This is a genomic window from Streptomyces arenae (assembly GCF_022343545.1).
Classification (GTDB): domain Bacteria; phylum Actinomycetota; class Actinomycetes; order Streptomycetales; family Streptomycetaceae; genus Streptomyces; species Streptomyces humi.
The window spans coordinates 57404-115074 of sequence record NZ_JAKQYH010000010.1 but is presented as its reverse complement, the minus strand read 5'-3'; the positions used below and the strand labels follow the sequence as shown (position 1 = coordinate 115074).

Below are 57671 nucleotides of genomic sequence, written 5' to 3'. Positions count from 1 at the left end.
ACGTCGTTCGCCAAGTGGCCGTGCTCGATCGCGCGGACCGTCGATCTGCTGGGTGACCACTGGACGCCCCTGGTGGTGCGGGAGGCCTTCTACGGCATCCGCCGGTTCGACGAGTTCCAGCAGGAACTGGGCATCGCCCGCAACACGTTGACCGACCGGCTGCACCGGCTGGTCGACGAGGGGATCCTGGAGAAGCGGCAGTACGAGGCCGAACCGCCCCGCTACGACTACGTGCTCACGGAGAAGGGACGCGACCTGTTCGCGGTGCTCGCCGCGATGTCCGCGTGGGGCGACCGCTGGCTGGCCGGGGAGCGGGGCGTGCCCGTGGTCTTCCACCACGAGGCGTGCGGCCACGACACCGCCGCTGAGGTGGTGTGCGCCCAGTGCCACACGCCGTTGCGGGCCGGGGAGACCTCGATGCGGATGGGGCCCGGTTATCCCGAGCGGCTCGCGCAGCGGCCGGACGTGCGCCGCCGGTTCGGCACCGACCGATAACCTCCCACCTCCTTGACAAGCAGAGTCTCATATCGCAACTCTGATGTCAGACCCTTTGATGGCGAGGAGGCCGACGGTCTTGGAGTGGACGGGCGCACGCTACGCGGACAGACCCACGGTCGAGGTGCGAACCTGGATCGACGCCCCACCGGCCACGGTGTGGGCACTGGTCAGTGACATCGAGCTGATGCCGGAGCTGAGCGGGGAACTCCGGTCCGTCGCCTGGCTCGACGGTGCCACCGGCCCGGCGCTGGGGGCCAGGTTCGTCGGCCGCAGCGAGCACGAGGCGTTCGGCAGGTGGGAGACGACCTCCCAGGTGACCGAGTACGAACCGGAGTCGGTCCTCGCCTGGGCGGTGCAGGATCCGGCCGACCCGTCCGCGGTCTGGCGGTTCCGGCTGCGCGCCGAGGACGGCGGCACCGGGCTGTCGCAGTGGATGCAGCTGGGGCCGGGGCGTTCCGGGCTGTCCGAGGCGATCGACCGGATGCCGGAGAAGGAACAGAAGATCGTGTTCGTACGGCTGCGGGAGTTCGAGCGGAGCATCACCGCCACCCTCGCCGAGATCAAGAAGCGGGCGGAGGCGTGATGCGCACGGCCACCACGATCGAGGCCTCGGGCGGCGAACACTGGTCCCGGCAGGCCGACTTCGTCGTCGAGGCGGAGAAACTGGGCCTGGACGTCTGCTGGGTCGCCGAGGCCTGGGGCTCCGACGCGCCCTCCGCGCTCGGCTACTACGCGGCGCTCACCGACCGGATGCTGCTCGGCTCCGGCGTGATGCAGCTGGGCACCCGGACCCCGACGGCCGTGGCGCAGACAGCCGTCACGCTCTCCAACCTGTCCGGCGGACGTTTCCTGCTCGGCCTCGGCGCCTCCGGCCCGCAGGTCATCGAGGGGCTGCACGGCGTGCCCTTCGCCCGGCCGCTGCGCCGGATGCGCGAGACCGTCGAGATCGTGCGGCGCGTCGTCGACGGCGGCCGGATCGCCTATTCCGGCGCGGAGTTCACCCTCCCGCTGCCCGGCGGCGAGGCGGTCCCGATGCGGCTCTCCATGCGCGCCGAGCACGAGATCCCGGTCTACCTGGCCGCCCTCTCCCCCGCCATGCTGCGGCTGACCGGCGAGGCCGCCGACGGCTGGCTGGGCACCAGCTTCGTGCCCGAGGGCGCCGGCGACGCCTACTTCGCCCACCTCGACGAGGGGTTGGCCCGCAGCGGTCGTACCCGCGCGGACCTGGACGTCTGCCAGGGCGCCGAGGTCGCGTTCGCACCCGACGAGGAGGCGCTCGGCGCGATGGTCGCGGGGCGGCGGAAGGAACTCGCCTTCAGCCTCGGCGGGATGGGCTCGGCGTCCACCAACTTCTACAACAACGCCTACAGCCGCCAGGGCTGGGCCGAGGTCGCCGCGGAGGTGCGGGACCGCTGGCAGGGCGGCGACCGGGACGGCGCGGCCGCTCTGGTGACCGACGAGATGGTGCTCGGTACGACACTGATCGGCACCGAGGCCATGGTCCGCGAGCGGCTGGCGGTCTGGCGGGACGCCGGGGTGGACACGGTGCGCCTCTACCCCGCCGGGGAGACCATGGAGGACCGGCTCACCACGCTGGGGCGCGCGATCGAGCTGGTGCACGAGCTGGGCGAGCCCGCCTGAGCCCACCGGAGCCCGTCTGAGCCCGCCTGAGCCCGCCTGAGCCCGCCGCGGCCCGCGCCGCGGGCGCCCTCGTGGCCGGCTCCGCGCGGCTCCGTCGCCGCCGGTGACGGCCGTACGGCCCGGCCACCCGACGCGCCCCCGCGCCGGTCCTCGGGCAGGATGAGCTGTGGAAGCGAGCGACCGAACGGCCGTGCCGCCATGGTGCCGGCCCGTTCTGGAGGTTCATGATGAGAGATCTGCCCCCGCCGCCCACCCCCCGACTGGAAGAAGCGGCACAGGAACTCTGCGACGCCACCGCACCCCATCCCCGGATCTACGAGGTGCCGCCCGAACAGGGCCGTGACATCCTCGCCGGCCTGCAGAGCGGGGACGGGGTTCCCAAACTCCCCATCGACGAGAGCTGGGCCGACGTCGACGCCGGTGAGTGGGGCACCGTCCGCACCCGCATCGTCAAACCCGCGGGCGCCGAGGGGCCCCTGCCGGTGATCCTCTACATCCACGGCGCCGGCTGGGTGTTCGGCGACGAACGCACCCATGACCGCCTGGTACGGGAACTCGCCGTGGGTGCGCAGGCGGCGGTCGTGTTCCCGGTCTACGACCGGGCGCCCGAGGCCCGATACCCCACCCAGATCGAGCAGAACTACGCCGTCGCACGCTGGGTGGTGGCCCAGGGCGCGGAACGGGGACTCGACCCGTCCCGGACGGTCGTCTGCGGCGACTCCGTCGGCGGCTGCATGTCGGCGGTGCTGGCGCAGATGGCCAAGGATCGCGGTGACGTCACCCTGGCCGCGCAGATCCTGCTCTACCCGGTGACCGACGCCAACTTCGACACGCCGTCCTATCTGCAGTTCTCCGAGGGCTACTACCTCACCAGGGACGGCATGCTCTGGTTCTGGGACCAGTACACGACCGACGACGCGCAGCGCAAGGAGCGCTACGCGGCCCCGCTGCGCGCCTCCCTGGACGACCTCAGGGGCCTGCCGCCGGCCGTGGTGATCACCGACGAGGCCGACGTGCTGCGTGACGAGGGCGAGGCCTATGCCGCCCGGCTGCGGGAAGCCGGTGTCCCGGTCACCGCGACCCGGGTCCTCGGCATGGTGCACGACTTCATGATGCTCGACAGCCTCCGCGACTGTTACGCGACGAACCTCGCGCGCCACCTCGCCGTGGGCACCATCAAGGAGGCCCTGCACGGGAGTTGACCTCCGACGGCCGACGGCCGGAAGCCCCGCACGGGCTTCCGGCCGTCGCGCGTGTCAGGACCGGGCCGCCGTGCCGTCCCGTCACGGCCGATCCACACCGTGATCTCACGAAGACCGCCAACACCGATCCTCCGCCCCGGCGTTAGAGATCGCGAAGAGAACCTGTCGCAGAACTCTCGCGGAATTGTCCGTGATCGGTAACGGAGGGATCCGGTGCCCGCCGCCTTCCGTCCTGACGGGTGCACGAGAACGACGGAACCACGGGAACAGGGGCGGACATGGCGCGGCACGGCGGACGGGGTTGGTACGGCCAGGTGGCCGCTGCGGCGCTCGGGGTGACGGCGGTCGCCGTCGCCGCCTCGCTGTGGAGCGCGCAGGCCGGCCCCGTCGAGGGGTCGGCGGGAGCCGGGTCCTCGGCACACCGTACGGCTCCCGAGGCGGCGCCGGTGTCGGTCGAGATCGCGCACGCCTCGGACCGGGGCGCCCGGGGTGTGAACATCACCATCGACGACGGCCCGGACCCGGTCTGGACCCCCCGGGTGCTGGAGGTGCTCGAGCAGTACGGCGTGAAGGCCACGTTCTGCATGGTCGGCCCGCAGGCCCAGGCGCACCCGGACCTGGTCAGGCAGGTCGTGGCGGCCGGGCACCGGCTGTGCGACCACACGGTGTCGCACGACGTGACCATGGACAAGAAGTCCGAGGCCTACCAGTCCCAGCAGATCCTCGACGCCGAGCGCATGATCACCAAGGCGTCCGGTGGCGTCCGGCCGCTGTACTACCGCGCCCCGGGCGGCGCCTTCACCCCGTACAGCCGCAAGGTCGCCGCCTCCCACGGCATGCGCCCGCTGGGCTGGAACGTCGACTCGAAGGACTTCGAGCGCCCCGGCACGAACGCCATCGTGACCACCGTGAAGAGCGAGCTGCCCAACGGGCCGACGATTCTCTTCCACGACGCCGGCGGCGACCGCTCCGAGACGGTGGCCGCCCTGCGCGAGGTGCTGCCGTGGCTGAGGGAACAGGGCTACTCGTTCGGCTTCCCGGTGCGCTGAGCGCGGTCCGCGCACCGGCATATGTTGCGGACGGCGCGGTCGTGGCCGCATATGGGTGGTGTGCGCGGCGCGGCGGCGGGGCCGGCCGCGCGGGGCCCAGCGGGAGGTGGACATGTCGGGGCGGGCGCCACGCTGGGTGACGTGGCTGCGCGGCAGGGACCCGGACCTCGCGGCGACTCGCCGGGCCGGGCGGACGGCGCTGGTGATGCCCGCCCTGTTCGCCCTGTGCACCGAGGTGCTGCACGCCCCGACGATGGCCAGTTTCGCCGCGTTCGGGTCCTTCTCGATGCTGCTGCTGGTCGACTATTCCGGCCCGATGGTGGAGCGGCTGCGGGCACAGGCGGCCCTCGCGGTGGCGTGGCTGGTGCTGATCTGTGTCGGGACGCTGGCGGGGCGGGAGCTCTGGCTCGCCGTGGTGGCGACGGTCCTGGTCGGTTTCCTGGTCCTCTTCGCGGGCGTGGTCAGTTCGGTCCTGGCCGGCAGTTCGACGGCGCTGCTGCTGGCCTTCGTGCTGCCGGTCAGCGCACCGGTGCCGCTGTCCCAGCTGCCCGACCGGCTGGCCGGGGCAGGGCTCGCGGCGGCGGTGGCGCTGCCGGCCGTCGCCCTGCTGTGGCCGCGTCCCGTCGCCGATCCGCTCGGCGCCCCGGCGTCCGCCGTCTGCCGTGCCGCCGCCGGGTACCTGCGCACCCGCGCCTCCCTGCCGGGCCCGGACGTGCCGGTGCCCGACGCCGACGTGTGCCGGGCGGCGGCGGAGCACACCTCCCGGGCCGGCTCGGACCTGCGGGCGGTCTTCGACGCCACCCCGTACCGGCCTACGGGCCTGTCGGTGAGCTCCCGTGCCCTGGTCCGGCTGGTCGACGAGCTGACCTGGCTGTGCGCGGTGCTGGTCGACCGGTCCGACTACACCGACGAGCCGCCCGGCTGCGATCCGGCCGCGCACACCGTGCGCCGGGCCGCCGCCGACGTCCTGGAGGCGGCCTGCGACCTGCTCACGGACCTGAACGGGGACACCGGTCGGCTGCGGGCCGGTGCCGAGGAGCTGCGGGCGGCCCTGAGCGGGATGGAGCACAGCTCCGTCGTCCAGGTGCCCGCGGGGCGGCCCGGCGGCAACAGCACGGCGGAGGTCTACGGGTTCATCGCCACCCTCGACGTGTCCTTCCGGGCCCAGGAACTGGGTTTCGCCGTGCTCCAGATCGCCGACAACGTCGGCCTGGCGGCCTCCGCCTGGCAGCGCGGCTGGTCCGAGCGGCTGCTCGGCCGTGAGCCGGGCGCGCTGGCCGCGCCGCTGGCCTCCGCGCGCGAGCGGGCCGTCGCCCATCTGACCCGCGACTCGGTGTGGCTGCACAACAGCCTGCGCGGCGCCGTGGGTCTCGGCATCGCCGTGTTCCTGGCCGGGGTGACCGGTGTCGGGCACTCGTTCTGGGTGCTGCTCGGCACGCTGTCCGTGCTGCGCTCCAACGCACTGAGCACGGGGCAGAACGCCGTCCGCGCCGTCCTCGGCACGGTGGTGGGATCGGTGATCGGGGCCGTGCTGCTGCGGCTGATCGGTCACCACGGCACCGCGCTCTGGTTCGTGCTCCCGGTGGCCGTCCTGGTCGCGGGCATCGCGCCGGCCGTCGTCTCCTTCGCCGCGGGACAGGCCGCGTTCACCGTGACGCTCGTGGTGCTGTTCAACATCGGCCACGACCCCAACTGGCACGTCGCCCTGCTGCGCGTCCAGGACATCGCGCTGGGCTGTGCGGTCAGCGTCGTCGTCGCGGTGTTCTTCTGGCCGCGCGGCGCCCGGGCCGCCGTCCACCGGGCGCTCGCCGAGGCGTACGACGACAGCGCCCGCTACCTGGGAGGTGCCGTCGACTACGCGCTCGGCCACCGCACGCCCACCGATCCCGGACCGCGGAGCCGGACAGCGGCCGCCTCCGCCCGGCGCCTGGACGACGCGTTCCGCAGCTATCTGGCCGAACGCGGGTCCAAACCGCTGTCGCTGGCGTGCACGACCGCGCTGGTGACCGGGGTGGTGGGGCTGCGGCTGGCCGCCGACGCCGTGGTCTCCCTGTGGCAGGGCGAGGACCGCGCGCGGGCCCAGGCCGTCCGGGCCGACGCCCACGCTGCCGTGCTCGGCTCCGCGGCCCTGGTCACCGGCTGGTACCACCAGTTCGCCGCGAGTCTCGGCGACCGCTCGCCCGTGCCCGAGGTCGTCCCGCTCCGGCCCGAGGACGCCGCCCGGCTCGTCGACTCGGTCCGCACCGAACTCAGCGACGGCCAGGGCCGGGCCACCCCCGTGGCGATCCGGATCATCTGGACCGACGACCACGTCGACGCGGCCCGCCGCCTCCAGCCCGGCCTCGCGGACGCGGCCCGGGCCCAGGCGAGGGCCCACCAGCGGGACACGCCGAGGTCACCTGCCCACTGAGCCCGTCTGTGCTGAGCCCGCCTGTGCTGAGCCCCGCGCGTGTCACCGCCCGCCTGCGGCTCGTCCGCGTCGGTCGTGTCACCCGTCAGGACGGTGACGGCACCGCTGCCAGACGGTCCGCGTCCACGACCGCTCGCGCGAAGGCCTCGGGGGCCTCCTGGGGGACGTTGTGGCCGATGCCCGCCAGGGTGCGGTGCTCGTAGGCGCCCGTGAACCTGTCCCGGTAGCCGCTGCCGTCGCCGGGGGCCGTGAAGGGGTCGCGCTCGGCGTCGAGGGTGAGGGTGGGCACGGTGATGAAGGGCCGGGCGGCGAGTTTCCTCTCCAGGTCGTCGTAGCGGCGCTCGCCGTCGGCGAGACCGAGCCGCCAGCGGTAGTTGTGGATGACGATCGCCGCGTAGTCCGGGTTGTCGAAGGCCACCGCGGTGCGGTCGAAGGTGACGTCGTCGAAGTGCCAGGTCGGGGAGACCTCCTCCCAGACGAGCCGGGTCAGGTCGCGCCGCCTGTCCCGGTCCTCCATGGCCAGCCTGCCGCGTTCGGTGGCGAAGTAGAACTGGTACCACCAGGTGTGCTCGGCCTTCGCGGGCAGCGGCTGGAGGTTGGCCTTGACGTCGGTGATCAGGTATCCGCTCACCGACACCAGCGCCCGGCACCGCTCGGGCCACAGCGCGGCGATGATGTCGGCCGTGCGCGATCCCCAGTCGAAGCCGGCCAGTACGGCCCGCTCGATCTTGAGGGCGTCCATCAGGGCGACGATGTCCAGCGCGACGGCGGACTGCTGGGCGTTGCGGAAGGTGCGGTCCGAGAGGAACCGGGTCGTACCGTGTCCGCGCAGGTAGGGCACGATCACGCGGTAGCCCCGGGCGGCGAGCAGCGGGGCCACGTCCACGAAGCTGTGGATGTCGTACGGCCAGCCGTGCAGGCAGATGACCACGGGCCCGTGCGCGGGGCCCGCTTCCGCGTACCCGACGTCGAGCAGTCCGGCCCTGATCCGCTTCAGCCGTGGGAACGTACCGGCGCTGTCGGGCGTCGGCGACCCCGTACCGCGGGGCGCGGCGGAGGCGGCCGGCGTGCCCGGGGGACCGCTCAGCGAGACGGCCGCCGCGCCCGTGCCCACCACCGCGCCGAAGGTGCGCCTGTCGATCACGTGAAGCCCTCCCGGATCCTGCGTTCCCGTCCTGGCGTGTCACCGGTTGAACCGGTGACGCATGAGCATCCTGTCACAACGCCTCGGTTCAGCGGTCATGTTCGGCCGACATGGCGCGAGTTCATACGGTGACCGTCTTGTACTCGATGTACTGGGAGAGTCCGACCGCGCCGTACTCGCGTCCGATCCCGCTGGCCTTGTGGCCGCCGAACGGACCGTCGAAGGCGATGGCCGCGCCGTTGACGGTGACCGTGCCGGTGCGCAGCCGGCGGGCGATCTCGAGGGCGTGGGCCGCGTCGGCGGACCACACCCCGCCCGACAGGCCGTACTCGGAGTCGTTGGCGATCCGCACGGCGTCGTCCTCGTCGTCATAGGCGATGACCACGAGCACCGGCCCGAAGATCTCCTCCTGGGCGATCCGCATGGAGTTGTCGACGTCGGCGAACACGGTCGGGGTCACGTAGTTGCCGTTCTCGAGACCCGGCGGGATCCCGGGGCCGCCGGTGACGAGCCGGGCCCCCTCCATGATGCCGAGCTCGATGTAGTCGCGCACGCGCTGCTGCTGGTCAGGGCGGACCATCGGCCCGATGAAGGTGTCCGGGTCGGCCGGGTCGCCGACCTTGAGGGACTCCACCAGGTCCTTGAGGGCGGTGACGACCTCCTCGTACCGGGCGCGCGGGGCGAGGATCCGGGTCTGGGCGATGCAGGACTCGCCGTTGTTGAGCAGGGAGGCGAACTTCAGCCCCCGCACGGCCTGCTGGACATCGGCGTCGGGCAGGAGGAGCGCGGCGGACTTGCCGCCCAGCTCCAGGCTGACCCGCTTCAGCTGCTCGCCCGCGATGGCGGCGATCCGGCGCCCGGCCCGGGTGGACCCGGTGAAGGCGACCTTGTCGACGTCGCGGTGCGACACGAGGTGCTCACTGGTCTCCCGGTCGGCGGGGAGCACGCTGATCACACCTTCCGGCAGCCCCGTCCTCTCCAGGAGGCCGGCGAGCAGTCCCATGCTCAGCGAGTTCTCCTGGGACACCTTCAGCACGACGGTGTTGCCCGCCAGCAGCGCGGGGACGATCTTCGCCATGGCCGCGGAGAACGGGGAGTTCCAGGGGATGACGGCGGCCACCACGCCGACGGGCTCCCGTCGTACGACGCTGCGGACCGCGGTGTCGGATTCCAGCGTCTCCTCCCAGCCGAACCGCTCCGCCGCCGCCAGGTAGGCGTTCGCCTGGCGGGTGAGTCCCGGCTGTCCGGCCCGGGTGAACCAGCTCGCCGAGCCGTTCTCGGCGGAGATGAGGTCGGCGATCCGGTCGGCCTCGGCCTCGCGCAGGGCGTTCAACCGCCGTACGGCGGCAATGCGCTCCGCCGGTGCGGTGCGCGGCCAGGGACCTTCGTCGAAGGCGAGTCTGGCGGCGGCCACGGCACGGTCGACGTCGGCCGGCAGCGCCTGGGCGGCCCGGCCGATCACCGCCTGGTCGTGCGGCGAGCGGATGTCGAGGAGTTCCGGACTGCTGGGCTCGGTCCAGCGGCCGGCGACGAAGAGACGGTCGTACGTGATCATGTGCCCGCTCCCGGGGGTCCAGTGCGGCGATGACTTACATGCGCCACAACGATCTGCCACATCAATGTAGCACTTAGAAATCCCTCCACCTCATTAATGTGACTCTCGGTACATCAGGCTCCACACTCCCGGTTATGCTCGGCCCGTGAGAGCAGACGCAGCACGCAACCTGGAAGCCGTTCTGACGACCGGCGCCCGCATGCTCGCCGCCGACCCGGGCGCGAGCATCGCCGCGATCGCCGCCGAGGCGGGCGTCGACCGGCGCACGGTCTACCGGCGGTTCGCCTCCCGCGAGGAACTGCTGACGGCCATCTACGACGCGCGTTACGACGCGGTCGAACGGGCCGTCGAACACGCCAGGCTGCGCGAGGCCCCCGTCGCCGTGGCGCTGCACCGGTACGTCGAGGAGATCATCGGCGTGAACCGCACCTGGCCGGTGGAACTGACCCGGCTGCGGGCCGACGACGCGATCCGCGACCGGCGTGACGCCCTGGTGCGGGAGGTCGACGACTTCCTGCGGCGGGCCGCCGACGAGGGGCTGCTGCGCGCGGACCTGCCTCTCGCCTGGGCGAGTTCACTGCTGCCCCAGCTGATGCACCTGGCCTCGCAGCAACTGCCCGACCTCAGCGCCGCGCAGGCGGCCGACACGGTCGTGGACACCTTCCTGCGGGGGCTCGGCCCACGGTGATCACGACGTGGGTGCTCACGACGGGGCTTGTCGTACGCCCGAACGTCTGATTGGGTACCGCGCGACAGAACGGGGGGCGGCCGGCGTGGACCAGGCAGCACAGCAGGACATCCGAGGAGCACTGCCCGAAGGGCTCGGGCGGGCGATACGGCAGAGCGCCGACGACATCGCGACGGTGCTGAGCTTCGCACGCGACCCCCAGGTCGCCGTACCCCGATCGACGTGGACGCTCGGTGAGGCCGCGGCCCACCTGGCGCTGGCCAACGAGCTGATGGCCGACCTCGCTGAAGGCCGGGACCGCCCGTACGGGGACGGCACGCCGCAGAGCCTGGCGGCGGCCAACGCCGAGTCGCTGGCCGGGTTCGGGGAGCGCCGGACCGAACCGCTCGCGGCGATGATCAGCGAGCAGGCCGGACGCTGCGCGGACGCCCTGGCCGCGGCACCCGACGGCCCGGCGCCGGCCACCCCGCTCGGTCCGATGGACCGCTCCGTCCTCGGCTCCTACCTGCTCACGCACATGCTGGGCCACGGTTACGACCTCGCCCGCGCGCTGGGTTTCCCGCACATGCTCGACGCGGAGCGCGTGGCCTGGTGCGTGCCGTTCCTGTTGTCGGTGATGCCGGCCGTGGCCGACGGCGCGGCCGGCGCCGGGCTGACCGCCGGGTACACCGTCCGGCTGCGCGGGGGCGGCGGTGCCTTCGGTGTCACGGTCGCCGACGGTGCCGTGCGGGTGACGGCCGAGCCGCTGGACCACCCGGACTGCACGATCGTCATCGACCCCGTCGCCTTCCTGCTCATCGCCCTCGGCCGCCGCAACCCGTGGGCGGCGATGGCGCGGGGCCAGGTGCTCGCCTTCGGCCGACGGCCGTGGCTCGGCCCCCGCTTCCCCTCGCTCTTCGTGGCCCCCTGACCGGCCCCGGCTCCCCGCACCTCCCCTCCCCCGCCGCGCGCCCGCACCCTCGCCCTCGCCCGCGCCGTCGCCCTCGCTCTCGCCCGCCCCCGCGCCGTCGCCCTCGCGAGACCGGCCCTTGCCGCGCCCGCGGCCATCGCGTCCCCCGTCCGGCCCAACGTCGCTCAGCCAGAAGAGGCGGGCGGGCGTGACCGGTGTGACCTTGGTGGAAGGTATGGGCGCGCGCACGGATCCGAGGAGGCTGCATGGCCGAGGGACTGGTCGACGGCAAAGCGCCCCGCACTGCCCCGGTGGACGGCTCCACCCACACCCTGCCCACCTTCGAACGCATGGCCGCGGTCGCCGATGCCGTCCTCTACGAGGGCTACCTCCTCTACCCCTATCGGCGGTCCTCGCCGAAGAACCGCGCCCGCTGGCAGTTCGGGGTCCTCTTCCCCCGTGCCTGGGTGGAGGCGGACGGCCCGGTCAATCCGGGCGTGTCGGGTTCGGCGGACTCCTGGTACCAGCAGACCGAGTGCCTGGTGCGGGTACGGCGGCCGGACGCCGTCGTACGGCTGCGGGTGCGCTACCTCCAGACCCAGCACAAGCAGGTCGAGAACGCCGACGGCCGGCCGGTCGAGTCGCTGACCTGCGACGACGGCACCGTGCAGCTCACGTTCGAGGAGGCGGTGCCGCGCGAGGCCGACCTCACGACGACGCTGGCGGAGGGCGAGCACACGTTCGCGGTCGGCGCCCCGGCCGGCACCGACAAGCAGGAGCTGCCCTCCGGTGCCGGGCGGGTCGTACGGCACCGCGCCGAAGTGCGGGCGAGCACCACACTGGTGGTGGAGCGGCTCGGCGAGGACGTCCTGCGGCTGCGGGTGCGCACCGTCAACGAGGGGCGTACGGCGGATCCGCGTGCTCCCCGGGACCGGGCCCTGCGCCACGCCCTCGTCGCCACGCACACCCTGCTGAGCGTCGAGGGCGCGGAGTTCGTCTCCCTGATCGACCCGGGGCCGGCCCTTCAGGAGGCCGCCCGGAGCTGTCGCAACGACTTCACCTTCCCGGTACTCGGCGGCGCGCCGCCGGCCGCCGCTCCCGCGGACGGCGCGGTCTCGCCCCTGCTGCTCTCCTCGCCGATCATCCTGCCCGACCATCCGCAGGTGGCGCCGGAGAGCCCGGGGGACCTGCACGACGCCGGTGAGATCGACGAGATCCTCACCCTGCGCACGATGCTGCTGACGGACGAGGAGAAGCGGGAGGCACGGGCCACCGACGCGCGGGCCGCCGAGATCCTGGACCGGGTCGACACCATGCCGCCGGAGGTGTTCGGACGGCTCCACGGCGCGATCCGCTCCCTGAGCCCGGCCACCGGCACACCGGCCACCAGCGCGCCGGCCGCCGAGCCCCCGGCCGCCGGCCGGCGCGCCGCCTGGTGGCAGGAGGGCGGCGACGACGGGCTGTCCCCCACCACCGACACGGTCCTCGTCGACGGCGTGCGCGTGGGCGGCGGCTCCGCGGTGCGGCTGTGCCCGCGCGGCAAGGGCGCCGACGCCCAGGACATGTTCCTGGTCGGCCGGAACGCGACCGTGGCCGCCGTCTTCCACGACGTGGACGGCAGCACCCGTCTGGCCGTCACCGTCGACGACGACCCGGCGGCCGAACTGCACGGCTGGTACGGCCGATTCCACTACTTCCGGCCCGACGAAGTCGTGCCGCTCGGGGGCACCGACGTCCCGGATCCAGCGACGGCGACCACGCCGTCCCCGGGGCCCACTCCACCGGAGGCCTAGCGCATGAGCATCAAGAACGGCACCACCGCCGTGGGCGGCGAACCCGGCGTGACCCAGGAACACCAGGGGTTCGACGAGATCACCATCCTGTGGATCTCCGAAGGCATGAGCTGCGACGGCGACACCGTCTCCGTGACGGCGGCCGACCAGCCCTCCATCGAGGACCTGGTCCTCGGCCTGATCCCGGGGATGCCGAAGGTCAACCTGGTCAACAAGGTGCTCTCGCCCAGCCTGGGCGGCGAGGACTTCCTCGCCCCCTACCGGGCGGCGGCACGGGGCGAACTGGAGCCGTTCATCCTCGTCATCGAGGGGTCGATCCCGAACCAGAACATCATCGAGGGCGACGGCTACTGGACCTCGTTCGGCAACGACCCGGAGACCGGCCAGCCGCAGACCATCAACACCTGGATCGACGAACTGGCGCCCAAGGCCTGGGCGGTGGTGGCCATCGGCACCTGCGCCACGTTCGGCGGCATCCACGCGATGGCCGGCAACCCGACCGGCTCGATGGGCCTCGCGGACTACCTGGGCTGGGACTACAAGTCCCAGGGCGGACTGCCGGTGGTGAACATCCCCGGCTGCCCGGTCCAGCCGGAGAACTTCATGGAGACCCTGGTCTGGGTGCTCTACCACGCCGCGGGCACCGCTCCGCCGCCTCCGCTGGACCACATGCTGCGCCCGCAGTGGCTGTTCGGCCGCACGGTGCACGAGGGCTGCGACCGCGCCGCCTACTACGAGCAGGCGACCTTCGCCGCCGACTACAACTCGCCCAAGTGCCTGGTCAAGACCGGCTGCTGGGGGCCGGTGGTGAACTGCAACGTGCCCAAGCGGGGCTGGATGGCGGGGATCGGCGGCTGCCCGAACGTCGGCGGCATCTGCATCGGCTGCACCATGCCGGGCTTCCCGGACGCCTTCATGCCGTTCATGGACGAGCCGCCCGGCGGCACCCTCTCCTCGCTGGCCATCAAGCCGTACGGCGCGGTCATCCGCCGGCTGCGCGGCTTCACCAACGAGCTGGTCAACCACGAGCCCAAGTGGCGCCACAACAAGCGCAAGCTCACCAGCGGATACGCCCCGCGCTGGCGGCCCTGAACGAGAGCACCGACCCGACTCCCCCCACACTCAAAGCAAAGGTCAGCGAGCCGATGACAACAGAGGCCCGGCGCACAGGGCGCAAGCCCGCGCAGATCGTGGACATGTCCTGGGATCCGATCACCCGGATCATCGGAAACCTGGGCATCTACACGAAGATCGACTTCGCCAACCGGGAGGTGGTGGAGTGCCACAGCACCTCCTCCCTCTTCCGCGGCTACTCCGTCTTCATGAAGGGGAAGGACCCGCGCGACGCGGGCTTCATCACCTCCCGCATCTGCGGCATCTGCGGCGACAACCACACCACGTGCTCCGACTACGCCCAGCAGATGGCGTACGGCGTGAAGCCGCCGCCGCTGGCCGAGCACATCGTGAACCTCGGCGAGGCGGCCGAGTACATGTTCGACCACACGATCTTCCAGGACAACCTGGTCTTCGTGGACTTCTGCGAGCAGATGGTCAAGGCCACCAACCCGAGCGTCCTGGCCCGCGCCCAGAAGACCACCGCGCCGCGCGGTGACATCCACGGCTACCGGACCATCGCCGACATCATGAAGGCCTTCAACCCCTTCGAGGGCGAGGTCTACAAGGAGGCGCTGAAGGTCTCCCGGACCACCCGTGAGATGTTCTGCCTGATGGAGGGCCGCCATGTGCACCCCTCCACGCTCTATCCGGGCGGTGTCGGCACCATGCCGTCGCCGACCGCGTTCACCGACTACCTCAGCCGGCTGATGCACGTCATCGACTTCGTGAAGAAGGCCGTCGCCATGAACGACGACGTCTTCGACTTCTTCTACGAGGCGCTGCCCGGCTACGAGGAGGTCGGCAAGCGCCGCATCCTGCTCGGCTGCTGGGGCGCCTGGCAGGACCCGAAGGTGGTCGACTACAAGTACGAGAACATGAACCGCTGGGGCAAGGCGATGTACGTCACCCCGGGCATCGTGGTCGACGGCGAACTGGTCACCAACAACCTGGTCGACATCAACCTGGGCCTCAGGATCATGCTGGGCTCCTCGTTCTACGAGGACTGGGTCAACGAGGACCCGTTCGTCACCCACGACCCGCTCGGCAACCCCGTCGACATGCGGCACCCGTGGAACCAGACGACCCTCCCGGTGCCGCAGAAACGGGACTTCGAGGGCAACTACAGCTGGGTGATGAGCCCCCGCTGGTACGACCAGCGCACCGGCGACCACCTCGCCCTCGACACCGGCGGCGGCCCGCTGGCCCGGCTCTGGTCGACCGCGCTGAGCGGCCTCGTCGACACCCCGTACATCAAGGCCACCGGGCACAGCGTGCGCATCTCGCTGCCCAAGGGTGAGACGCTGCCGGAGACCACGCTGGAGTGGAAGATCCCGAAGTGGTCCAACACCCTCGAACGGGACCGCGCCCGGCCGTACTTCGTCGCCTACGCGGCGGCCATGGCCCTGCAGTTCCTGGACGAGGCGATGGGCCTGGTGCGGTCCGGCGACACCAAGGTGTTCGAAAACTTCGAGGTGCCGGACGAGGCGATCGGCTGCGGCTTCCACGAGGCCGTGCGCGGGGTCCTCTCCCACCACCTGGTGATCAAGGACAAGAAGATCGCCAACTACCACCCGTACCCGCCGACCCCGTGGAACGCCAGCCCTCGCGACAAGTTCGGCACCCCGGGCCCGTACGAGGACGCCGTGATGAACCAGCCGATCTTCGAGGAGAACGGCCCGGACGACTTCAAGGGCGTCGACATCATGCGCACGGTCCGCAGCTTCGACCCCTGTCTGCCCTGCGGTGTCCACATGTACACGGGCAAGGGCAAGACCCTCACCGTCACCCACTCGCCGACCTACGGCGCGAACCATGGCTGACGGACGGCTCGACGGGCCGGCGGTCGAGGCCCGGCTGGCCCGACTCGACACCCTCCTGGAAGGCCTGGAGACCGCCCAGGGCCCGGCCGGGCGGTCGGCCGCCGAGGCGGTACGCCTGCTCACCGAGGTCTACGGCGAGGCCCTCGCCCGGGTCCTCGACCGCGCGGACGCGCCGCTGGCCGGGTCGCTCGCCGACGACGAGCTCCTCGACCACCTCCTGGTCCTGCACGACATCCACCCCGAACCGCCCGAGCGCCGGGCCGCCCGCGCGGTCGAGCGGCTGCGCCCCGCGGTGCGCGAGCGCGGGGGCGACGTCGAGTGGGCCGGGATGGAGGACGAGGTGGGCCGGGTGCGGCTGACCACGGGCGGCGGTTGCGGCTCCGGGTGCGGCGGAGGTACCACGGAGGTGACCGACGCCGTCCGGGAGGCGGTGCTCGCCGCGGCTCCCGAGCTGGCGGACGTGCGGCCGGTGGCCGAGGCCCCGGCGCCCGCCTTCGTCCCCCTGGACTCGCTGCGCCGGCCGCAGGAGGCACGGTGACCACCGACGGTGCCCTGGCCCGTCTCATCCGTTCCGCCGCCGACCACCGGCCTGCGGCGGACACGGAGGTGTGCGACCTGTGCGCCGCCCCGGTGGCCGCGGACCACCCGCACCTCTACGACACCGGACAGGACCAGGTGCGCTGCGCCTGCCGGCCGTGCTCGGTGCTGTTCGCCGACGGCCGGCAGGGCACCGGCGACGGCCAGTTCCGGCTGATCCCGACCCGCCGGGTCCGCCTTCCGAAGGTGGACACGGCGGCTCTCGGGGTCCCGGTCGGCCTGGTCTTCTTCGTACCGCGCGCCGACGGCTCGGTGACCGCCCAGGGGCCGAGCCCGGCGGGTGCCATGCGCTGGCAGGTGGACGCGGCGGCCTGGCAGCGCGCGGTCACCGGCTGCCCGCCCCTGGCCGGCCTGGCCCCCGACGTCGAGGCACTGCTGGTCAACACCGTGCACGGCCTCGACCACCACTGGATCGCACCGGTCGACGACTGCTTCCGCATGCTCGCCGTGGTGCGCCGGGAATGGCGCGGCCTGTCCGGCGGGGGCCGGATGTGGCCGGCCGTGGAACGTTTCTTCGAGGAGCTCACCGAACGGTCCTGACCGAGCGGCCTCGAGGAACGGCAACAGTAAGGAGAGATCCCATGGGCAGCATCAGAGTCGGCCGCCCCCAGGCGCGCCCCGACACCCCGTCCCACGTGCCCGGTATGCACCAGGGCAACGAGGGTCCGTACAAGAAGCAGACCGGACACCACTCGGACGGCACCGCCGACGCGCGGCGCTCGACCAACATCCACTGGAAGCGCCACGACGCCCTGCTGGACGTCATGCCGAACATCCCGCCCGGATGAGACCCCGGACGAGACAGAGATGAGACAGAGATGAGACAGACGGAGATGAGACGGAGAGCGGAGTTTCCTCCCATGAAGGGTCGAGGCAAGAGAACGGGGACGGCGGCCCAGCGCGTGCTGACCGCGGAGATCGCCGTGGTGGGCGCGCTGGTCCTGGCGCTGTTCGTCACCGAGATCCCCAGCATGGTGCGCGAGATGAAGATCTGGCGCATCGCCGGTGGGCTGCGTGCCCGTCACCGGTATCCGTGAGCCGGACGTGCACGAACTGTCGATCGCGACCGCGATCGTGGAACAGGCCGACGAGTGGGCCCGGGCGGACGGCGCGACCGGCGTGGCCGCGGTGACCGTCCGGGTCGGCGAGCTGTCCGGGGTCGTCCCCGACGCCCTGGACTTCGCCTTCGAGGTGGCCCGCGACGGCACCGCCCTCGCGGGCGCCCGCCTGGTCGTCGAGCAGGTGACCGCGCGGGCCTGGTGCGGGCCGTGCGCCGAGGAGTTCGCGGTGGGCATGCCCCCGTTCTTCTGGTGCCCGCGCTGCGACCGGCCCTCCACCGAACTGCGCAGCGGCCGGGAACTGGAGATCACCGCCGTCGAGTGACCCGGCCGGCGCCCGAGGGCGCGGGCGGGGCACTCGCCGGCCGGCGGCTTCAGCAGATGCGGGGCAGCTGCTCCCCGAGCGGCAGGTCCACGACCCGGGTGCCGCCCAGTCCGGTCGCCACGACGACCATGCCCGGGTGCTCGGCCACGCACTCCCCGACGACCACCGCGCCCGCCCCCTGCGGATGCGCGCGCATCGCGGCCAACACGGCCTCGGCGTCGGCGGGCGGCACGAAGGCCACCAGCCGGCCCTCGTTGGCGACGTAGAGCGGGTCGAGTCCGAGGAAACCGCAGGCGTTGGCGACCGCGTCCGGCACCGGGACGGCGCGTTCGCTGAGCCGTACCCCGGTTCCGGAGGCGCGGGCGATCTCGTTCAGCGAGGCGGCGAGACCGCCCCGGGTGGGGTCGCGCAGGACGTGGATGTCCGGGGTGACGTCCAGCATGGTCGCCACCAGGTCGGCCAGCGGCGCGGTGTCGCTGGCGATCTCGACGCCGAACTCCAGCCCCTCGCGCACGCTCAGCACGGCGACCCCGTGCAGGCCGATCGGCCCGCTGACGATGACGGCGTCCCCGGGCCTGGCCCGCTGCGGCCGGACGTCGACCCGCTCGGGGACGAGCCCGACGCCGGCGGTCGTGACGTACACCCCGTCCCCGTGGCCGGCCTCGACCACCTTGGTGTCCCCGGTGGCGATGGTGACCCCGGCGGTCTCGGCCGCCGCGCCCATGGCCCGCGCGACGCGTTCCACGACGCTCAGCTCCACGCCCTCTTCCAGGACGAACGCGGCGGACAGGTAGGCGGGCCGGGCGCCGCTCATCGCCAGGTCGTTCACGGTGCCGTTGACGGCGAGGTCGCCGAGGCAGCCGCCGGGGAAGAACAGCGGCCGTACCACGTAGGAGTCGGTGGAGAGGGCGAGCCGGGCGCCGCCCAGGTGCAGGACGGCCGAGTCGGTCATGCCGGCCAGCAGCGCGTTGCCGTAGGCGGGGGTGAAGACCTGCTCGATCAGCTCGGCGGAGAGGGCGCCGCCCCCGCCGTGGCCCATCACCACGACCGGCTGGTCGCGGATCGGTGCCGGGCAGCTCCAGTTCGCGGGGTCCACGACGGTCTGGTCAGCCAACGGGGTTCATCTCCTCACGCGCGGGCGCCGGCCCGGACATCCGGCGGTAGAGGTAGTAGGCGGCGCAGGCGCCCTCGCTGGAGACCATGGTGGCGCCGAGCGGGGTGCGCGGGGTGCAGGTGGTGCCGAAGGCCGCGCAGTCCGTGGGCTTGATGAGCCCTTGCAGGACCTCACCGGCCCGGCATTCGGCGGGTTCCTCGGTGCGGATGCCGCTGACGTCGAAGCGGTGTTCGGCGTCGTACGACCGGTAGGCCTCGCTGAGCCGCCAGCCGCTGGCGGGGATCCGGCCGATGCCGCGCCAGGCGCGGTCGGTGACCTCGAAGACCTCCTCGATCATGCGGACGGCGGCCGGGTTGCCGGCCTCGCGCACGGCGCGGGGGTAGGCGTTCTCCACCCGGTGCTCGCCGCGCTCCAGCTGGCGGACGGTGCGCCGGATGCCCTCCAGGATGTCGAGCGGTTCGAAGCCGGTGACGACGATGGGCACCCGGTGCCGTTCGGCCAGTTCGGGGTACTCGCTCATGCCCATCACGCTGCACACGTGACCGGCGGCGAGGAAGCCCTGCACCCGGCAGCGGGGGGCGGTCATGATGGCCTCGACGGCCGGGGGGACCCGGACGTGGGAGACCAGCAGGCTGAAGTTGGCCAGGCCGAGCCGCTTGGCCTGGTGCACGGCCATGGCGTTGGCGGGGGCGGTGGTCTCGAAGCCGATGGCGAAGAAGACGACCTGCTTGTCCGGGTGGCGCCTGGCCAGTTGGAGCGCGTCGAGCGGGGAGTACACCACGCGGACGTCGCCGCCCTCGCCCTTGACCCGGAACAGGTCGCGGTCGGTGCCGGGCACCCGCAGCATGTCGCCGAACGAGCAGAAGATCACGTCGGGCCGGGCGGCGATCTCCAGCGCCTTGTCGATGCACTCCAGCGGGGTCACACAGACCGGGCAGCCCGGCCCGTGGATCAACTCGATCTGTTCCGGGAGGAGTTGGTCGATGCCGTGCCGGATGATGGAGTGGGTCTGGCCGCCGCACACCTCCATCAGGGCCCAGGGCCGGGTGGCGGTGGCGCGGATCTCGTCGAGCAGCCGGCGCGCCAGCTGTGGGTCGTTGAACTCGTCGAGGTACTTCACCGGGCCTCACTCCCCTCGGCCTGCTCGGCGGCCTGCCGCCAGGCGTCGCCGAACTCCTCCTCGAGCAGTCCGAGTTCCTCGAAGAGCCGCAGGGAGGCCAGGGCGGACTCCTCGTCGAGCCGCTGAAGGGCGAAGCCCACGTGGACGATGACGTACTCCCCCACCCGCACGTCGGACACGTACTCCAGACACGCCTGCTTCTGCACCCCGCCGAAGTCGATCAGGCCGGTGAGCGGATCGGCGGTGTCGTCGATGCTCACGACCCTGCCGGGCACTGCCAAACACATGGGTCACTCCGTCTCGTCGCTGGTTCCTCTGGGTTGGTCGTCCGGTACTTCGCGGGCCGCGACCAGCAGTTGCCCGAGCGCCAGTCCGCCGTCGTTCGGGGGGACCTCGCCGTGCAGCAGCACGGTGAAGCCGTCGTCGCGGAGCAGTCCGGCGCTCGCGTCCTCCAGCAGGGCGTTGGCGAAGACACCGCCGGTCAGAGCGACGGTGTTCAGGCCGGTGGCGTCGCGGACTCCTCGGCAGACGGCGGCGACGGCCCTCGCGACACCGCGGTGGAAGCGGGCCGCGATCACCGGTACCGGGATGCCGCGCCGCAGGTCGCCGATGACCGCGCGCAGGGCGGGCGCCGGGTCGAGGCGGTCACCGAAGGGGTATGCGGCGCGGTCCCGGTCCCAGGCCAGGCAGGCCTGCGCCTCCAGTTCCAGGGCGGCCTGGGCCTCGTAGCCCGCCCGGTGGCACACGCCCGCGAGGGACGACACCGCGTCGAAGAGCCGGCCCATGCTGGAGGTGGTCGCACAGCCGACACGGCTCGGCAACTGCGCTGCCAGCACTCGGAGTTCGTCGCGCGAGCAGGCGGCGACGCTGGGCAGATCGGGGTCCCACGGCAGGCCGGCCGCCCACAGCCGGGCCAGCGCCGTGCGGCAGGGGTTGGCGACCCCCGCGTCCCCGCCGGGCAGCGGGGCCGGGGCGAGGTGGGCGAGACGGCGGTAACCGGTGTAGCCGGCGACGAGCACCTCGCCGCCCCAGACGCTGCCGTCGTCGCCGTAGCCGGTGCCGTCGAAGGCGACGCCGATGACGGGGGTGGTGCCGTCGAGGCCCGCCTGTGCCATGACGGAGGCGATGTGCGCGTGGTGGTGCTGCACGAACACCGGTCTTCCGAGGGGAAGTCGCGCGCTGCGGCGGCGGGCCCAGGCGGCCGAGTGGTAGCCGGGGTGGCGGTCGGCGGCGACGAGTTCGGGGCGGACGCCGGTCAGCCGGTGCAGATGCCGTTCCGCCCCGGCGGCGGCCTCCAGGGTGGCCAGGTCGCCCATGTCGCCGATGTGCGGGCCGAACCAGGCGAGGTCGCCCTCGCCGACGCAGAGCGCGTTCTTGAGGTCGCCGCCCACCGCGAGCGCGGGCCGCACCGGCACCGGCAGCCGCAGCGGGCGGGGCGCGTATCCGCGGGAGCGGCGCAGTACCTGTTCGGTGCCGTCGGCGCGGACCCGCAGCAGGGAGTCGTCGCACGGCGAGGCGATGGGCCGGTCGTGCGCGAGCCAGGCGTCGGCCAGCCCGGACAGCCGGGTCAGCGCCTCCTCGTCGTCCGTGACGATCGGTTCGCCCGAGCGGTTGCCGCTGGTCATGACGAGGACGCGGGGGCCGGGCGGGTCGCCGGGGAGGCCGAAGAGGAGGGTGTGGACGGGGGTGTAGGGCAGCATCACGCCCAGGTGCGGGCTGCCCGGGCAGACGCCGGCCGCCAGCCCGGTACCACGTTTGGGGCGGAGCAGGACGATGGGGCGGCGGGGGCCGGTGAGGGCGGCTCGCTCGGCCGGGCCGACCTCGGCGATCCGTTCCGCCTGGGCGAGGTCCGCGCACATCACGGCGAACGGCTTGTCGCCGCGGGCCTTGCGGGTGCGCAGGGTGTCGACGGCGTGGCCGTCGGAGGCGTCGCAGGCGAGGTGGTAGCCGCCGACGCCCTTCACGGCGACGATCCGACCGGCGGTCAGCAGCTCTCGCGCCCGTGACAGGGCCTCACCGTCGCGAGCGGCTCTCATCGCGCTGCCCGCGGCGGGCACCAGCCGCAGCCGGGGCCCGCAGTCGGGGCAGGCCACGGGCTGGGCGTGGAAGCGGCGGTCGGCCGGGGTGTCGTACTCACGGGTGCAGCGCGGGCACATGGGGAAGCCGGCCATGGTGGTGGCCACGCGGTCGTAGGGCATCCCGGTGGCGATGGTGAAGCGGGGTCCGCAGTGGGTGCAGGTGATGAAGGGGTGGCGATACCGGCGGTCGGCCGGATCGGCGAGTTCGCGCAGGCAGTCGGCGCAGGTGGCGGTGTCGGGCGGGAGCAGCGTGCGGCCCGGCGCGGACTGTTCGGTGGCGCGGATGGTGAAGCCGGGGTCCGTCCCGGTGGCGGGCACCTCGTCGACGCCCACGGCGGTGACGGTGGCCAGCGGCGGCGGTGCGCCGGCCAGCCGCTCGCAGAACCGCTCGACGTCCGTGGCCGGCCCCTCCACCTCGATGAGCACCCCGTGCGCGGTGTTGCCGACGAACCCGGTGAGGGCGAGTTCGGCGGCCAGCCGGTGGACGTGGGGGCGGAAGCCGACGCCCTGTACGGTCCCGCGCACCGTGATGCGCCGGCGGACGGCCGTCGCGGTGGTGGGCGCGGTCACGAGGCGGTCGGGGCGTGGAGGTGGCCGTGCGGGTGGGGGGCGAGCGGGGGCCGGTGGGCGGGGGCGCCGTCGCGTACGGCGAGCACCCGGTCGAGGACGGTGTCGACGCCTTCGCCGGTACGGGCGCAGGTGCGGACGACCTCGACGCCGGGGTTGACCCGCCGTACCTGGTCGGCGAAGGCGCGCTCGTCGAAGCCGGCCGGTCCGGCGAGGTCGGTCTTGGTGAGTACGACCAGGTGGGCGGAGCCGAAGGCGGTGGGGTACTTCGCGGGCTTGTCCTCGCCCTCGGTCACCGCCATCAGCACGATCCGCAGGTGTTCACCCAGGTCGTAGGAGGCGGGGCAGACGAGGTTGCCGACGTTCTCGACGAACAGCAGCGCGGTGTCCGGCGGCAGCCAGCCCTCCAGGTGACCGCGGACCTGCCGGGCCTCCAGGTGGCACAGCCCGTCGGTCAGGAGCTGCTTCACCGGCGCTCCCGAACGGGCCAGCCGGGTCGCGTCGTTCTCGGTGGCGAGGTCGGCGGTGAAGGCGGCGACGGGGACGTCCCGCTCCAGCGCCCGGGCGAGGACCCGGCCGAGCAGCTCGGTCTTGCCGCTGCCGGGGCTGGAGAGCAGGTTCACCACGTTCACCCCGCGCGCGGTCAGGTCGTCGCGCAGGCTCGCGGCCAGGCCGTCGTTCCTGGCCAGGACGGCCCGGGTGACCTCCTCCGACTGGCACATGGGCGGTCCGCTCCTCGGTCGCTGGGGTGGGGAAGGACCTGCGGGGCGGTGGGTGCCGTCCTGGTCCGCTAGCGATCCTCCGCGCCCGTGGCGGCTGTCGGCGGGCGACCGGCCGGGACGGGGGGCGCGGATTCCTCCGGGCGGGCCAACGGGGGCGTGGCCAGGGGGTCCGCGAGGAGTGCCGGGACGAGGACGTGCAGGGCGGTCACCGCCTGCCCGACCGCTTCCCGGACCGGTGCGCTGAGCCCGGGGGCGATGTCCTCGTCGCCGCGCGGCGGCTCGCCCGGTTCGCAGGCGAGGACGAGGACGCGGGGCAGGGGTTCGTCGCCGAGGTGGGCGGCGAGGGCGAGCACCTTCGCCGGGTCCATGCCGTGCGCCTCGGGCGGGGCGGCCGCGGCGCCGTCCGGCGGGTCGGGTTGGATCAGGGAGAGGGTGCCGGGGCGCTCACCGCGGGCCGCCGCGTCCACGAGGACGGCGACCGTCCAGCCGTCGAGCAGTTCGTAGGCGAGGTCCAGGCCCCGGATGCCGTAGTCCCGGACCCGTACGGCGGGCGGCAGCGGCCGGTCGGCCAGGGAACGGATCACCTCGGGGCCGAAGGCGTCGTCGCCGAGGAAGATGTTGCCGACGCCCGCCACCAGCAGCCGGGTCACCGGGCACCGCCGGGGACCTTGCGGACGAAGGCCGAGCGCAGCGCGTGGTAGGCGGCGCCCGGGTCGAAGAACAGGGCGTGCATCCGGGCGAGTTCGTCCGCGCGGTGCTCGGCGAGCGGGTACCGCTCCTCGTCGGCGAGGCGCGCCGCGGCCTTGGCGGCGATCCGCCGGTCGAGGTCCGGGGTGCCGGCCAGTTCCGCGGCCAGGCGCTCGACCTCGGCGGTGAAGTCCTGGGCGGGGACGGGTACCAGGCGGTCGACGAGCCCGAGCCGGGCGGCGGTGGCCGCGCTCACCGGCTGGGCCTCCTCGGTCAGCCGCCGGGCCGTCTCCGCTCCGGCCCGGCGGGGCAGCGAGTACGTCCAGAACTCCGAGCCGTACAGACCCATCCGCCGGTAGTGCGGGTTGAGGACGGCGCCCGAGCGGCACCAGACCTGGTCGGCGGCGAGGGCGAGCATGGCGCCGCCGGCCGCGGCGTTGCCGCCGAGCGCGGCCACCACCAGCCGGTCGGTGGTCCGCAGCACGGCCTCGACGAGGTCGTCCATGGCGTTGAGGTTGGCCCAGGACTCCACGGCCGGGTCGGGGGCGGCCTCGATGACGTTGAGGTGGATGCCGTTGGAGAAGAAGTCACGCCGGCCGCCGAGCACCAGGACCCGGGTGGGGCGGGCGAGGGCGTACTCGTAGGCGGCGAGCAGCCGCCGGCAGTGGCCGGTGCTCATGGCGCCGCCGGGGAAGGAGAAGCTGACGAAGCCGACGTCGCCGTGCTGCCGGTAGCGGATGTCGGTCCAGGTGCGGCGGTCCGGGTCCGGTTCCAGCGGGGCGGGGCACTCGGGGAGCGCCGGGTCGGCGAGCACGTCGGCCGCCGGGCGGCGGAAGGGCGCCGGGTCGCCGGAGTTCCTGCGCGGGCGCAGCTCCGGGATCCAGACGGCGCCGTCGCGGGTGGCCCGGCAGACCGCGCCCGCCCGCGTCGCCAGCAACGCGCCGGGTTCGCCGCGCAGTTCGTCCTCGGGGTGACCGCCGTGCAGGAACACCTCCCGGCCGCCCAGCTCGTCCAGCACGCCCGGCTGCGAGTCGGCGCCGCGCAGTTTGCGCAGCACCGTGTCCGTGTCGTCGGCCGCCCAGTCGATCCGCCGCCGCTCCTGCCGGAAGACGTCACGCCAGACGACCCGGCCGCGGATCGCGGGGTCGCTCTGCGGCAGTGGCTTGTACGAGCCGTCCGCGTACCGTCGTACGGCCAGGTGGACGGCGGTCAGGGCGGCGTCGGTGGCCTCGCCCCGGTACAGGTCGCTCTTGCCGACCGGCGCCACCGGGAACGGTTCGCTCGCCCACACCGCGCCCGCGTCCATCGCGGCCTCGGCCTGCAGGACGGTCACCCCCCAGGTCGGGGCCTGTTCGGCGATCGCCCAGTCGAGGGCGGAGGGGCCCCGGTCGCCGAGCGGGCCCGGGTGCACGATCAGGCAGGTGTGCGCCTGCCAGACGTCCTCGGGGAGTGCCGTCCTCAGCATCGGGGCCACGATGAGCTCCGGGGGCCGTTCCCGTACGGCCGAGCGGATGGCGTCCGGACCCCGGCCGGCGAGGACGACGTCCACCCGGTGGTCGAGGTCGGACAGCTCGGCGTACACCCGCTGGGACAGGCTGTTGAACGCGCTTGCGATGAGCAGAATGTCCATGGTGCGGCATGTTTGCCGCTTCAGCGGCTCCCGGGAAGGACCCGTGCGGCGTTTCGCCGCCCGCCCTGGTCCACTCGGCCCTCCGGAGTCCGGAACGCCCACTCCATTCCGGGCTCCATCACGAACCGGAAGACCCGGCGCACCGGCGGGGTGCACAGCAGGGTCACCACCGCGGCGGCGACCAGGGTCGCGGTCACCGCGCCGAGCGGCCCGTGCATCCACGCGGGGTCGTACCAGTGGGCGGGCTTGGCGCCCTGCGCGACGAAGCCGTGCAGCAGGTAGCCGTAGAGCGTGCCCGCGCCGAGGGCGGTGAACCAGGTACGGCGGCCCGGTACCCAGGCGAGGAAGCAGGCGACCAGGACCAGGGAGCAGCCGAAGGTGGCGAGGGTCATCACGGGCCCGTACCAGGCGGGCACGCCCAGCTGCTCGGCGCTGTCCCGGTGGAAGAACCAGCGGTAGCCGAGGTGCGGCACCGACCAGTAGGCGACCGCGAGGGCCGCCGCGGCGACGGGCAGGGCGCACAGCCGCACGCTCCAGCGGCGCAGCAGGCCGAAGTGCTCGGGCCGCAGACAGAGGCCGAGCACGAAGTACGGCAGGAACTGCAGGACCCGCTGGAGGTCCAGGTCACCGCCGATGGACGACGAGACGCTCGCCAGCGCGGCCACGGCCAGCGCGACCGGCAGCGGCCACCGCAGCTGGCGCCAGATCGGGGTGGTCAGCCGCCAGACGAACAGGGCCGCCAGGAACCAGGTCAGGTACAGCGGGTTCAGGAGGCTGATGTCGCGGTCGGGGGCGTGGTCGCTCCACCGGGTGTACAGGGTGTAGGCGGTCTCGAAGACGACGTAGGGCACGGCGACACCGGTGACGAGCCGCCGGACGCGCGCCGGGCTCGCGTCGAAGTTCCGGGAGAAGTAGCCGGAGATGACGATGAACGCCGGCATGTGGAAGGCGTACACGAACGTGTAGAGCGCGGTGACGGTACGGCTGTCCGAGCGCAGCGGTTCCCAGGCGTGTCCGACGGCCACGAGCACGATCGCCAGGTACTTGGCGTTGTCGAAGTACGCGTCCCGCCGCCCGGCGCTCCGGGCGGGCGGCCGTTCACCTCGCGCGGGTGCCGGACCGGGTGGCGGGGCCGGCGTCCGGTCCGTGGGCCGCGCGGCTGACGCGTCGTCGACTGTGGCTGCTGTCTCGCGGGAGCCGGACAGACCAGAACACCTCTCACAGGACGTGCGCTCCGAGGAGCGACCGGGGACGGGGGTGGAGCCCGGTGGGCGCTGCTCCGGTGTCGCTGCTCTCCGGGATCCGGCGGCGTAAACCCCCCGTGGTGCCCGGCGCCGGTGTGGGAAACACCACCCGGCCGCCCTCCGCCGCCGTGAGAATGGTTCCGCCCCTGTCGACCGATGCCTCCTGGGAGCGTGCCGCGTGACGTCGTCGGACCGTGTCTTCGCCGCCGCGGGATCCATGGAACCGCTGGACACCCGCCCCGAGACGCTCCGGGCGGCGGCGGACGACTTCGGCCACCTCGTGCACGGACCGCCGCTGGGCGTGCTGCGGCCCGGGTCCGCCGCCGGGATCAGGGACGCGCTGGTGCATGCCGGTCGGCACGGGATCCCGGTGGCCGCGCGGGCGGGCGGTCACTCCCTGTACGGGCAGGGTCAGGCGCCGGGCGGGATCGTCCTGGACCTGGCCGGACTGGCCGCCGTCGGGCCGGTGACCGGCGACCGGGTCGAGGTGCAGGCGGGTGCGCTGTGGCGGGACGTGCTCGCCGCGACCCTGCCGCACGGGCTCGCCCCGCCCGTCCTGACCGACTACCTGGGCGCCGGTGTCGGCGGTGTGCTGAGCGCCGGCGGCCTGGGCGGCGCGAGTCACCGGCACGGTCTGGTGGCGGACTCGGTGCTGGAGCTGGAGGTGGTGACCGGGGCCGGCGAGCACCTGGTCTGTGCGCCGGACCGGCACGGCTCCCTCTTCCACGCGGTCCTGGCGGGTCTGGGCCAGGTGGCCGTCGTCGTCCGGGCCACCCTGCGCCTGTCCCCCGCGCCCGCCCTGGTGCGCCGCTACTGCCTGTACTACCCCGACCTGGAGGGCTACCTGGCCGACCAGCGCCTGCTGGCCGCGGACCGGCGTTTCGACTACCTGGAGGGCCAGGCCCGTCCCGCCCCCGGCGGCTGGACCTACATGGTCGAGGCGGTGGCCGGCCACCGGGGCCCGACCCCTCCCGACGACGGGACGCTCCTGGACGGCCTCGCCTTCGGGTCGGCCGAGTCCGAGGACCTCGGGTACGCCGAGTTCGCGGACCGGGTCGCCACCGACGAGGAGCTGCTGCGGTCGACCGGCGAGTGGCTGCACCCGCACCCCTGGCTGAACCTGCTGCTGCCCGAGGACACCGCCGCCTCCGTGGTGACGGCGGTCCTCGGCGACCCCGGCTTCCGGGACCTGCGCGAGAACGGCCTGGTGCTGCTCTACCCCCTGCTCGGCCGCACCCTGCGGGCCCCGCTGTTCCGCCGCCCGCCCGGCGAGGTGGTCCATCTCCTGGCCCTGTTGCGTACGGCCGTCCCCGGCACGGCCGGTCCGATGGTCGCCGCCAACCGCTGGGCGTACGAGTTCGCCCGCGCCCGGGGCGCCGTCGCCTATCCGGTCAACGCGCTGCCGATGTCCCCTGCGGACTGGCGGGCACACTACGGAAGCCGGTGGACGACCCTGGCCGAGGCCAAGGCCGTCCATGATCCGCACGGCGTGCTGGGCCGCGGGCACGGGATGTGGTCACCGGCGTAGGAGGCCGGGCCGAAGCTCGCGCCCGCCGGGTGTCGATTCCGTCCGGCGCCGTTCGTCGGTGGGGTGTAGGAAGCACATGAGGACGTGGAGGAACCCATGAAGTACATGCTGCTGGTCTGCGGCGACGACACCGCAGACGCCTCCGGGATGGCACCGGTCGAACCCTGGGTCGAGGAACACGGCGTGCGCGGCGGGAGCCGGCTGTACGGGCACCGGCTGCGGCTGCCGGACACCGCGGTCACCGTGCGGGTGCGGGACGGGGAGGTGCTGCGGACCGACGGACCGTTCGCCGAGACCAAGGAGTACGTCGCCGGGTTCGACGTCGTCGACTGCGACAGCCTGGAGGAGGCGGTACGGATCGCGGCCGGCCATCCGGTGGCCACCGTCGGGGCCCTGGAGGTGCGGCCGTTCTGGGACGAGGACCCGCTGGAGGACGCCGAGGCGGCCGTCCGCCGGATCGACGCCGAGCTGACCGAGGCGGCGCGCGAGCGGGACGTCGACCGGGTGACCGCCTGCTACGCGCCCGACGCGGAGGTCTACGGGCCCGCCGACACCGCGGGGCGGTCGGGGACCGCCGAGGTCCGCAAGGCGGTCGAGGCATGGTTCGCCACCCTGTCCGGGCCGGTGCACCGCGAGGTCCTGGAGCTGCGGGTGCGTCCCGGAGAGGGCAGCTGCTTCAGCCACGCCCTCGTCCGGATCCACGGCACCCGCGTGACCGGGGAACCCGTGGACCAGCTGGTCCGGGTCACCACCGGTTACCGCGACCCCGGGTTCGGCTGGCTCATCGCCCACGAGCACGTCTCGGTCCCGCTCGGCGCGACGGACCGGAAGGAGCGGTCATGAAGTACGTCCTGTTCATCTGCACCCCGGTCGGCGGCGAGGAGCTCAGCCCCGCCGAGATCGCCGCGGACCCGCGTTTCACCTCGTACCTCCACGAGGTCCGCAGCCGGGACGTCGTCAAGGGCGGCGCCCGGCTGCGGCCCGCCGCCGACGCCACCACCGTGCGCGTCCAGGGCGACGAAGTGCTGCTCAGCGACGGGCCGTTCGCCGAGACCAAGGAGTACGTCGCGGGCATCGACATCATCGAGGTCGCCGACCTCGACGAGGCGGTGGCACTCGCCTCCCGGCACCCCGCGGCGCTCGCCGGCGGCTCGGTGGAGGTGCGGCCGGTCTGGGAGTGAACCGCACATGAGTACCACGAACGAGGTCGAGGAGGCCGTCGCCGCCGCCTTCCGCGAGGAGTGGGCCCAGGTCGTCGCCACCCTGATCCGGGTGACCGGCGACTGGGACCTCGCCGAGGAGTGCGCGCAGGACGCCTTCGCCCAGGCGCTCGAACGGTGGCGGCGCGACGGAGTGCCGCGCCGCCCCGGCGCCTGGCTCACCACGACCGCCCGCAACCGCGCCCTGGACGTGCTGCGCCGGGAGGCGGTGGGGGCGGCGAAACAGCGGGAGGCGGCGGTGTCGGCGCGGGACGAGGGGCCGTACGACCCCGATCACGACGGGGACGACAGCGGGGTGACGGACGACCGGCTGCGGCTGATCTTCACCTGCTGTCACCCCGCCCTGTCCGTCGAGGCGCGGGTCGCGCTGACCCTGCGCACCCTCGCCGGGCTGACCACCCCCGAGATCGCGCGCGCCTTCCTGGTCCCGGAGGCCACGATGGCGCAGCGTCTGGTGCGGGCCAAACGGAAGATCCGCAACGCCGGTATCCCGTACCGGGTGCCGCCCGCGCATCTGCTGCCCGAGCGCACCACGGGCGTCCTCGGGGTGCTGTACCTGCTGTTCAACGAGGGGTACACGGCGAGCGGCGGCACGGATCTGATGCGGGCCGGTCTGTGCGCCGAAGCCGTCCGGCTGGCCCGGCTGCTGGCCCGGCTGATGCCCGACGAACCGGAGGTCGCGGGCCTGCTCGCGCTTCTGCTGCTGCACGACGCCCGCCGGGGCACGCGGGTGGACGCGGCCGGCGATCTGGTGACCCTGGACGACCAGGACCGCACGGCGTGGGACCGTGCCGAGATCGACGAGGGCGCGGCGCTCCTGGAGGGGGCCCTGCGCCGTGGCCGTCCCGGCCCGTACCAGATCCAGGCGGCCGTCGCGGCCTGTCACGCCACCGCGGCGACCGCCGCCGACACCGACTGGGCCGACATCGCCGGGCTGTACGGCGAACTCCAGCGCTTCGTCCCGTCGGCGGTGGTCCGGCTCAACCGGGCGGTCGCGGTGGGCATGGCCGAGGGGATGGAGGCCGGGCTGGCGCTGGTGGCGGAGCTGGAGGCGGAGGGCGAACTGGCCGGCTACCACCTGCTGCCGGCCACCCGGGCGGATCTGCTGCGGCGCCTGGGGCGGACCCAGGAGGCGGCGGAAGCGTACGAACGGGCCTTGGAGTCGGTGGCGAACGCGGCCGAACGCAGGTTCCTGGAGAAGCGGCTCGCGCAGTGCCGGGCGACGTAGCCGAGGGGGGCCGGCCACCCGCCGCGGCGGGGGCTGCCCCCACCACGGATGCGGCAGCCAGCGGGAGTGATCGCGGGCCGCCGCCTGCCTAGCGTGAGGGCGCATGGCAACCATTCCTGTGAAGTCCGCCCTCGCGTTATCGGCGGCGGCACTCGTGCTGACGGCCGCGCCGCCCGCCACCGCACGGCCGTCGCCCTCCTCACCCCCCGGGCGGTGCGCCGCGCCCGCCGAGGTCCGCCGGGCCCTGACCGAACTGACCTCCGGCGATCACATCACCGGCGCCTCGGTGCTCGCCGACGGCCCGTGCGGGCGCTGGACCGCGGCCTCGGGCACGGCCGACCTGCGCACCGGCCGCCCCATGAACACCACCGACCGGTTGCGTGTCGGCAGCGTCACCAAGACGTTCACCGCGACCGTCGTCCTCCAGCTCGCCGCCGAGCACCGGCTCTCGCTGGACACCTCCGTGGACCACTACCTGCCCGGCCTGATCGACGCCCACGGCTACGACGGCCGCCGCATCACCGTACGGCAACTCCTGCGCCACACCAGCGGGTTGCCCGACTACCTCGACGCACCCGAGTGGGAGCACCCGGAGCGGCTGCGCCACCGCCACTTCGCACCACGCGAGTTGATCGAGCGAGCCCTGGAACTCCCGCGCCCCGAGGGGACCTGGCACTACGCCACCACCAACTATCTGCTGCTGGGACTGATCGTGCGGCAGGTCACCGGACACGCTCCGGAGGCGGAGACCAGCAGGCGGATCATCGCGCCCCTCGGGCTGCGCGACACCTACTGGCCGGGGGACGAGACCCGGATCCGGGGGCGGTACTCGCACAGTTACTTCACCGGCGAGGACGGGCGGCGCGTCGACGGGACCGACTGGAACACCTCCTTCGGCGGTGTCGGCGGCGCGCTCGTCTCCACCCAGGCCGACCTGCTCCGGTTCGCCACCGCGCTCTTCGGCGGCCGGCTGCTGCCGCCGCGCGAACTCACCGAGATGCGGCGGACGGTGGCCGCCGATCCGGACCGGCTGTGGCCGGGCGCCCGCTACGGGCTGGGGCTGATCTCGTCGCCGCTGACGTGCGGCGGGGTGTGGTGGGGCCACGCCGGGACCGTGCCCGGCGGCCACCGGGCGCTGGTCGCGGTCGGTCCGGGCGGCCGGCGCGTGGCCGTCGCCCTCGACCAGGTACCGGACAGCCTCCGGGCCGAACTGGACTTCCAGCACCTCGTCGACGTCTCCCTCTGCCCGGCCGGCACCAGTGAGAGGACCGCCGCATGACCGGTTTCACGGCCCCCGCCGCCCTGGCCCTCGCCGGCGCGCTGGCCTTCGGCGCCGCCCCGGCCGCCACCGCCCACCCGGCCCCCGACCCGCTCGCCCGCTACCACCACCAGCACCTCGTCTGGAAGAGCTGCCGGCTCGGGCCCGACGACGACACCGGCAAGGAGCTGGAGAAGGCGGGCGCCCGCTGCGCCGACGTCACCGTGCCCCTGGACTACGACGACCCGCGCGGCCGTACGATCACCGTCGCGATCTCCCGCATCGAGGCCGCCGACACCGCACACCGCGTCGGGGCGCTGCTGCTCAACAGCGGTGGCCCTGGCGGGCAGACGATCGGTGACCCGCCGTGGGTGCGGGCGGCGATGAAGGACGTGGGCCGGCGGTACGACGTGGTCGGCGTGGACCCGCGTTTCGTCGGCCGCAGCACGCCCATGGACTGCCACTGGCCCACCGGGTCGGCGATCCGCGGCCCGGGACACGACCGGGCCGGCTTCGACCGCTCCACCGCCCTGGCCGCACGACTCGCCCGTGACTGCCGGAAGTTCGAGGGCGACGTGCTGCCGTACGTCACCACCCGGAACACCGCGCGGGACATGGACGTGATCCGCGCCGCGCTCGGCGAGCGGCGGATCTCCTACCTCGGCTACTCGTACGGCACCTACCTGGGCCAGGTGTACGCCACGATGTTCCCCGGCCGCACGGACCGGGTCGTGCTGGACGGGGTGGCCGACCCAGGGCGGTACGGCCCGCGCCTGCTGCGCGGATCGGAGCCCGCCAACCGGCACGCGCTGCGGGACTGGGCCGCCTGGGCCGCCGCCCGCGACACGACGTACGGCCTGGGCGGCAGCCGGCAGGCGGTGCTGGCGGTCGTGGACCGGATCCAGGCCGCGGCGGAGCGCGCACCGCTGCGGGTCGGCGACTACCAAGTGGACGAGAGCAGCACGCTGATGGTCGTCTTCAGCGGCCTCTCGCAGGACGACGACACGGCGTACGGCGCCTTCGCGGCGGCCGTCCGCGACCTGCGGGCCGCGGCCGACGGCAGGTCCGTCGACCCGAGTCCATGGCTCGCCGACACGCTCCGCTTCCTGCTGACCGGTTCCGAATCGGCGTACGGCAGCGTGCAGACGGCCGTCCTCTGCGGGGACGTGGCCGCGCCCCGCGTCCCGGACACCTACTGGCGTGACGTCCAACGGGCCCGCGCCCAGGACCCGTTGTTCGGGCCGGTGACCAACAACATCGGACCCTGCGCGTTCTGGGAGCCGCCGCGCGAGCGTCCGACGAGGATCAGGGACGACCTGCCGGCCCTCCTCGTCAACGCGACGGGTGACCCGCGCACCGTCTACGAGGGCGCCCAGGCGGTGCACCGCGGCTGGCCGGGCTCCCGGCTGGTCACGCTGCGCGGGGCGGACCAGCACGCGGTGTTCGGCGTCTACGGCAGCGCATGCGTCGACGCCACGGTCAACGCCTACCTGTCGACCGGACGGTTGCCGGCCGCGGACGTCACCTGCGCCGCGACCGCGCGCTGACGGGCGCCTCCGGGCCGCTCCCGGGCCGCTCCCGGACAGGGGTGGCCCGGAGGGGCCGGAGGCGTCAGGGGCGGCGCGGAGGGGTCAGGGCCGGCGCGTGTCCCGCGCCAGTGCCCTGAACTCCTGCCACTGCACGCGTGGCCGGGACAGGCCACGCCGGGACAGGTAGCGGTCGGTGGCCCGCTTGGTGCTGCGCAGCACGCCCACCGCGTCACTCACGCGGCCGGTGCCCATCGGCTCCACCACCTTGCCCGGGACCAGCACCGGCCCCCCGTCGCCCGTGCGCAGTTCGCCGGGCACGAGCACGTTGTACATGTTGTTCAGCCGCTCGTCGTGCCGGTGCCCGAGGAGGGAGGCGGGGCCGGGTGCCGCCGGGCAGTCGGCCGGCACGGCCACGGCGAAGCCGTCGGCGGTGGGCACCGGCCGGGTCCTGGCCAGCACCGGCGCTCCGGACGCGTCGCGCGCGGCGAGCACGGCCGTCGGGAACCGGGCGAGCCGCGCGGCGCCCACCAGCCCACTGGCCGAGGCCAGTGCCGGCGCCGGTGTCCGAGCCGGTGCCGGTGCGTCGGACGCGGGCAGCGGCGGCCGCACCACGACCTGACGAGGTGTCACGGTGATCAGCAGCCGCAGGTAGTACCAGTCCATCAGCGGCCGCATCGGCGCCGAGAGGTACGAGCGGCTGTGCGGCTGGCGTTCGAACAGCATCCGCCAGTACTCCTCGGCGCCCTGGGGGCCGGTCATGATCTCGTCGGGGCACTCGGCGTGTCCGCCGACGAAGATCTGCGGGGGTGCGGTGCGGCCGCTGCCGGTGGGGTCGGAGAAGAGCAGGGCGACACGGCCGTCCCTGCGGATGTTCAGCGCCTTCTGCGCGAACGCCAGGGAGGTGCTCAGCAGCAGGGTCCCGTCCGGTCGGCGCCACACGGCCGTCGGCCACACCACGGGGGTGCCGTCGCGGCCCAGGGTGGCGAACTCGCAGGTGCGGTAGGAGTCCTGGACGTCGAGCGGGGCGGAGTCGAGTACGGACACCGGGCTACTCCCCGGCCAGCGGCGCGCGCATGCGGTCGCGGTAGGCGGCGTACTGGCGCCGGCCGACGGCCCGCCACAGCAGCCTGCCCACGAGCGGGGCCTTGCCCAGGAAGAACGCGCTCTCCTCGGGAGTCGCCTCCTCCAGGATCGCGCCGAGTGCCAGCAGGCGCTTGTTCTTCGGCAGCCCCTCCAGGCCGCGCTCTCCGACCAGGTCCCACTCGGCGACGGTCAGATGCTCGGCGACCAGCGGCAGCAGCGACGTCTCCTCCTCGTCGAGGTGGACCAGGAGCGCGGTGCGATGCGCCTCCAGCGCCAGGGCCAGTTCCTCACCGGAGATCCGGTCGGCGGACCTCTCCCACACCGGCGTCCACTCCGCCACGGCCGCCAGGGTGCGGTCGATGGCCTCGTGCTGCTCGGTCATCCGGTCCACCAGCGCCTCGTCCCGTGCGGCCCGGGCCCTCAGGAGCGGCCAGATCAGCTCGTCCTCGGCGTGGTGATGGTGGTGCAGGCCCATCGTGTAGTCGCGCAGGGCCCCGAGGACCAGGGCCGCACGGGCCGTGTCGCCGTCGGGCACGGCCCGCACCAGCCGGGGCAGCAGCGCCGACTCACGGCGGAAGACCCGGTGGACCACGACCATTTCGTGGGTATGAGGACGCTCGGCGGTGGCCGGGGCGCCGTGGCTGCTGTTGAGGGACACGCTTGCTTGCTCCAACGATCAGGTGTCTGTGTTTCGACCGCCCACCGTGCCGCACCCCACTTGGCGTCCGCTTGGCGCTCGTCTTGGCGTCGCGCGGTGCGCCGCGTTTATCGTCCGTTGACAGCATCGACGCGGTGCTCGGGTAGATTTCCGCGGCGTGCTGCGTTTGCGAGTCCTGGGTCCGCTGGGTGCCGAAGTCGCCGGAAGTCCGGTCGAGTTGGGTGCTCCGCGACAGCGTGCCGTGCTGGCGCTGCTGATCGCGGCCCGGGGCGGTGTCGTACCGGTCGAACGGATGGCGGACGCGCTGTGGCGGGGTGCGCCGCCCGCCAAGGCGACCGTGTCGCTGCACGCCTACCTGTCCAATCTGCGCCGGTCCCTCGAACCGGACCGGGCGCCGCGCGCCCCGGCCACCGTCCTGGTCACCGCGCCACCCGGATACGCCCTGCGGGTGGCCGGGGACGCCGTGGACGCCTGGCGGTTCGAGAGCCGGGTCGGGCGGGCCCGTGGCGCCTCGGCCGAGGAGGCCCGGCGGCTGCTCGCCGAGGCGCTCGGCTGGTGGCGCGGCCCGGCCTTCGCCGAGCACGCGGACGAGGACTGGGCCGCCGCGGAGGTGGCCCGGCTGACCGGGCTGCGCACCGAGGCCCGCGAACTCTCAGTCGCCGCCGGCCTGCGCACCGGCCGGGCGGCCGAGGCCGCGGCGGACGCCGAGTCGCTGGTCCGGGAGAGTCCGCTCCGCGAGGAGGGCTGGCGGCTCCTCGCGCTCGCGCAGTGGGCCTGCGACCGGCAGGCCGACGCGCTCTCCTCGCTGCGCCGCGCCGCCGCCGTGCTGCGCGGTGAACTCGGCTGCGATCCCGGGCCCGCGCTGCGTGACCTGGAGCATGCCGTGCTCAACGGGCGGCTCGACGTGCTGCGCGCGGCCGTACCGGAACCCGCTGCCGCCGTCCTGCCCGCGCGCACCGGGCGCGGTCTGTTCGTCGGCAGGGCCGCGGAACTGGGCGCGGTGGAGGCGGCCGCCGCGGTCGCACGGCAGACGGGCGGTGTCGTCCTGGTCACCGGCGAGGCCGGGGCGGGCAAGTCCGCGTTCCTCGACCGGGCGGCGGAGCGGCTGCGCCGGGCCGGCTGGCGGGTGGTGATCGGCCGCTGCCCCGAGTACGAGGGCGCGCCGCCGGCCTGGGCCTGGGTGGAGGCGCTCGGCGCGCTCGCCCGTGAGGTGCCGCCGGACCGGCCCGACGAACTGGCGGTGCTGCTGCGGGAGCCGGAGGGAACCGCCGGCAACGGTCGCGAGGAGGCCACCGGCCGTCCCGGGGCGCCCGGCCGTGACGAGGCGACCGCCGGCCGGTTCCGGATGCACCGGGCCTTCGCGGCCTGGCTGCGCGCCGCCGCCGCGCGGGCGCCGCTCGCCGTGCTGCTGGAGGACCTGCACCGCGCCGACGCCGAGACCCTGGCCCTGGTCGAGGCGGCGGCCGCCGTCACCGGCGTGCCCCTGCTCACCGTCGCCGGGTACCGGCCCGCGGAGGTCGGCGAGCACCTGCTGAAGACCCTCGCCCAGCTCGCCCCGGCCGGCCCGCACCGGATCACGCTGGGCGGGCTGCCGCCGCGGGACACGGCCACCCTGGTCGACGCCGTCTGCGCGGCACCCGTGGATCCGGTGACCGTGGCGGCCCTGGCCGAACGGACCGGCGGCAATCCGTTCTACGTCCTGGAGAGCGCCCGGCTGCTCGCCGACGAGGGTGCCCTGGTGGCGGTCTCCGAGGTCCCCCAAGGCGTGCGTGACGTACTGCGCAGACGCCTCGCCCTGCTGCCCGCCGCCGCCCGGTACGTCGTCCGGCTCACCGCCGTGCTCGGTCTGGAGGCCGAGGTCGGCCTGCTGGTCGACTTCGCCGACGCGCCGGAGGAGGAGGTCCTGGAAGGGCTCGACGGCGCGCTCGCCGCCGACCTGCTCGCCGAACCGGGGCCCGGTCGGGTCCGGTTCGTGCACGCCCTGGTCCGCGACACCGTGTACGCCGACCTGTCCGCCGCCCGGCGGGCCCGGCTGCACGCCCGTGTCGCCCGGCTGCTGCGCCGCCACCGCCCCGGCGAACTCGCGGCGCTCGCCCACCACTTCGCCCGCTCGGGGAGCGCGGCCGACGCCCCGCTCGCCGTCGACTACGCGCTGCGGGCCGCCGAGGCCGCCGAGCGGCGCTACGCCCATGACGTGGCCGTCACCCTGATCCAGCAGGCGATCGACACGCACACCGCGGTCACGGGCGCCGACACCCCGCCCGACCGGCTGATCGAGCTGCTGGTACGGCTGCTGGGCGCGCAGGTGCGCACCGGGGCCACGGACGCCGCCCGGCGCACCCGGCAACGTGCCGTGGAGCTTGCCGAACAGGCCGCCCGCGGCGACCTGGTGGCGGCCGTCTACGGCGCCTGGACCGAGCCGGCGCCCTGGCGCAGCCGTCTGGAGGGCCCGTACGACCGGACCACGCTGGCCCGTCTCGAACAGCTCGCGGCCGATCCGGGGCCGGACGGCCCGACCCGCGCGCGTGTCCTCCAGGTGCTGGTCGACGCGGTCGCCGCCGAGGACCCGGCACGGGCCTCGGAGGCGGCCCGGGACCAGCTGGCGCTCGCCCGCGCGGACGGTGAACCCCGGCTGCTGGCCGCCGCGTTGATGACGTCGGCGCGGTTGCTGCCGCACGAGACGCGGGCCGCCGAACGGCCGCTCCTCACCGCCGACCTCCGGGCGCTCGTCCGCGCCCACGACCTGCCGGCCTACCGCTGGGTGTGCGAGCATCTCGACTCGATGACCGCGGGGGCCCGCAACGACCCCGCCGCCGTGCACCGGCACACCGCGGAGGGACTGGCGCTGGCCCGCCGCTACCGGCTGGTCTGGGCGCAGGGGATCAGTGCCGCGACCCGGGCGATGCTGGCCGCCGTCGGGGGCCGGTTCGAGGCGGCGGAGGCCGACTACGCCGAGGCCGACAGCCTGCTCCAGCGGGTCGGCGCCCACCATGCCACCGGGCTGCGCACCCTGGGGCTGATCAGCATGCGGCTGATCCAGGACCGTACCGCCGAGATCGAGCCGATGGTCCGCGCCGTGTACGAGTCCGCGGGCGGGCCGGTCGCCGTGGCCCACGCGCTGGTCCTGGCCCGCCTGGGCAGACTCGACGAGTCCCGGGCCGTCCCGGTCGCCAGGGAGCCGTTGCGGGACCATCTGTACGGCCTGGAACTCGACTTCCGTGCCCAGCTCGCGGTGCTGCACCGGGACCACGAGGCGGCGGCCGCCCTCGTCGGGCACCTGGTCCCGCTGCGCGGGCAGCTCGCCGGGGCGGCGGGCGCGGCGTACGCGTGCCGGCCGCTCGCCCACGCCCTCGCCGATCTGCACCGGCTGCTCGGCGCGGACCGGGAGGCCGCCGAGGCCTATGCGCTGGCCGAACGCACCGCGCACGCCTGGGGTTCGGTCCACCTGGCCACGAGCGCCCGCCGGGCGGCGACGGACCTGACCGAGACCCGGTCACGCCGCCGCACCTTCGCGACCTGACCGGGCGGCGGTCGCCGGTCGGCGTCGCGGATGCGGGGAACGTGAAGGAGGGTCTGGCCGACGCTGTGCGCCGCCGCCCGGAGGACGGGAGGGGTCAGTCGCCGAGGGCCGCGTTCACCACCGCCTTGGCCTCCTCCTGGACCCGGGTGAGGTGGTCGGGGCCCTGGAAGGACTCGGCGTAGATCTTGTACACGTCCTCGGTGCCGGAGGGGCGGGCCGCGAACCAGGCGTTCTCCGTGGTCACCTTGATGCCGCCGATCGCGGCCCCGTTGCCCGGGGCCTCGGTGAGCACCGCGGTGACCGCCTCGCCCGCCAGGGTCGTGGCGGTGACCTGGGCCGGGGAGAGCTTGGCGAGCAGCGCCTTCTCCTCGCGGTTCGCGGGGGCGTCGATACGGGCGTAGGCGGGTTCGCCGAAGCGTGCGGTCAGGTCGGCGTAGTGCTCGGACGGCGTCCGGTCGGTGACGGCCGTGATCTCGGAGGCGAGCAGGGCGAGCAGGATGCCGTCCTTGTCGGTCGTCCACACCGAGCCGTCCCGGCGCAGGAAGGACGCGCCGGCCGACTCCTCGCCGCCGAACCCGATCGCGCCGCTGACCAGTCCGTCGACGAACCACTTGAAGCCGACGGGCACTTCGACGAGCCGGCGGCCGAGGTCGGCGGCGACCCGGTCGATCATCGAGGAGGAGACGAGCGTCTTGCCGATCCCGGCGTCCGCCGCCCACTGGTCGCGGTGGCGGTAGAGGTAGGAGATGGCGACGGCCAGGTAGTGGTTGGGGTTCATCAGGCCGGCGTCGCGGGTGACGATGCCGTGCCGGTCGGCGTCCGCGTCGTTGCCGGTGGCCACGCGGTACTCGTCGCGCTTCTCGATCAGCGAGGCCATCGCGTACGGCGACGAGCAGTCCATCCGGATCTTGCCGTCCCAGTCCAGGGTCATGAACCGCCAGGTGGGGTCGGTGTGGGGGTTGACCACGGTGAGGTCGAGCCCGTGCCGTTCGGCGATCCGGCCCCAGTAGGCGACGGAGGCCCCGCCGAGCGGGTCGGCGCCGATGCGCAGTTCGGACGCCCGGACCGCGTCGAGGTCGAGGACGCTGGGCAGGTCGTCGACGTAGACGCCCATGAAGTCGTACCGGGCGGTGGTGTCCGCGGCGAGCGCGCGCTCGTACGGGACGCGCCGCACGTCCTTCAGGCCGCCCGCGATGATCTCGTTGGCGCGGTCCTGGATCCAGGAGGTGGCGTCGGAGGCCGCGGGGCCGCCGCTCGGCGGGTTGTACTTGAAGCCGCCGTCGGCGGGCGGGTTGTGCGAGGGGGTGACGACGACGCCGTCCGCGAGACCGGTGGTCCGGCCCCGGTTGTGGGTGAGGATGGCGTGCGAGACGGCCGGGGTGGGCGTGTAGCCGTCGGCGCTGTCGATCAGGACGGTCACGCCGTTGGCGGCGAACACCTCGAGGGCGGTGACCTTGGCGGGTTCGGACAGGGCGTGGGTGTCGGCGCCCAGGAAGAGGGGGCCGTCGGTGCCCTGGCCGCTCCGGTACTCGCAGATGGCCTGGCTGGTGGCCGCGATGTGGTCCTCGTTGAACGCGGTCGCCAGCGACGATCCGCGGTGCCCCGAGGTGCCGAACGCCACCCGCTGGGCGGGGTCGGACGGGTCGGGGTGCAGCGCGTAGTAGGCCGTGACCAGCCGGGCCACGTCGACGAGGTCCTCCGGAGCCGCCGGCCGGCCCGCTCGCTCATGCGGCATGAGTCCATTCCTCCGCTGTCGTTGCTCGATCGATCACCTCCCATCTTTCCTTGTCAACGGGGGCGGACGCGAGTGCGGCACCGGCCGGTCGGCAAAGACACGGCCGGTTCACGGCCGGTTCACAGCGGCCGTGGCCGGCCTCACGGCCCGGTGCCGGGCCGCGTGCGCAGGAAGCGGATCACCGGGTGGCCGTGGCCGGCGCCGACCTCGGCGTGCACGCCGTAGACCTGTCGGATCAGGTCGGGGGTCAGTACCTCGCCTGGGGTGCCCTCGGCGACCGCCCGGCCCTCGCGCAGCACCAGCAGCCGGTCGCAGTACATGGCGGCCAGGTTGAGGTCGTGCAGGGCGACGACGGTCGTGACGGGCAGGCCGGCGACCAGCTCCATGAGGTCCAGCTGGTGCTGGATGTCGAGGTGGTTGGTCGGCTCGTCGAGGAGGAGTTCGCGGGGCTGCTGCGCGAGGGCGCGGGCGATCTGGGCGCGCTGGCGTTCGCCGCCGGAGAGGGTGTGCCAGGACTGCCCGGCCCGCTCGGTCAGGCCCGTGCGCTCCAGCGCCGCCGTCACGGCCTCGGTGTCGGCGGCCGTGGCCGTCGTCCAGGCGCGGCGGTGCGGGATGCGGCCGAGGGCGACGACATCACGCACGGTCAGTTCGGCCTGGGTGTGGGCGTGTTGTCCGACGGTGGCGATCCGGCGGGCGGTGGCGCGGCGGCCGGTCCCGGACAGCGGACGGCCGTCCAGGGTGACGACGCCGGAGGTGGGGGCGAGCACCCCGGCCAGGAGTCTGAGCAGGGTGGACTTGCCGGAGCCGTTGGGCCCGAGCAGTCCGACGGTCTCGCCCGGGGCGGGGGCGAGGGTGATGTCGTCGACGACGACCCGGCCGTCGGTGCGGCGCCGGACGCGGTCCGCGCGCAGGCCGGTCATGCCGTCCGCCGGCCGCGCAGCAGGACCGCCACGAAGGCCGGTACGCCGACGAGGGACGTCACCACGCCCACCGGGACCTCCTGGGGGTCGAGGACGGTACGGGCGGCGGTGTCCACCCACACCAGGAAGACGGCGCCGGCCAGCGCGGTGACCGGCAGCAGCCGGGCGTGCCCGGGGCCGGTGAGCCGGCGGGTGACGTGCGGCAGGACCAGGCCGACGAAGCCGATCGCGCCGGTGCAGCTGACCAGGGCGGCGGTGAGCAGCGCGGTCGTGGTGAGCAGGACGAGGCGGGTGCGGGCGACGCGCACGCCGAGGCCGGCGGCGGCCTCCTCCCCGAACGCGAAGGCGTCGAGGGTGCGGGCGTGCGCGAGGCAGACCAGGAGGGCCGCGGCCAGGGCCAGGGCGCAGGTCAGCACCTGCGTCCAGCCCGCCCCCGTCAGGGAGCCCAGCAGCCAGAACAGCACGCCCCGGGTGGTCTCGGCGTCCGCCGAGGTCAGCACGGTGAACGAGGTCAGGGCGGAGAACAGCTGCATGGCGGCCACCCCGCAGAGCACCACCCGGTCCATGCTGCCGCCGAGGCTGTGGCTGAGCACGAGGACCAGTGCGAAGGAGAGCAGCGCGCCGAGGAACGCGCCCGCCGGCAGCGACACCGCGCCGCCGCCCACGCCGAGCACCACCACGGCGACCGCGCCGGTCGAGGCGCCGGAGGAAACGCCGAGGACGAAGGGGTCCGCCAGGGGGTTGCGCAGCAGTGACTGCAACACGGCCCCGCAGAGCGCGAGTCCCGCCCCGCACACGGCGGCGAGCAGGGCGCGCGGCATCCGCAGGTCCCACACGATGCCGTCCCTGAGCGGTGCCAACCCGCTCTCGCCCAGGCCGAGATGGGACCCGACGGACGCCCACACGTCCCCCGTGGAGATGTCGGCGGGGCCGATGGTCACGGCCACGGCGATCGACCCGAGCACCGCGGCCACTCCCCCGCCCGTCAACAGCAGGGCGCGCACGCTCACTTGACGAGCCCGAAGGCGCGCAGCCCGGCGGCGACCCGCTCGATCCCGTCGACCGTGCGGATGGACGGGTTCATCGCCTGCCCGCTCAGCAGCACGTACCGCTTCTCGCGCACCGCGGCCAGGTTGCGGGTGGCGGGGTTGGTCTCCAGGAAACGGATCTTGGCCTTGGCCGTCTCCGCGGTCTGCTGCCTGCGGGTGAGGTCACCGAGGACGATGACGTCGGGGTCGCGGTCGGCGACGGTCTCCCAGTTGATCTGGGGCCACTCGTCATGGGTGTCGGCGAAGGCGTTCTCCGCGCCGACGGCACGGGTGATGGCGCCGGGCGCGCCGCAGCAGCCGGCCAGGTAGGGCGACTGGGAGTTGGCGAACCAGTACATGAGGGAGACACCGGAGGCGTGCAGCCCGGCGGTGGCCGTGCTGACCCGCTTCTTCAGCGAGGCGACCAGTTTCTCGCCGCGCGCTTCCACGCCGAACACGCGGGCCAGGTCGCGTATCTCGCCGTACACCGCGTCGAGGGTGAGGGGCCTGCGGCGCGATCCGTCTCCGCCGCTGTCGTTGTCCTTGCCCTCGGAGCAGTCGGCGGGTGAGACGTACGTCGGTACGCCGAGCTTCTCGAACTGCTCGCGGGTGGCGACGCCGCCGGTGCCGAGAGTGGCGACGAAGGAGGCGGTGACGAGGTCGGGTTCGGCGGCCAGGACCTTCTCGAAGGAGGGGTTGTCGTCGGCGAGGCGCGGCACGGACGCGTCGGCCTTCGCCAGGCTCTTCGGCACCGGGTCGGTCCAGGTGGCGGTGCCGGCCATGCGGTCGGCGAGGCCGAGCGAGAGCAGGATCTCGGTGCTGCCCTGGTTGAGGGAGACGGCCCGCCTCGGGGGCGACTTCAGGGTGACCCGGTGGCCGCAGTTGTCGACGGTGCGCGGATAGCCGTGGCCACTCGCCTGCTCCCGCCCGGCCTGGCCGGTGGAACCGCACGCGGTGAGCAGCAGGGAGGAGGTCATGAGCAGCGCGGGGGCGCGGAGGAACACGGGGGCGCGGAGCAGCGCGGGGGCGCGGAGGAACACGGGCATGCCTCGGGGGTCGGGGCTCGTACGCGGAGCCTGGCCTGCGGACGTCACTTCGCGCTCGGCGCGAAGGTGCCAGCAGGTCTTCGGACTCGGGTTCGTCCGGTCGGGGCGCCTTCCCGGTCTCCCAGTGGCGTCTTGCCCCGCCCGTCCCCCTCACCGCTGCGCGTCAGCTCCGGATTCGCACCGGATTCCCTGACCACGGATGTGGCACGACTGGCCCCACCAGGCTATTCCAACGCGGCGGGGGCAGCGGGGTCCCAAGACCCGACGGAGCACACGAGAGCCCCGGACGGGTCCGGCGGGCCCTCGTGTGCCGGAGGCCGGTCAGCGGGCGGCGGGGACGGTCCGTCCGGCGGCCGCGGCCTTCGCCGGTTTCGGGTTGAGCTGCCGCTCGGCCAACTCGCCGAACAGCAGGCCGAATCCGCCCCACAGCACCACCTGGATGGCGAGCGCCGAGAGCCGGAACCGCCACAGCAGGGTGGCCGGGAAGTCCTTCGGGACCTCGTTGACGGCCGGCAGGAACTGGTACGCCAGCCCGACGGCGACGCCGAACGCGGCCACCGCGAGCACGGTCGCCCACCAGGTGCCCAGACGCGGCCGGAGCCGCTTGCCGAGGAGGGTGGCGGCGACCGCCAGCAGCACGCTGAGCAGCATCATCAGGAAGTACAGCGTGGTGCGCTTGCCGATGGTGTCCGGGTCACCCACCGACGGCGGGTTGGCCGGGTACTTGAGGAACGGCACCACGTACACGGCGAGCAGCGCGCAGCCGGACAGCAGCAGCGCGGTCGGCCGTGGGCCGAACCGGCCGACCCGGCCCAGGGCGAAGCAGTAGGCGAGGGCCGCGATGCCGCCGAAGGACACCCCGTAGACCAGGACACCGGTGGCGAGGCCCGCGGTGGACTGGAGGGAGCGGGAGACGACCTCCATCTCGTGCTCGTGCGCGTGGGCGTCCTCGAAGCCGATCGCCTTGTCGACGTTCGGCTCACCGAGCAGGTAGGCCACGACCAGGGCGAGCACGCCGGCGGCGAGGCCGGCGAGCATGCCCCGCACCAGGAGGTTCCGGACTGTTGCGGAGTTCATGGGCTGGACGGCGTCCCTCGCGTCAGTGGCAGGGGAAGCCGAGCAGGTGGCGGGCGTCGTGCACCCACTCGTGGACGTCCGTGCCGCTGAACACGGAGGTGGCGCCCTGCTCGGCGCCGACGAAGTAGAGCAGGACGAGCATCAGGATGCCGAAGAAGACCGCCCACGGAGCTATCGCGGACAGCGGCAGCTTGGCGGGGACGACGGGGGTGGTTGCTGTCGGCTGGGCGACGGTCTGCGCCATGGCAGAACCTCCTCTGGGAGTTCGCGTCCCATCTCGGTGGTGCACACAGGACGACAGCCACGGGTCTGACTCACAAGGGCCCGGAGGCTCTTGCATACAGTGGCGCGACCGTGCCGGATTCCCACCGGCTTCCGTCTCGCTGTCGTCGATACCGGACAGACCGTACCGCGTGTCGGAGGACCGGCCAAGACCGCGTCACCTGGCGTGATCTTCCTCTCGCCGCTGGTGCACGGCCGGCGCCCGGCGAGTTCCGAGCCTGGCCGGGCCACGGAACGGCCCAGTCGAGGCCCGGAACGGCCCGGCCCGGCCGGGCCACGGCACGGCCCGGTCGAGGCCCGGTGAGGGTTCGTCAGGGTCGTGCGAGACCCAGTTCACGCTCGCCGAGCGGGGCGAAGTGCCGGTCGACGTCGGCGTCGGTGACCTCGGTGAGGGTGGCCGGGGACCAGTGCGGGGCGCGGTCCTTGTCGACGACCTGGGCACGGATGCCCTCCACCAGGTCAGGGGTGCTGAGGGCCGCGCAGGACACCCGGTACTCCTGGTCCAGCACCTGCTCCAGCGAGCCCAGTCGCCGGGCCCGGCGCACCGCCTCCAGGGTGACCTTCAGGGCCGTCGGCGACCTGCCGAGCAGGATCTCCGCCGTCTCCTTCGCCGCCGCGTCACCGTGGGCGGACAGCCGCCGGACGATCTCCTCGACGGTGTCGGCGGCGTAGCAGGCGTCGATCCAGGCGCGCTGGCCCCCCAGTTCGCCTTCGCCGCCGGGCACCGGCCCCGCCCAGCGGGCCAGCGCCTCGGCGACGGGCAGGCCGGCGAGGTCGGCGAGGAACGCCGGGACCGAGCCGGACGGCAGGTAGTGGTCGGCGAGTCCGCACAGGACGGCGTCGGCGGCGCCGATCTGGGCCCCGGTCAGGGCGAGATGGGTGCCGAGTTCGCCGGGGGCGCGGCCGAGCAGGAAGGTGCCGCCCACATCGGGGACGAAGCCGATGCCGGTCTCCGGCATGGCGATCCGGGAGCGCTCGGTGGCGATCCGGACGTCCCCGTGCGCGGAGATCCCCACCCCACCGCCCATGACGATGCCGTCCATGACGGCGACGTACGGCTTGGGGTAGCGGGCGATCCGGGCGTTGAGGTGGTACTCGTCGCGCCAGAACGCGGCCGCGGCGGAGCCGTCGCCGTACCGGGCGTCGTCGTGGACGGCGCGGATGTCGCCGCCGGCGCACAGGCCGCGCTCGCCCGCGCCGGTGATGACGACGGTCTCGACGGCCGGGTCGTGTTCCCAGGCCGTCAGGGCCTCGGCGATACGGGACACCATGGCGTGCGACAGCGCGTTGATGGCCGCGGGCCGGTTCAGGATGATGTGCGCGGCCCGTCCCTCGACACGCAGCAGGACGTGCTCTCCGGGGCCTCTCACCCGAACACCTCGGTCAGGCCACGGACTTCGATGACAGCCATGGTCTCGACGTTTCCTTCCAGCAGCTGATGCCCACAACACTCACCAACGATCTTCTCGCACCCACCCCCACCCCCCACCCCCGGCCCTCACCGTGCCGACAAGCCTGTGCGGCCGGTGCCAAGCGGCAGCAGCCTTCTGAGACGGCGGCGGCGGTCGCAACGAGTCGAGCCCGATTCATTCAGGCTTCGCCACCACCACTGCGGTCGTGGCCGACCCCGCGGGTCCACAGGGACAGATCACTACTCGTCGCTACGGCCAGGCTCTGCCCGGAGGACGAGAATCCGACGGCTCGGAGCCCGGAGCAGTTGAAGTGGAAGATGTGCCACCATCGCTCCCAGCTCCCCTCGGCAGTGGTGTGCGGTCCGCCCCCGAACAGCCCGGCGATGCGCACTCTGCTGCCGGCAACCGGCCCCAGACCAGGGCACGACAGATCGGCGTCCGAGTCGGGGAAGCCGTCCTCTGGAGCGGGGTCCCGGTCCCGGGCAATCCTCTTCCCCCACTGACCGCGGGTGCTGTCTTGGGTTCGGGGACTCAGTGGCCGCACGTCTTCGCTGTGATGAAGGCTCTGGCCGGGCGATTCGGGGACGACGGAGTCCGCTTGGTCGTGGGGTTCGACTGACCGCGCGGAGCCTCACGGAGCGAACGCTGTCATGCGGAAGCCACCACCTCGCCCGCCACCACCTCGGGAGGGTTGGGAAGCAGTGCCGCGAGGTTGGCCCGGACGAAGTCCGCAGCCCTCGAGATCGATTCCTCGGCACCGGCCCGGTCCCGGAAGACGCTGGTCGAGACCATCACTCCGTCCCCGGCATCGATCCAGTAGTAGGCCACGAAGCCGGAGACCTGACGCATGAGCGGCACGAACCCCTCGTTCACGAGACGTGCCGCCTCGGCCGAATCGGTCACCCCTTCGTACCGCCGGACTGCTGCGTACATCCCCGAGCTCCTCACGGTGTTCTGGGTCCGTCCTGTGCTGAGACGACGTACCCCTGCGACGGCTGTGCGGCTCGTGAGGCGTCCGGCAATCACCTGAAGGGCCGCCTTGGGCGATCCGAACGGCGGCCGCCGACCCGGCCGCACGGCCCTCCGCGCGTGCCACGAGACGCCCTCGACGCGGAGCAGAGCGGCCTGGGCCACCGCTGGCGCGGTCCTCGAACTCGGCTCCGCCGACTGCGACTGGCGGGTGGAGACATAATCCGGGCGTGACACTCACTCCCCGGCAGCTCGCCCTGGCCACCCTGGACCGTCAGCTCCTGCTCGAACGTCAGCGCCTCGACGTGGCGGAGGCTGTTCGCCGGATCTGCGCCGTCCAGGCGCAGGCGCCGGCGTCACCGTATCTGGCGTTGTGGAATCGCGTGCGGGACTTCGCACCTGCGGATCTCGACGCGGCGTTCGCGAACCGCCGCATCGTGAAGGCAACCCTCATGCGGATCACGCTGCACGCCGTCCACGCCGAGGACTACGAGCCCTACCGCGCCGCGATGCTGAGCACTCTGCGGGCGTCGCGGCTGCATGACAGACGTTTCGCGGCGACAGGACTGGCTCCCACCGACGCTGACGGACTGCTCCCGAAGCTCGCCGGTTTCCTGGAGCGGCCCCGCACCGGCGCCGAGGTGGAGGTCGACGTCACGGGGACGTTCGGCGAGCACGCGCACCGGGTGTGGTGGGCACTGCGCACGTACGCGCCTGTGCATCACGTGCCGACGGGCGGACCGTGGTCGTTCACACAGCCGAACACCTACCGCGCCTCCCCGGCGGACACTGGATCCGCTCCACAGCAGGCGGACGCCGGGGTCCAGCGGCTGCTGCTCGCCTACCTACGAGCGTTCGGGCCCGCGTCGGCCCAGGACTTCGCCCGGTTCACCCTGCTGACGCGGCCCGCGATAGCCCAGGCGCTGAACGCGCTCGGCGACCAGGTGGTACGGGTGGCCGGGCCGGGCCGGGCCGGGCCGCCCTGTTCGACCTCGTGGACGCCACCGTGCCCGCCGAGGACACCCCGGCGCCGCCGAGACTGCTCCCGATGTGGGACAGCACGCTCTTGGCCCACGTCGTCCCCGGCCGGGTCATGCCTGAGGCGTACCGCCCGCTGGTCGTCCGGCGCAACGGCGACGTGCTGCCCTGTCTGCTCGTCGACGGGCAGGTCGCCGGAGTGTGGCGGGCGACTGACGGCGGCCTGGAGCTGACCGCCTTCCACAAGCTCGGCAAAACCGCGTGGCGAGGTCTGACGGAGGAGGCAGAGAGACTGTCAGCCCTGCTCGTCAACCGTGACCCGGCTGTCTACCGGCGTTACGGACATTGGTGGGACAAAGGACTACCCGCAGTCGAGCGCATGACCGTCAAGGCCTGACCGCACCGCCACGCCACATGCCTGCCCGTTTCAACCGCAGGCACAACAGCAACTCGAACTCCGTTCTCGCGGGGCCGCCAGGGCAGCTGAAGCAACTCGTCCAGGACTACGTCACAGAGGCTGCCGCCAGCAGGACGGTCGTGGTCCGTGAACGCGGCTTGGTGGCTCATGTCAGACCGCATTCGTGAACGTGGCGTCGAGTTGAGGCGGGCGGGGATCGTTCCATTGCCCGGCAGCCTGCCGCACGGCGGCTATGCGGAGACGCGGTGGGGGCCGGAGAGTAGGGCGCGCAGCGGCGCGGTGTCGGGTGTGTCGGCGACAGCCGCGTCGACGGCGTCGTCCATGCCCTTCTCCCACGCCTCGGGCAGAATGAGCCCGGGCCGCCCCGACCAGGCGATGTCCGGTTCAGCCTGTCCGGACTCGGCGAGGCGCAGGTGGACCATGCCCGCGAGCCCGTCGAAGACCCTGGGCCGAATGAAGTTACGGGCGGACGGCCCGGTAAGTCGCGCCGCTTGATGCGGTTTGGGCATGCGGTCGGCGACCGCCGTCCACAGCAGGCCGCGGTCGAAGGCGTCGAGTATCTCCTCCAGGTCCGGCAAGAGGTCGTTGGCCGCTTCCTCGGCCGTGGAATCTCGGCGTACGGTCGCCGTACCGTCCGCGCCTTGCGTCGATGAGCGAAGCGCCCTGGCCACGGCGACGCGCAGCGGCCGGGACCAGCCCGCGGCGTCGGCGACCGCGCGGGCCATGACGAGGTCGTCCCAACTCATCCGCCGCAGCCCCGCCGCCTCCTGCGACAGCGTTCGCGCCTCCAGCGCGGCGAACACCATGCCCGGGTCGCGCAGCAGGGTCAACCCGCCTGGCCCGTCGGCTGATTCATCAGGCCGGCCATCGCCGGGCAACTGCTCGACAAGGGCGATCCGTTCGGCCAACGGCGGGTGCGAATCGTACGGGTGCGGGCGCGGCGGACGCTGCCCGGCGGAGAGCGCAGCGAGCCGCTCTCCAGTTCGAGCGGCGAGCAACCGGCAGAAACCGCCGTGCACCTCGCCCACAGGCGGCAGTACTCCCAGCGGCCCACCCATTCCGGCGTACGTCTCCAGGTAGTGGGTGTACGCGCCAGTGAGCACCGGAAGGGCACGTAGTGCAGCGGCCGTCGCGTCACGGCCCGCGTGCCGGGCCGCCATCCGGTCCGCGGCGAGCTCCTGGTGGCGAGCCACGGACTGCGAAGCACGCAGGAACATCCGGGCGTAGCCGACGTACAGGGCTCCTACCGCTTGGTGCAGCCGGGTGCTGCCCTCCTGGAGAACCTCCACCGTGTGCAGCACTGCTTCCCGACCGTGCATCGCGACACCACCGAGCCGGGTGTCAAGGTTGCCGTAGTGCCCGAACTCGTGGGCGAGAACGGCGCGCAACTGCGGGACGGTCAGCCCGGCGATCAGCGGCAGGCCAAGGAGCATACGGCGTCGCCCCTGCAGGAGTCCCAACAGACGGCTTTGTTCGGCAACGCCCGCGTTGACCTCGGCGACCAGGTAGAGCTCGTCCGGCGGCCGCTGCCCCGTCCCATCGGCAGCGGCTCGTATCTGGTCCCACAGCTCAGGCTGGTCCTGAGGAGTGACGGCCACCGCGTGTGGCAACGAGCCCAGACGTCCGGCCCGCAGAAAGGCGAAGATGCCCCGCAGAACGGCCACTGCCAGCAGCACGGTGACGGTCAGGACGGCACCTTCGAACCAGGCCGCCCGGGCGGTGAACAGCCGTGTCACCAGCAGCCAGTCGAGCACCGCCATGGCCGACAGCAGGACCACGCCCATCAGAAAGAAGCCGACCAGCAACGCGAACGCGCGAACAGCGCGCAGTCGAATCGTCATTGAGAATCCCCCACCCACATGCTTCGACAGCCGAGGCCAAAGCGCTCGCGGATCCTACCCGCAGCCTCCCCGAACAGGTGGAGGGTTCCGTTACCTGGCGGTGTCCGTCGGGGCTTCGGCAGGCTGAGCCGGTGAGGACACGGGTGCGGCCGAAGGTCCCCCGGGCTTTTGGTGTCACGGGCTTCCGGTGTCACGGGCCTTTGGTGTCACGGGCTTCGGGTGGGGAGGGTGAACCCTGGTGGGGGTGGGGGGAGGTGGGCTGCTGCGGGGGCGGCCGCGTAGACGTAGGCGTCCGGGCGGAGGGCGACGGTGGTGGCGCGGTGGGCGGTCAGCCATGGCAGCAGCACGCCGTCGCTGTCGACGACGGCGCCCTCGGCCGGGTCGGAGCCGGCCGGGCGGACCGCCAGGGCGGGGACACCGGCCCGCTCCCAGGCGGGCTGCGGGACGAGGGGCCCGGTGTGCAGGAGCAGCCAGCGGCCGGCGAGGACGTCGTCCAGCCGGGCCCGGGTGCCGTCGGGGGCGGTGACCCAGGGCTGCGGGATCTGGTGTCCGGACGCCTTGGCGCGCGGGCGGGCCTGGAGGCCCTCGGCGTAGGACGCGACCGGTATCCAGTGGGCGTTCACCAGCCGGGAGGTGAGGGCCGACGCGGTACGGACCGCACGTAGCGCGGTGTCCCTGATCCGGGCGACCGCGGGCCTGCGCTCGGTGATGATCCGGCCGACGAACACCGCGCGCCTGGTGATTTCCCTGACGTGCGGCTTGCGTTCGGCCTCGTACGAGTCGAGGACCGGCTCGGGCAGTTCGCCACGCAGCACGGCGGCCAGCTTCCAGCACAGGTTGGCCGCGTCGCGCACCCCGGCCGCCATGCCCTGGCCGATCCACGGCGGCATCGCGTGCGCGGCGTCCCCGGCGAGGAAGACCCGGCCCACCCGGAACCGGGCGGCGAAGCGCACGTGGTGGCTGTAGACGGTGGCGCGCAGGATCTCGATCTGGTGCGGGGCGATGCCGTACCGGGCCACCAGGTCGTGGATGGCGTCATGGCCGGTCAGGTGTTTCTCGTCGTCGCCGGGCAGGACGGGGAACTCCCAGCGGTGGTGGCCGAGCGGGGTCGGGCAGTCCACGGCCGGACGCTCCGGGTCGCACCGGAAGCGGAGCCGGTCGTGACCGGGCCACGGTTCGAGCATCCTGGTGTCGACGACGACCCAGCGGTCCTCGTAGGTGCGCCCCTCGTAGCCCACGTTGAGCTGGGCGCGGGTGAGGCTGGAGCCGCCGTCGGCCGCGATCACGTACCTCGCGCGCAGCCGTCGCAGCCTGTCGTCCGCGCCGGCGACGGTCAGTTCGACGCCGGTACTGTCCGCGGACTGGCGGAGCCTGAGGCATTCGTGCCGCAGCAGCACCCGCACGTTCGGGTGGCGCTCGACGCCCTCGCGCAGGACCTGTTCCAGGGCGGGCTGGTAGAGGAACATCTGCGGCGGATGGCCGTGGCCGCGCGGTGCGGGGCGGGCGCTGAGGAAGGTACGGCCACGGGCGTCGACGAAGTCGAGCGGCCGTTCGGCGAGCATGTCCCGCTTCAGCCGGTCGGCCAGGCCCGCCCGCTGCCAGATCCGGATGACCTCCTCGTCGGTGGAGATGGCCCGGGCCCGCGCGTAGACCTCCTCGTCCCGCTCCAGCACGACGACGCTCAGCCCCAGCGCGCCCAGCAGGTTCGCCGCGGTCGCCCCGGTCGGCCCGTAGCCGATCACCGCCACGTCGTAGGTGCTGTTCTCAGCGCTGGTCTCACTCACCGGGCCACCTCATGCCGTCCAGTCCCGCCGCATTGCTGTAGCGTTTGCTCCAATTGGAGCAGCCGTTACGGTAAGCGGGCCGTCCGAGGACGGTCAAGTGCCGTCACGACGGGAAGGCAGTGATGACCAGCACCGCGCGCCGCATCGACGTCCACCAGCACCTGGTGCCGCCCCTCTACCGGGAGGCCCTCGACCGGCACGGGATCACCGAGGCGGGCGGCCGCGCCCTGCCCGAGTGGAGTCCCGGCGCGGCCCTGGACGTGATGGACCTGCTGGGCACCGAGACGGCGATCCTGTCCGTCTCCACCCCCGGCACCGGTTTCCTCACCGATCCCGGTGAGGCCGCGGCCCTGGCCCGGCGGCTGAACGACTTCTCCGCCGCCCTCACCGCCGGACATCCCGGCCGCTTCGGCTGGTTCGCCACGCTGCCGATGCCGGACGCGGCCGCGTCGGCGCGCGAGGCCGAGCGGGCCCTCGGCGGCCTCGGTGCCGACGGTGTCACGCTGCTCGCGAACATCGACGGCGTGTATCTCGGGGCCGACGGGCAGGACGCCCTGTGGCGGGTCCTGGACGAGCACGGCGCCGTCGCGTTCGTCCACCCGGCCGAACTGCCCGGCCCCGCCGTCGAGGGCATCCCGCCGTTCGCCGCGGACTTCCTCCTGGACACCACCCGCGCCGCGTATCTCCTGGTCCGGAGCGGGGTGGTGCGCCGGTACCCGCGGATCCGGTTCGTCCTCAGCCACGCGGGCGGTTTCGTGCCGTACGCCTCGCACCGCATGGCCGTCGCCCTGGCCGCCGACACCGGGCGCAGCCCCCTCGACATCCTGGACGACCTGCGCGGCTTCTACTTCGACACCGCGCTCTCCGCGAGTCCCGCCGCGCTGCCCACGCTGCTCGCCTTCGCCCGTCCCGGGCACGTCCTGTTCGGCAGCGACTGGCCGTTCGCGCCGGCCGCCGCCGCCCAGTACTTCGCCAACGGCCTCGACAGCGGTACCGACGCCCGCACCCTGGCGGCCGTCGACCGCGGCAACGCCGAGGCCCTGTTCCCGCGCCTCGCCGACGCCCCCGTCCCGGCTCCCGCGGCACGTCCGCTCACGGCACGGCTGCGCAGGTCCGCACAGCGGGCGGGCGCCCGGGCCTTCTTCAGGATCGTGCAGCCCGGCGCCGACTGAGGAGGGCGTCCGGATGCCGGGTGAACCGGCAGGGAACTCTTGGTCATGGGTTCCTTTGGACGGCCGTTCGAGAACGAAGGGCTGCCTAGCATGAGGCGATCACGAACGGTACGACCCCGGGAGCTCGGGATGGTGTTGTCCGGCCTCGGCGGGAGGTCGTCGCGTCCCTGGGCGGTCGTCGGTGTGGCCGTCGTCTGCCTGGTGGCCGGAGTGCTGGCGCTCACGCACGATCCACGCCCGGCGCACGCCGACCCGTCCGCGCTGCCGCACACGACCGTGGAGGTGTCCCCCAGCCGCTGCGGACGGGGATGGACCACGCCGGTGTCCGGTGTCCAGGTCTTCGACCTGCACAACCCGACCGACGGCCCAGCGGAGGTCCTTTTGGAGGACCCGGGGAGCCGGGTGGTCTACGGCGAGGTCGAGGACATCGGCCCCGGCACCACCCGGGAGCTCACCGTCCGCCTCGGCAGGGGCGCGTTCGCGTTCAAGTGCGTGCCCGACGACGCGGACGCGGTGACCGGGCCCACGGTGCGCGTCACGAAGGGCCGCAGCGGTCCGGCCGCGGCCCCGGTCACCGAGCACGACCTGATCCCGCCCGCGCTCGCCTACCAGAAGTGGGTCGGCACCGGCCTGTCCGAGGTGGTACGGCTGACGACGGCCCTGCGGGACGCGATCGACCGCGGCGACCTGCCGGCCGCCCGCACCGCGTGGCTGCCCGCGCACCTCCAGTACGAGCGGATGGGCGCGGCCTACGACGCCTTCGGGGACGCGGACGGGGCGGTCAACGGCACCGACGCGGGGCTGCCCCGCGGGGTGCACGACCAGGACTTCACCGGCTTCCACCGCGTCGAGTACGGGCTGTGGCACGGCGAGTCCGCCGCCGGTCTGCGCGCCCCGGCGGCCGCCCTGCTGAAGGCGGTCACCGCGCTGCGCGACAGCTGGGCGGGGACCCGGATGGACCCGGCTCAGCTGGGGCTGCGGGCGCACGAGATCCTGGAGAACACGGTGCAGTTCGAGCTCACCGGCCGGACCGACTACGGCAGCGGCAGCAACCTCGCCACCGCTCGCGCCAACCTGGACGGCACCGAGCAGGTACTGTCCCGGCTGCATCCGGTGCTGGCCGGGCGGTACACGGGTCTGGCCGGTCTGCGGAGCGAGTTGGACCGGGCGGGCAGGACGCTCGACGCGTTCCGGCACGGCGGCACCTGGACCCCGCTGACCGGGCTGAGCCACCGGCAGCGCGAGCGCGTCGACGCGGTCCTCGACGACCTGGTGGAGCGGCTGGCGTCGGTGGCCACCCTGTGCGACCCACGGAGGACGGTGTGAGCACCGACGAGAAGGCGGGCACGGGCGGGGTCGGCCGCCGCGGTTTCCTGCGCGGCGCGGCCCTCACGGGCGCCGGACTGGCCGCGGGCGGCGCGGCCGCCCCGGCCCTGGACAGCGCGGCCGCCCCGGCCCAGGACAGGGCGGCCACCGCCACCGCCGAGGCCGTCGCGTCCTTCCACGGACCCCACCAGCAGTCCGTGATCGCCGCGCCCCGGCGCACCACCGTGTTCACGTCGTTCGACGTGACGGCCGGGGACCGGGCCGGACTGACCGACCTGCTGCGCACGCTCACCGAGCGCGCCCGCTTCCTGACCTCGGGCGGCACCCCTGACCCGGTCGGCATCACCGCGCCGCCCGCCGACTCCGGCATCCTCGGCGGGCGACTCCCCGCCAAGGCGCTGGCGGTGACCGTCGGCGTCGGCGCCTCCCTCTTCGACGACCGGTACGGACTGGGAAGGCTGCGGCCCCGCCGGCTGACCACCATGCCGCCCTTCCCGGACGACGACCTGAGGCCCGAGTGGTGCCACGGCGACCTCAGCCTCCAACTGCACGCCGACGACACGGACACCGTGCTGCACGCGTTGCGTGACATCGCCCGGCACACCCGGGGCGGCATGCAGGTCCGCTGGCGGATGGACGGCTTCGCCGGTCCGCCCCGGCCGTCCGGCACCCCGCGCAACCTGCTGGGGTTCAAGGACGGCACCGCCAACCCGCGGACCACCGCCCGTGAGATGGACCGGCTGGTGTGGGTCGGCGCGGACGCGGGCGAGCCGGACTCGGCGGTCGGCGGCAGCTACCAGGTGGTGCGGCTGATCAGGATGCTGGTGGAGTTCTGGGACCGGGTCTCGCTCAGCGAGCAGGAGCGGATGTTCGGCCGTTCCCGTGAGTCCGGGGCGCCCCTGGACGGCGACGCCGAGCACGACACCCCCAGGTACGCCGACGACCCCAAGGGGGACGTCATCCCGCTGGACGCGCACATCCGGCTGGCCAACCCGCGCACCACGGCCACCGCCGACCAGCGGATCCTGCGCCGCGCCTACAACTACGACCGGGGCATGGACAGCAACGGCAACCTCGACATGGGTCTGCTGTTCAGCTGCTACCAGCAGGACCTGGCCCGGCAGTTCGAGACCGTGCAGAAGCGGCTGGCCGGGGAACCGCTGGTCGACTACGTCTCACCGTTCGGCGGCGGGTACTTCTTCGCGCTGCCCGGTGTACGGGACACGGCGGACTGGTACGGACGCGCGCTCTTGACCTGAACTTGGGCACCCGCTGGAACCGAGCTTGTTCGAACAACTCCCCGGCAGTTCGCTGGGCCGATCGGTCAACACACAGTCAAGATCTGCCCCAGCATCCCTGACCCGGTGTTCATTCCGCCGCCATCATGACTCCGCCGGGACGCCCGGCGGCGGGCGAAACATCCCTGCCTGTACGACGCAGTGACGTTCATGCCCGGAGGGTGAACCAGCATGGCCAGCACAGGAAGACGAACGGCGACGAGGAGCCTCGGGGCTCTCGCGGGGGCCGCCGCGCTCACGGTCCTCGGCGGTACCGCGCCCAGCTGGGCCGCCGTACCCGCCGGACACACCGGCGGGTCGTCGTCGACCGCGACGCCCATCAAGCACGTGGTCGTGCTGTTCGACGAGAACATCTCCTTCGACCACTACTTCGCGACCTACCCGAAGGCCGCGAACACCGACGGCACGAAGTTCACGGCCGCGAAGAACACGCCGAAGGACGTCGACACCCTCGCGCACGCCGGGCTGCTCACCAGGAACCCGAACCAGTACCTGCCGAAGCGGCTCACCCCGGCGCAGGCGATGACCTGCGACCAGAACCACTCCTACGGTCCCGAGCAGCTGGCCTACGACGGCGGCAGGGCCGACCGGTTCGTGCAGAACACCGAGGTCGACAAGTGCTCCGGCGGCCTGTTCGGCGAGCCCGGCCTGGTGATGGACTACTACGACGGCAACACCGTCACGGGGCTGTGGAACTACGCCCAGCACTACGCCCTCAACGACCGCTCCTACAGCTCGGTCTACGGCCCGTCCACGCCCGGCGCGCTCAACCTGATCTCGGGTCAGACGCACGGCGCGGTCTCGGTGGACCCGGTCACCGGCAAGCAGACGCCGACCCCCGACTCGTACGCGATCGCGTCCCCGGACGCCAAGGGCGTCGGCACGGTCGTCAACGACCCCGACCCGGCCTTCGACGACTGCTCCGACAAGGACCACACCAGCACCAGCGCGCTGGCGGCGCTACAGGGCAAGAACATCGGTGACCTGCTCAACTCCAAGCATGTGACCTGGGGTTGGTTCCAGGGCGGCTTCCGTCCGTCCACGGCGTACAACGGCACGTCCGGCTCCTACGCCAAGTGCGACACCACGCACACCAACGTCGGCGGCGCGTCCGTGGTGGACTACAGCCCGCACCACAACCCGTTCTCGTACTACAAGTCGACGTCCAACCCGCACCACGTGGCGCCGAAGAACGTGAACGAGATCGGTCACGACGGCCAGGCGAACCACAACTACGACCTGACCGACTTCACCGCCGTCGCCAGGGCCGGCAAGCTCCCGGCCGTCAGCTTCCTCAAGGCCGGCGAGTACCAGGACGGGCACGCCGGGTACTCCGACCCGACGGACGAGCAGCACTTCCTCGTCAACGAGATCAACACCATCCAGAGCTCGCCGCAGTGGAAGTCAACCGCGA

The 57671-nt window shown here is 73.4% G+C and carries 49 protein-coding genes, 2 pseudogenes and 2 riboswitches (2 of these 53 running past the window's edge); of the genes and pseudogenes, 28 read left to right on the top strand and 23 right to left on the bottom strand.

The features are described 5' to 3' along the window. The 6 genes from MB828_RS05385 to MB828_RS05360 all read left to right on the top strand — a co-directional run. A protein-coding gene (locus MB828_RS05385) for a winged helix-turn-helix transcriptional regulator (protein ID WP_301647147.1) crosses the window boundary here: on the top strand, positions 1-495 show its 3' portion. Its footprint begins 9 nt before the window's first position; 495 of the gene's 504 nt are visible here — the last part of the coding sequence; the start codon falls outside the window, past its left edge; it ends in the stop codon at positions 493-495. Positions 496-574: 79 nt separating this feature from the next. Then, positions 575-1081, top strand: a complete 507-nt coding sequence (locus tag MB828_RS05380; protein WP_301647146.1) for an SRPBCC family protein — start codon at positions 575-577, stop codon at positions 1079-1081. After that, complete coding sequence (locus tag MB828_RS05375) at positions 1081-2139, top strand: LLM class flavin-dependent oxidoreductase (protein WP_301647145.1); 1059 nt, start codon at positions 1081-1083, stop codon at positions 2137-2139. The genes MB828_RS05380 and MB828_RS05375 overlap by 1 nt, the downstream gene beginning before the upstream one ends. Before the next feature lie 227 nt (positions 2140-2366). Beyond that, positions 2367-3341 (top strand): alpha/beta hydrolase, encoded by a 975-nt coding sequence (locus MB828_RS05370; RefSeq protein ID WP_301647144.1) that lies wholly within the window; start codon positions 2367-2369, stop codon positions 3339-3341. Between the two features lie 278 nt (positions 3342-3619). Next, a complete protein-coding gene (locus MB828_RS05365; RefSeq protein WP_301647143.1) occupies positions 3620-4390 on the top strand; it encodes a polysaccharide deacetylase family protein in 771 nt (256 codons plus the stop codon). Between the two features lie 112 nt (positions 4391-4502). Continuing rightward, positions 4503-6800 (top strand): FUSC family protein, encoded by a 2298-nt coding sequence (locus tag MB828_RS05360; protein WP_301647142.1) that lies wholly within the window; start codon positions 4503-4505, stop codon positions 6798-6800. 85 nt (positions 6801-6885) lie between these two features. On the opposite strand, the gene MB828_RS05355 is transcribed toward MB828_RS05360, so the two are convergent. Beyond that, complete coding sequence (locus MB828_RS05355; protein WP_301647141.1) at positions 6886-7944, bottom strand: alpha/beta fold hydrolase; 1059 nt, start codon at positions 7942-7944, stop codon at positions 6886-6888. A 121-nt stretch (positions 7945-8065) separates the two neighbouring features. Beyond that, the gene (locus MB828_RS05350) at positions 8066-9499 is read right to left on the bottom strand and encodes an aldehyde dehydrogenase (RefSeq protein WP_301647140.1); all 1434 of its coding nucleotides are present in this window, start codon (positions 9497-9499) and stop codon (positions 8066-8068) included. 199 nt (positions 9500-9698) lie between these two features. Here MB828_RS05350 and MB828_RS05345 point away from each other — a divergent pair, with 199 nt between their 5' ends. From MB828_RS05345 to hypA, 10 genes are all read left to right on the top strand, one after another. Next, positions 9699-10187 carry a TetR/AcrR family transcriptional regulator gene (locus MB828_RS05345; protein ID WP_301647263.1) on the top strand — a complete coding sequence of 163 codons (489 nt, stop codon included), beginning with the start codon at positions 9699-9701 and terminating at the stop codon, positions 10185-10187. Between the two features lie 85 nt (positions 10188-10272). Further along, positions 10273-11097, top strand: coding sequence for a maleylpyruvate isomerase family mycothiol-dependent enzyme (locus MB828_RS05340; RefSeq protein WP_301647139.1), 825 nt, complete (start codon positions 10273-10275; stop codon positions 11095-11097). 245 nt (positions 11098-11342) lie between these two features. Next, a complete protein-coding gene (locus MB828_RS05335) occupies positions 11343-12869 on the top strand; it encodes a hypothetical protein (RefSeq protein ID WP_430381332.1) in 1527 nt (508 codons plus the stop codon). Positions 12870-12872: 3 nt separating this feature from the next. After that, a complete protein-coding gene (locus MB828_RS05330; protein ID WP_301647138.1) occupies positions 12873-13961 on the top strand; it encodes a hydrogenase expression protein HypE in 1089 nt (362 codons plus the stop codon). 53 nt (positions 13962-14014) lie between these two features. After that, positions 14015-15805 carry a nickel-dependent hydrogenase large subunit gene (locus tag MB828_RS05325; RefSeq protein ID WP_301647137.1) on the top strand — a complete coding sequence of 597 codons (1791 nt, stop codon included), beginning with the start codon at positions 14015-14017 and terminating at the stop codon, positions 15803-15805. Beyond that, positions 15798-16343, top strand: a complete 546-nt coding sequence (locus MB828_RS05320) for a NifU family protein (RefSeq protein ID WP_133022944.1) — start codon at positions 15798-15800, stop codon at positions 16341-16343. The genes MB828_RS05325 and MB828_RS05320 overlap by 8 nt, the downstream gene beginning before the upstream one ends. Continuing rightward, positions 16340-16942: a DUF5947 family protein gene (locus tag MB828_RS05315; protein WP_133022943.1), complete on the top strand. Its 603-nt coding sequence runs from the start codon at positions 16340-16342 to the stop codon at positions 16940-16942. The genes MB828_RS05320 and MB828_RS05315 overlap by 4 nt, the downstream gene beginning before the upstream one ends. A 41-nt stretch (positions 16943-16983) precedes the next feature. Continuing rightward, entirely contained in the window at positions 16984-17190 is a 207-nt protein-coding gene (locus MB828_RS05310) for a hypothetical protein (RefSeq protein ID WP_046732763.1), read from the top strand. A 72-nt stretch (positions 17191-17262) separates the two neighbouring features. Beyond that, the gene (locus MB828_RS05305) at positions 17263-17439 is read left to right on the top strand and encodes a hypothetical protein (RefSeq protein WP_301647136.1); all 177 of its coding nucleotides are present in this window, start codon (positions 17263-17265) and stop codon (positions 17437-17439) included. A gap of 7 nt (positions 17440-17446) precedes the next feature. Next, on the top strand, positions 17447-17785 hold the full coding sequence (hypA, locus tag MB828_RS05300) for a hydrogenase maturation nickel metallochaperone HypA (protein ID WP_046732774.1): 339 nt from the start codon (positions 17447-17449) through the stop codon (positions 17783-17785). Positions 17786-17834: 49 nt separating this feature from the next. On the opposite strand, the gene hypE is transcribed toward hypA, so the two are convergent. The 8 genes from hypE to MB828_RS05260 all read right to left on the bottom strand — a co-directional run bounded on the left by hypE (position 17835) and on the right by MB828_RS05260 (position 26908). Further along, on the bottom strand, positions 17835-18824 hold the full coding sequence (gene hypE / locus MB828_RS05295) for a hydrogenase expression/formation protein HypE (protein WP_301647261.1): 990 nt from the start codon (positions 18822-18824) through the stop codon (positions 17835-17837). 67 nt (positions 18825-18891) lie between these two features. After that, a complete protein-coding gene (hypD, locus tag MB828_RS05290; protein ID WP_301647135.1) occupies positions 18892-20019 on the bottom strand; it encodes a hydrogenase formation protein HypD in 1128 nt (375 codons plus the stop codon). Further along, positions 20016-20306, bottom strand: a complete 291-nt coding sequence (locus MB828_RS05285; RefSeq protein ID WP_046732759.1) for a HypC/HybG/HupF family hydrogenase formation chaperone — start codon at positions 20304-20306, stop codon at positions 20016-20018. The genes hypD and MB828_RS05285 overlap by 4 nt, the downstream gene beginning before the upstream one ends. A gap of 3 nt (positions 20307-20309) precedes the next feature. Then, entirely contained in the window at positions 20310-22667 is a 2358-nt protein-coding gene (hypF, locus tag MB828_RS05280) for a carbamoyltransferase HypF (protein WP_301647134.1), read from the bottom strand. Beyond that, positions 22664-23386, bottom strand: a complete 723-nt coding sequence (gene hypB, locus MB828_RS05275) for a hydrogenase nickel incorporation protein HypB (RefSeq protein WP_301647133.1) — start codon at positions 23384-23386, stop codon at positions 22664-22666. Before hypB ends, hypF begins: the two co-directional genes overlap by 4 nt. Before the next feature lie 68 nt (positions 23387-23454). After that, a complete protein-coding gene (locus MB828_RS05270) occupies positions 23455-24036 on the bottom strand; it encodes a hydrogenase maturation protease (protein WP_301647132.1) in 582 nt (193 codons plus the stop codon). After that, positions 24033-25703, bottom strand: coding sequence for an enoyl-CoA hydratase-related protein (locus MB828_RS05265; protein ID WP_301647131.1), 1671 nt, complete (start codon positions 25701-25703; stop codon positions 24033-24035). The genes MB828_RS05270 and MB828_RS05265 overlap by 4 nt, the downstream gene beginning before the upstream one ends. Positions 25704-25723: 20 nt before the next feature. Further along, the gene (locus tag MB828_RS05260) at positions 25724-26908 is read right to left on the bottom strand and encodes an acyltransferase family protein (protein WP_430381336.1); all 1185 of its coding nucleotides are present in this window, start codon (positions 26906-26908) and stop codon (positions 25724-25726) included. A 217-nt stretch (positions 26909-27125) separates the two neighbouring features. Between MB828_RS05260 and MB828_RS05255 the strand changes: the two genes are divergently transcribed. From MB828_RS05255 to MB828_RS05230, 6 genes are all read left to right on the top strand, one after another. After that, positions 27126-28475, top strand: a complete 1350-nt coding sequence (locus MB828_RS05255; protein WP_301647130.1) for an FAD-binding protein — start codon at positions 27126-27128, stop codon at positions 28473-28475. A gap of 96 nt (positions 28476-28571) precedes the next feature. Continuing rightward, positions 28572-29318, top strand: coding sequence for a nuclear transport factor 2 family protein (locus MB828_RS05250; protein WP_301647129.1), 747 nt, complete (start codon positions 28572-28574; stop codon positions 29316-29318). Then, complete coding sequence (locus tag MB828_RS05245; protein WP_301647128.1) at positions 29315-29656, top strand: YciI family protein; 342 nt, start codon at positions 29315-29317, stop codon at positions 29654-29656. The genes MB828_RS05250 and MB828_RS05245 overlap by 4 nt, the downstream gene beginning before the upstream one ends. A 7-nt stretch (positions 29657-29663) precedes the next feature. Next, positions 29664-30923 (top strand): RNA polymerase sigma factor, encoded by a 1260-nt coding sequence (locus MB828_RS05240; protein WP_301647127.1) that lies wholly within the window; start codon positions 29664-29666, stop codon positions 30921-30923. Positions 30924-31026: 103 nt separating this feature from the next. Continuing rightward, positions 31027-32202 carry a serine hydrolase domain-containing protein gene (locus MB828_RS05235; RefSeq protein ID WP_301647126.1) on the top strand — a complete coding sequence of 392 codons (1176 nt, stop codon included), beginning with the start codon at positions 31027-31029 and terminating at the stop codon, positions 32200-32202. Further along, a complete protein-coding gene (locus MB828_RS05230) occupies positions 32199-33728 on the top strand; it encodes an alpha/beta hydrolase (RefSeq protein ID WP_301647125.1) in 1530 nt (509 codons plus the stop codon). Before MB828_RS05235 ends, MB828_RS05230 begins: the two co-directional genes overlap by 4 nt. Before the next feature lie 84 nt (positions 33729-33812). Here MB828_RS05230 and MB828_RS05225 read toward each other — a convergent pair whose 3' ends face one another. Together MB828_RS05225 and MB828_RS05220 are read right to left on the bottom strand one after the other, a co-directional pair. After that, positions 33813-34754: a pyridoxamine 5'-phosphate oxidase family protein gene (locus tag MB828_RS05225; RefSeq protein WP_301647124.1), complete on the bottom strand. Its 942-nt coding sequence runs from the start codon at positions 34752-34754 to the stop codon at positions 33813-33815. 4 nt (positions 34755-34758) lie between these two features. Then, positions 34759-35451, bottom strand: a complete 693-nt coding sequence (locus MB828_RS05220) for a hemerythrin domain-containing protein (RefSeq protein ID WP_301647123.1) — start codon at positions 35449-35451, stop codon at positions 34759-34761. Between the two features lie 157 nt (positions 35452-35608). Here MB828_RS05220 and MB828_RS05215 point away from each other — a divergent pair, with 157 nt between their 5' ends. Further along, positions 35609-38971, top strand: a complete 3363-nt coding sequence (locus tag MB828_RS05215; RefSeq protein ID WP_301647122.1) for a BTAD domain-containing putative transcriptional regulator — start codon at positions 35609-35611, stop codon at positions 38969-38971. 94 nt (positions 38972-39065) lie between these two features. Here MB828_RS05215 and pgm read toward each other — a convergent pair whose 3' ends face one another. The 9 genes and pseudogenes from pgm to MB828_RS05170 all read right to left on the bottom strand — a co-directional run bounded on the left by pgm (position 39066) and on the right by MB828_RS05170 (position 47404). Beyond that, on the bottom strand, positions 39066-40706 hold the full coding sequence (gene pgm, locus MB828_RS05210) for a phosphoglucomutase (alpha-D-glucose-1,6-bisphosphate-dependent) (RefSeq protein ID WP_301647121.1): 1641 nt from the start codon (positions 40704-40706) through the stop codon (positions 39066-39068). Positions 40707-40846: 140 nt separating this feature from the next. Next, positions 40847-41626: an ABC transporter ATP-binding protein gene (locus tag MB828_RS05205; RefSeq protein ID WP_301647120.1), complete on the bottom strand. Its 780-nt coding sequence runs from the start codon at positions 41624-41626 to the stop codon at positions 40847-40849. After that, positions 41623-42636 carry a FecCD family ABC transporter permease gene (locus MB828_RS05200; RefSeq protein ID WP_301647119.1) on the bottom strand — a complete coding sequence of 338 codons (1014 nt, stop codon included), beginning with the start codon at positions 42634-42636 and terminating at the stop codon, positions 41623-41625. The genes MB828_RS05205 and MB828_RS05200 overlap by 4 nt, the downstream gene beginning before the upstream one ends. Next, positions 42633-43700, bottom strand: a complete 1068-nt coding sequence (locus MB828_RS05195) for an ABC transporter substrate-binding protein (RefSeq protein WP_301647118.1) — start codon at positions 43698-43700, stop codon at positions 42633-42635. Before MB828_RS05195 ends, MB828_RS05200 begins: the two co-directional genes overlap by 4 nt. A 54-nt stretch (positions 43701-43754) precedes the next feature. Next, a riboswitch (cobalamin riboswitch) is annotated at positions 43755-43930 on the bottom strand. A 91-nt stretch (positions 43931-44021) separates the two neighbouring features. Continuing rightward, positions 44022-44777 carry a CbtA family protein gene (locus MB828_RS05190; protein ID WP_133022924.1) on the bottom strand — a complete coding sequence of 252 codons (756 nt, stop codon included), beginning with the start codon at positions 44775-44777 and terminating at the stop codon, positions 44022-44024. A 22-nt stretch (positions 44778-44799) separates the two neighbouring features. Further along, positions 44800-45021 (bottom strand): CbtB domain-containing protein, encoded by a 222-nt coding sequence (locus tag MB828_RS05185; RefSeq protein WP_046732744.1) that lies wholly within the window; start codon positions 45019-45021, stop codon positions 44800-44802. Positions 45022-45060: 39 nt separating this feature from the next. Further along, a riboswitch (cobalamin riboswitch) is annotated at positions 45061-45201 on the bottom strand. A gap of 169 nt (positions 45202-45370) precedes the next feature. After that, entirely contained in the window at positions 45371-46429 is a 1059-nt protein-coding gene (locus MB828_RS05180; RefSeq protein WP_301647117.1) for an enoyl-CoA hydratase/isomerase family protein, read from the bottom strand. A 220-nt stretch (positions 46430-46649) separates the two neighbouring features. After that, positions 46650-46967 (bottom strand): annotated as a pseudogene (locus MB828_RS05175) (hypothetical protein); the annotation flags it as partial. A 152-nt stretch (positions 46968-47119) separates the two neighbouring features. Continuing rightward, on the bottom strand, positions 47120-47404 hold the full coding sequence (locus MB828_RS05170; protein WP_301647116.1) for a hypothetical protein: 285 nt from the start codon (positions 47402-47404) through the stop codon (positions 47120-47122). Between the two features lie 266 nt (positions 47405-47670). On the opposite strand from MB828_RS05170, the pseudogene MB828_RS05165 reads away from it, so the two are divergent. Further along, a pseudogene (locus MB828_RS05165) lies at positions 47671-48815 on the top strand (winged helix DNA-binding domain-containing protein). A gap of 251 nt (positions 48816-49066) precedes the next feature. Here MB828_RS05165 and MB828_RS05160 read toward each other — a convergent pair. Further along, positions 49067-50641: a M48 family metallopeptidase gene (locus tag MB828_RS05160; protein WP_301647115.1), complete on the bottom strand. Its 1575-nt coding sequence runs from the start codon at positions 50639-50641 to the stop codon at positions 49067-49069. 242 nt (positions 50642-50883) lie between these two features. After that, the gene (locus MB828_RS05155) at positions 50884-52461 is read right to left on the bottom strand and encodes a bifunctional 3-(3-hydroxy-phenyl)propionate/3-hydroxycinnamic acid hydroxylase (protein WP_301647114.1); all 1578 of its coding nucleotides are present in this window, start codon (positions 52459-52461) and stop codon (positions 50884-50886) included. A gap of 122 nt (positions 52462-52583) precedes the next feature. On the opposite strand from MB828_RS05155, the gene MB828_RS05150 reads away from it, so the two are divergent. From MB828_RS05150 to MB828_RS05135, 4 genes are all read left to right on the top strand, one after another. Continuing rightward, complete coding sequence (locus tag MB828_RS05150; RefSeq protein ID WP_301647113.1) at positions 52584-53633, top strand: amidohydrolase family protein; 1050 nt, start codon at positions 52584-52586, stop codon at positions 53631-53633. Between the two features lie 129 nt (positions 53634-53762). Beyond that, a complete protein-coding gene (locus MB828_RS05145; protein WP_301647112.1) occupies positions 53763-54959 on the top strand; it encodes an EfeM/EfeO family lipoprotein in 1197 nt (398 codons plus the stop codon). Continuing rightward, on the top strand, positions 54956-56218 hold the full coding sequence (gene efeB, locus MB828_RS05140) for an iron uptake transporter deferrochelatase/peroxidase subunit (RefSeq protein WP_301647111.1): 1263 nt from the start codon (positions 54956-54958) through the stop codon (positions 56216-56218). Before MB828_RS05145 ends, efeB begins: the two co-directional genes overlap by 4 nt. 210 nt (positions 56219-56428) lie before the next feature. Beyond that, on the top strand, positions 56429-57671 hold the 5' portion of the coding sequence (locus MB828_RS05135; protein ID WP_301647110.1) for a phospholipase C. Its footprint extends 593 nt past the window's final position; only the first 1243 of its 1836 coding nucleotides appear in the window; the start codon lies at positions 56429-56431; its stop codon lies beyond the right edge, outside the window.

What these genes read in the sequence shown, in the direction of transcription:
- MB828_RS05320 (WP_133022944.1), top strand. Translation starts at nt 15,798, where the DNA reads ATGGCTGACGGACGGCTCGACGGGCCGGCGGTCGAGGCCCGGCTGGCC.
- MB828_RS05365 (WP_301647143.1), top strand. Translation starts at nt 3,620, where the DNA reads ATGGCGCGGCACGGCGGACGGGGTTGGTACGGCCAGGTGGCCGCTGCG.
- MB828_RS05190 (WP_133022924.1), bottom strand. Translation starts at nt 44,777, where the DNA reads ATGAACTCCGCAACAGTCCGGAACCTCCTGGTGCGGGGCATGCTCGCC.
- MB828_RS05310 (WP_046732763.1), top strand. Translation starts at nt 16,984, where the DNA reads ATGGGCAGCATCAGAGTCGGCCGCCCCCAGGCGCGCCCCGACACCCCG.
- MB828_RS05230 (WP_301647125.1), top strand. Translation starts at nt 32,199, where the DNA reads ATGACCGGTTTCACGGCCCCCGCCGCCCTGGCCCTCGCCGGCGCGCTG.
- MB828_RS05195 (WP_301647118.1), bottom strand. Translation starts at nt 43,700, where the DNA reads ATGCCCGTGTTCCTCCGCGCCCCCGCGCTGCTCCGCGCCCCCGTGTTC.
- MB828_RS05330 (WP_301647138.1), top strand. Translation starts at nt 12,873, where the DNA reads ATGAGCATCAAGAACGGCACCACCGCCGTGGGCGGCGAACCCGGCGTG.
- MB828_RS05375 (WP_301647145.1), top strand. Translation starts at nt 1,081, where the DNA reads ATGCGCACGGCCACCACGATCGAGGCCTCGGGCGGCGAACACTGGTCC.
- MB828_RS05185 (WP_046732744.1), bottom strand. Translation starts at nt 45,021, where the DNA reads ATGGCGCAGACCGTCGCCCAGCCGACAGCAACCACCCCCGTCGTCCCC.
- MB828_RS05305 (WP_301647136.1), top strand. Translation starts at nt 17,263, where the DNA reads ATGAAGGGTCGAGGCAAGAGAACGGGGACGGCGGCCCAGCGCGTGCTG.
- MB828_RS05335 (WP_430381332.1), top strand. Translation starts at nt 11,343, where the DNA reads ATGGCCGAGGGACTGGTCGACGGCAAAGCGCCCCGCACTGCCCCGGTG.
- MB828_RS05350 (WP_301647140.1), bottom strand. Translation starts at nt 9,499, where the DNA reads ATGATCACGTACGACCGTCTCTTCGTCGCCGGCCGCTGGACCGAGCCC.
- hypB (WP_301647133.1), bottom strand. Translation starts at nt 23,386, where the DNA reads ATGTGCCAGTCGGAGGAGGTCACCCGGGCCGTCCTGGCCAGGAACGAC.
- MB828_RS05285 (WP_046732759.1), bottom strand. Translation starts at nt 20,306, where the DNA reads ATGTGTTTGGCAGTGCCCGGCAGGGTCGTGAGCATCGACGACACCGCC.
- MB828_RS05245 (WP_301647128.1), top strand. Translation starts at nt 29,315, where the DNA reads ATGAAGTACGTCCTGTTCATCTGCACCCCGGTCGGCGGCGAGGAGCTC.
- MB828_RS05345 (WP_301647263.1), top strand. Translation starts at nt 9,699, where the DNA reads ATGCTCGCCGCCGACCCGGGCGCGAGCATCGCCGCGATCGCCGCCGAG.
- MB828_RS05150 (WP_301647113.1), top strand. Translation starts at nt 52,584, where the DNA reads ATGACCAGCACCGCGCGCCGCATCGACGTCCACCAGCACCTGGTGCCG.
- hypE (WP_301647261.1), bottom strand. Translation starts at nt 18,824, where the DNA reads ATGGGCCACGGCGGGGGCGGCGCCCTCTCCGCCGAGCTGATCGAGCAG.
- MB828_RS05170 (WP_301647116.1), bottom strand. Translation starts at nt 47,404, where the DNA reads ATGTACGCAGCAGTCCGGCGGTACGAAGGGGTGACCGATTCGGCCGAG.
- MB828_RS05360 (WP_301647142.1), top strand. Translation starts at nt 4,503, where the DNA reads ATGTCGGGGCGGGCGCCACGCTGGGTGACGTGGCTGCGCGGCAGGGAC.
- MB828_RS05325 (WP_301647137.1), top strand. Translation starts at nt 14,015, where the DNA reads ATGACAACAGAGGCCCGGCGCACAGGGCGCAAGCCCGCGCAGATCGTG.
- MB828_RS05250 (WP_301647129.1), top strand. Translation starts at nt 28,572, where the DNA reads ATGAAGTACATGCTGCTGGTCTGCGGCGACGACACCGCAGACGCCTCC.
- pgm (WP_301647121.1), bottom strand. Translation starts at nt 40,706, where the DNA reads ATGCCGCATGAGCGAGCGGGCCGGCCGGCGGCTCCGGAGGACCTCGTC.
- MB828_RS05205 (WP_301647120.1), bottom strand. Translation starts at nt 41,626, where the DNA reads ATGACCGGCCTGCGCGCGGACCGCGTCCGGCGCCGCACCGACGGCCGG.
- MB828_RS05265 (WP_301647131.1), bottom strand. Translation starts at nt 25,703, where the DNA reads ATGGACATTCTGCTCATCGCAAGCGCGTTCAACAGCCTGTCCCAGCGG.
- MB828_RS05370 (WP_301647144.1), top strand. Translation starts at nt 2,367, where the DNA reads ATGAGAGATCTGCCCCCGCCGCCCACCCCCCGACTGGAAGAAGCGGCA.
- MB828_RS05240 (WP_301647127.1), top strand. Translation starts at nt 29,664, where the DNA reads ATGAGTACCACGAACGAGGTCGAGGAGGCCGTCGCCGCCGCCTTCCGC.
- MB828_RS05145 (WP_301647112.1), top strand. Translation starts at nt 53,763, where the DNA reads ATGGTGTTGTCCGGCCTCGGCGGGAGGTCGTCGCGTCCCTGGGCGGTC.
- MB828_RS05235 (WP_301647126.1), top strand. Translation starts at nt 31,027, where the DNA reads ATGGCAACCATTCCTGTGAAGTCCGCCCTCGCGTTATCGGCGGCGGCA.